The sequence below is a fragment of the Polyangium jinanense genome, assembly GCF_028435365.1.
Genome location: NZ_JAGTJJ010000004.1, coordinates 342,851 through 399,898 on the forward strand (window position 1 = coordinate 342,851; position 57,048 = coordinate 399,898).

General features: G+C 67.9%; 50 protein-coding genes (2 of these 50 only partly in view). 23 read left to right on the forward strand and 27 right to left on the reverse strand.

Features of this window, described 5'->3' with window-relative positions:
• Positions 1 to 475, forward strand: the 3' end of a protein-coding gene (locus tag KEG57_RS12780; protein ID WP_272419832.1) for a hypothetical protein. It extends 767 nt beyond the left edge of the window; only the last 475 of its 1,242 coding nucleotides appear in the window; its start codon lies off the left edge, out of view; it ends in the stop codon at positions 473 to 475.
• 51 nt (positions 476 to 526) lie between these two features.
• Here the strand turns inward: KEG57_RS12780 and KEG57_RS12785 are convergent, their stop codons facing one another.
• The gene (locus KEG57_RS12785; RefSeq protein WP_272419831.1) at positions 527 to 1,075 is read right to left on the reverse strand and encodes an NUDIX hydrolase; all 549 of its coding nucleotides are present in this window, start codon (positions 1,073 to 1,075) and stop codon (positions 527 to 529) included.
• A gap of 407 nt (positions 1,076 to 1,482) precedes the next feature.
• Between KEG57_RS12785 and KEG57_RS12790 the strand changes: the two genes are divergently transcribed.
• The 4 genes from KEG57_RS12790 to KEG57_RS12805 all read left to right on the forward strand — a co-directional run bounded on the left by KEG57_RS12790 (position 1,483) and on the right by KEG57_RS12805 (position 8,810).
• Entirely contained in the window at positions 1,483 to 2,688 is a 1,206-nt protein-coding gene (locus KEG57_RS12790) for a matrixin family metalloprotease (protein ID WP_272419830.1), read from the forward strand.
• Positions 2,689 to 2,869: 181 nt separating this feature from the next.
• Complete coding sequence (locus KEG57_RS12795) at positions 2,870 to 6,754, forward strand: hypothetical protein (protein WP_272419829.1); 3,885 nt, start codon at positions 2,870 to 2,872, stop codon at positions 6,752 to 6,754.
• A 66-nt stretch (positions 6,755 to 6,820) separates the two neighbouring features.
• Positions 6,821 to 7,573 (forward strand): hypothetical protein, encoded by a 753-nt coding sequence (locus KEG57_RS12800; protein WP_272419828.1) that lies wholly within the window; start codon positions 6,821 to 6,823, stop codon positions 7,571 to 7,573.
• A gap of 28 nt (positions 7,574 to 7,601) precedes the next feature.
• A complete protein-coding gene (locus tag KEG57_RS12805; protein WP_272419827.1) occupies positions 7,602 to 8,810 on the forward strand; it encodes an acyltransferase family protein in 1,209 nt (402 codons plus the stop codon).
• A gap of 157 nt (positions 8,811 to 8,967) precedes the next feature.
• Here the strand turns inward: KEG57_RS12805 and KEG57_RS12810 are convergent, their stop codons facing one another.
• The gene (locus tag KEG57_RS12810; protein ID WP_272419826.1) at positions 8,968 to 10,776 is read right to left on the reverse strand and encodes a hypothetical protein; all 1,809 of its coding nucleotides are present in this window, start codon (positions 10,774 to 10,776) and stop codon (positions 8,968 to 8,970) included.
• Between the two features lie 60 nt (positions 10,777 to 10,836).
• Here KEG57_RS12810 and KEG57_RS12815 point away from each other — a divergent pair, with 60 nt between their 5' ends.
• The gene (locus KEG57_RS12815; protein ID WP_272419825.1) at positions 10,837 to 11,229 is read left to right on the forward strand and encodes a hypothetical protein; all 393 of its coding nucleotides are present in this window, start codon (positions 10,837 to 10,839) and stop codon (positions 11,227 to 11,229) included.
• A 53-nt stretch (positions 11,230 to 11,282) separates the two neighbouring features.
• On the opposite strand, the gene KEG57_RS12820 is transcribed toward KEG57_RS12815, so the two are convergent.
• The 4 genes from KEG57_RS12820 to KEG57_RS12835 form a co-directional block, all read right to left on the reverse strand.
• On the reverse strand, positions 11,283 to 12,071 hold the full coding sequence (locus KEG57_RS12820) for a hypothetical protein (protein ID WP_272419824.1): 789 nt from the start codon (positions 12,069 to 12,071) through the stop codon (positions 11,283 to 11,285).
• The gene (locus KEG57_RS12825; RefSeq protein ID WP_272419823.1) at positions 12,068 to 13,540 is read right to left on the reverse strand and encodes an alkaline phosphatase family protein; all 1,473 of its coding nucleotides are present in this window, start codon (positions 13,538 to 13,540) and stop codon (positions 12,068 to 12,070) included. Before KEG57_RS12825 ends, KEG57_RS12820 begins: the two co-directional genes overlap by 4 nt.
• Before the next feature lie 200 nt (positions 13,541 to 13,740).
• On the reverse strand, positions 13,741 to 14,865 hold the full coding sequence (gene glf, locus KEG57_RS12830) for a UDP-galactopyranose mutase (protein WP_272419822.1): 1,125 nt from the start codon (positions 14,863 to 14,865) through the stop codon (positions 13,741 to 13,743).
• A 57-nt stretch (positions 14,866 to 14,922) separates the two neighbouring features.
• Positions 14,923 to 16,266 carry an erythromycin esterase family protein gene (locus KEG57_RS12835; RefSeq protein ID WP_272458503.1) on the reverse strand — a complete coding sequence of 448 codons (1,344 nt, stop codon included), beginning with the start codon at positions 16,264 to 16,266 and terminating at the stop codon, positions 14,923 to 14,925.
• Positions 16,267 to 16,518: 252 nt separating this feature from the next.
• Here KEG57_RS12835 and KEG57_RS12840 point away from each other — a divergent pair, with 252 nt between their 5' ends.
• The gene (locus KEG57_RS12840; protein ID WP_272419820.1) at positions 16,519 to 16,890 is read left to right on the forward strand and encodes a helix-turn-helix domain-containing protein; all 372 of its coding nucleotides are present in this window, start codon (positions 16,519 to 16,521) and stop codon (positions 16,888 to 16,890) included.
• A gap of 401 nt (positions 16,891 to 17,291) precedes the next feature.
• On the opposite strand, the gene KEG57_RS12845 is transcribed toward KEG57_RS12840, so the two are convergent.
• Positions 17,292 to 18,014: a SecDF P1 head subdomain-containing protein gene (locus KEG57_RS12845; protein ID WP_272419819.1), complete on the reverse strand. Its 723-nt coding sequence runs from the start codon at positions 18,012 to 18,014 to the stop codon at positions 17,292 to 17,294.
• Positions 18,015 to 18,109: 95 nt separating this feature from the next.
• Here KEG57_RS12845 and KEG57_RS12850 point away from each other — a divergent pair, with 95 nt between their 5' ends.
• Both KEG57_RS12850 and KEG57_RS12855 read left to right on the forward strand, forming a co-directional pair.
• A complete protein-coding gene (locus KEG57_RS12850) occupies positions 18,110 to 18,970 on the forward strand; it encodes an MBL fold metallo-hydrolase (RefSeq protein WP_272419818.1) in 861 nt (286 codons plus the stop codon).
• Positions 18,971 to 19,141: 171 nt separating this feature from the next.
• Positions 19,142 to 19,441: a KTSC domain-containing protein gene (locus KEG57_RS12855; RefSeq protein ID WP_272419817.1), complete on the forward strand. Its 300-nt coding sequence runs from the start codon at positions 19,142 to 19,144 to the stop codon at positions 19,439 to 19,441.
• A 25-nt stretch (positions 19,442 to 19,466) separates the two neighbouring features.
• On the opposite strand, the gene KEG57_RS12860 is transcribed toward KEG57_RS12855, so the two are convergent.
• Positions 19,467 to 21,035, reverse strand: a complete 1,569-nt coding sequence (locus KEG57_RS12860; RefSeq protein ID WP_272419816.1) for a hypothetical protein — start codon at positions 21,033 to 21,035, stop codon at positions 19,467 to 19,469.
• A 267-nt stretch (positions 21,036 to 21,302) separates the two neighbouring features.
• Entirely contained in the window at positions 21,303 to 24,287 is a 2,985-nt protein-coding gene (locus tag KEG57_RS12865) for a Kelch repeat-containing protein (RefSeq protein ID WP_272419815.1), read from the reverse strand.
• Positions 24,288 to 24,496: 209 nt separating this feature from the next.
• On the opposite strand from KEG57_RS12865, the gene KEG57_RS12870 reads away from it, so the two are divergent.
• Positions 24,497 to 26,317: a right-handed parallel beta-helix repeat-containing protein gene (locus KEG57_RS12870; RefSeq protein ID WP_272419814.1), complete on the forward strand. Its 1,821-nt coding sequence runs from the start codon at positions 24,497 to 24,499 to the stop codon at positions 26,315 to 26,317.
• Positions 26,318 to 26,418: 101 nt separating this feature from the next.
• Entirely contained in the window at positions 26,419 to 28,416 is a 1,998-nt protein-coding gene (locus KEG57_RS12875) for a T9SS type B sorting domain-containing protein (RefSeq protein ID WP_272419813.1), read from the forward strand.
• 7 nt (positions 28,417 to 28,423) lie between these two features.
• On the opposite strand, the gene KEG57_RS12880 is transcribed toward KEG57_RS12875, so the two are convergent.
• Positions 28,424 to 29,506 carry a DHH family phosphoesterase gene (locus KEG57_RS12880; RefSeq protein ID WP_272419812.1) on the reverse strand — a complete coding sequence of 361 codons (1,083 nt, stop codon included), beginning with the start codon at positions 29,504 to 29,506 and terminating at the stop codon, positions 28,424 to 28,426.
• Positions 29,507 to 29,582: 76 nt separating this feature from the next.
• Between KEG57_RS12880 and uvsE the strand changes: the two genes are divergently transcribed.
• The 9 genes from uvsE (at position 29,583) to KEG57_RS56445 (ending at position 40,888) form a co-directional block, all read left to right on the forward strand.
• The gene (gene uvsE / locus KEG57_RS12885; protein ID WP_272419811.1) at positions 29,583 to 30,512 is read left to right on the forward strand and encodes a UV DNA damage repair endonuclease UvsE; all 930 of its coding nucleotides are present in this window, start codon (positions 29,583 to 29,585) and stop codon (positions 30,510 to 30,512) included.
• A gap of 67 nt (positions 30,513 to 30,579) precedes the next feature.
• Entirely contained in the window at positions 30,580 to 31,923 is a 1,344-nt protein-coding gene (locus tag KEG57_RS12890; protein WP_272419810.1) for an NHL repeat-containing protein, read from the forward strand.
• A 104-nt stretch (positions 31,924 to 32,027) separates the two neighbouring features.
• The gene (locus tag KEG57_RS12895; RefSeq protein ID WP_272419809.1) at positions 32,028 to 33,395 is read left to right on the forward strand and encodes a hypothetical protein; all 1,368 of its coding nucleotides are present in this window, start codon (positions 32,028 to 32,030) and stop codon (positions 33,393 to 33,395) included.
• Positions 33,396 to 33,443: 48 nt separating this feature from the next.
• Positions 33,444 to 34,820 (forward strand): hypothetical protein, encoded by a 1,377-nt coding sequence (locus KEG57_RS12900; protein ID WP_272419808.1) that lies wholly within the window; start codon positions 33,444 to 33,446, stop codon positions 34,818 to 34,820.
• Positions 34,821 to 34,985: 165 nt separating this feature from the next.
• Complete coding sequence (locus KEG57_RS56440; RefSeq protein ID WP_504968471.1) at positions 34,986 to 37,982, forward strand: DUF8740 domain-containing protein; 2,997 nt, start codon at positions 34,986 to 34,988, stop codon at positions 37,980 to 37,982.
• Positions 37,975 to 38,448: a hypothetical protein gene (locus tag KEG57_RS12915; RefSeq protein ID WP_272419805.1), complete on the forward strand. Its 474-nt coding sequence runs from the start codon at positions 37,975 to 37,977 to the stop codon at positions 38,446 to 38,448. Before KEG57_RS56440 ends, KEG57_RS12915 begins: the two co-directional genes overlap by 8 nt.
• A 58-nt stretch (positions 38,449 to 38,506) precedes the next feature.
• Positions 38,507 to 39,688, forward strand: coding sequence for a tetratricopeptide repeat protein (locus tag KEG57_RS12920; RefSeq protein ID WP_272419804.1), 1,182 nt, complete (start codon positions 38,507 to 38,509; stop codon positions 39,686 to 39,688).
• A gap of 121 nt (positions 39,689 to 39,809) precedes the next feature.
• Positions 39,810 to 40,160, forward strand: a complete 351-nt coding sequence (locus KEG57_RS12925) for a VOC family protein (RefSeq protein WP_272419803.1) — start codon at positions 39,810 to 39,812, stop codon at positions 40,158 to 40,160.
• Between the two features lie 47 nt (positions 40,161 to 40,207).
• Positions 40,208 to 40,888: a deiodinase-like protein gene (locus KEG57_RS56445; protein ID WP_465251810.1), complete on the forward strand. Its 681-nt coding sequence runs from the start codon at positions 40,208 to 40,210 to the stop codon at positions 40,886 to 40,888.
• Here the strand turns inward: KEG57_RS56445 and KEG57_RS12940 are convergent.
• The 5 genes from KEG57_RS12940 to KEG57_RS12960 all read right to left on the reverse strand — a co-directional run bounded on the left by KEG57_RS12940 (position 40,777) and on the right by KEG57_RS12960 (position 44,726).
• A complete protein-coding gene (locus tag KEG57_RS12940) occupies positions 40,777 to 41,241 on the reverse strand; it encodes a response regulator (RefSeq protein ID WP_272419800.1) in 465 nt (154 codons plus the stop codon). The two genes, KEG57_RS56445 and KEG57_RS12940, sit on opposite strands and share 112 nt — an antisense overlap.
• On the reverse strand, positions 41,238 to 42,515 hold the full coding sequence (locus KEG57_RS12945; protein WP_272419799.1) for a GAF domain-containing sensor histidine kinase: 1,278 nt from the start codon (positions 42,513 to 42,515) through the stop codon (positions 41,238 to 41,240). Before KEG57_RS12945 ends, KEG57_RS12940 begins: the two co-directional genes overlap by 4 nt.
• A 68-nt stretch (positions 42,516 to 42,583) precedes the next feature.
• Positions 42,584 to 44,083: a M14 family metallopeptidase gene (locus KEG57_RS12950; protein WP_272419798.1), complete on the reverse strand. Its 1,500-nt coding sequence runs from the start codon at positions 44,081 to 44,083 to the stop codon at positions 42,584 to 42,586.
• A 66-nt stretch (positions 44,084 to 44,149) separates the two neighbouring features.
• Positions 44,150 to 44,272, reverse strand: a complete 123-nt coding sequence (locus KEG57_RS12955; RefSeq protein ID WP_272419797.1) for a hypothetical protein — start codon at positions 44,270 to 44,272, stop codon at positions 44,150 to 44,152.
• A 127-nt stretch (positions 44,273 to 44,399) separates the two neighbouring features.
• A complete protein-coding gene (locus KEG57_RS12960) occupies positions 44,400 to 44,726 on the reverse strand; it encodes a hypothetical protein (RefSeq protein ID WP_272419796.1) in 327 nt (108 codons plus the stop codon).
• 126 nt (positions 44,727 to 44,852) lie between these two features.
• On the opposite strand from KEG57_RS12960, the gene KEG57_RS12965 reads away from it, so the two are divergent.
• A complete protein-coding gene (locus tag KEG57_RS12965; protein WP_272419795.1) occupies positions 44,853 to 45,713 on the forward strand; it encodes a phytanoyl-CoA dioxygenase family protein in 861 nt (286 codons plus the stop codon).
• Here the strand turns inward: KEG57_RS12965 and KEG57_RS12970 are convergent.
• The 9 genes from KEG57_RS12970 to KEG57_RS13010 all read right to left on the reverse strand — a co-directional run bounded on the left by KEG57_RS12970 (position 45,695) and on the right by KEG57_RS13010 (position 53,987).
• Entirely contained in the window at positions 45,695 to 46,915 is a 1,221-nt protein-coding gene (locus KEG57_RS12970) for a trans-sulfuration enzyme family protein (RefSeq protein ID WP_272419794.1), read from the reverse strand. The two genes, KEG57_RS12965 and KEG57_RS12970, sit on opposite strands and share 19 nt — an antisense overlap.
• 64 nt (positions 46,916 to 46,979) lie before the next feature.
• Positions 46,980 to 48,206, reverse strand: a complete 1,227-nt coding sequence (locus tag KEG57_RS12975; protein WP_272419793.1) for a single stranded DNA-binding domain-containing protein — start codon at positions 48,204 to 48,206, stop codon at positions 46,980 to 46,982.
• A 93-nt stretch (positions 48,207 to 48,299) separates the two neighbouring features.
• Positions 48,300 to 48,878 (reverse strand): hypothetical protein, encoded by a 579-nt coding sequence (locus tag KEG57_RS12980; protein WP_272419792.1) that lies wholly within the window; start codon positions 48,876 to 48,878, stop codon positions 48,300 to 48,302.
• Positions 48,878 to 49,510, reverse strand: coding sequence for a hypothetical protein (locus tag KEG57_RS12985; protein ID WP_272419791.1), 633 nt, complete (start codon positions 49,508 to 49,510; stop codon positions 48,878 to 48,880). The genes KEG57_RS12980 and KEG57_RS12985 overlap by 1 nt, the downstream gene beginning before the upstream one ends.
• Positions 49,511 to 49,554: 44 nt before the next feature.
• The gene (locus tag KEG57_RS12990) at positions 49,555 to 50,388 is read right to left on the reverse strand and encodes an SIR2 family NAD-dependent protein deacylase (RefSeq protein ID WP_272419790.1); all 834 of its coding nucleotides are present in this window, start codon (positions 50,386 to 50,388) and stop codon (positions 49,555 to 49,557) included.
• A 63-nt stretch (positions 50,389 to 50,451) separates the two neighbouring features.
• Positions 50,452 to 50,790, reverse strand: coding sequence for a helix-turn-helix domain-containing protein (locus KEG57_RS12995; RefSeq protein WP_272458504.1), 339 nt, complete (start codon positions 50,788 to 50,790; stop codon positions 50,452 to 50,454).
• Positions 50,791 to 50,899: 109 nt separating this feature from the next.
• Positions 50,900 to 52,039 (reverse strand): formylglycine-generating enzyme family protein, encoded by a 1,140-nt coding sequence (locus KEG57_RS13000; protein WP_272419788.1) that lies wholly within the window; start codon positions 52,037 to 52,039, stop codon positions 50,900 to 50,902.
• Positions 52,036 to 53,355, reverse strand: coding sequence for a radical SAM protein (locus tag KEG57_RS13005; protein WP_272419787.1), 1,320 nt, complete (start codon positions 53,353 to 53,355; stop codon positions 52,036 to 52,038). Before KEG57_RS13005 ends, KEG57_RS13000 begins: the two co-directional genes overlap by 4 nt.
• A complete protein-coding gene (locus KEG57_RS13010; protein ID WP_272419786.1) occupies positions 53,352 to 53,987 on the reverse strand; it encodes a hypothetical protein in 636 nt (211 codons plus the stop codon). The genes KEG57_RS13005 and KEG57_RS13010 overlap by 4 nt, the downstream gene beginning before the upstream one ends.
• A 102-nt stretch (positions 53,988 to 54,089) precedes the next feature.
• Here KEG57_RS13010 and KEG57_RS13015 point away from each other — a divergent pair, with 102 nt between their 5' ends.
• Positions 54,090 to 54,788, forward strand: a complete 699-nt coding sequence (locus tag KEG57_RS13015; RefSeq protein ID WP_272419785.1) for an alpha/beta hydrolase — start codon at positions 54,090 to 54,092, stop codon at positions 54,786 to 54,788.
• Here the strand turns inward: KEG57_RS13015 and KEG57_RS13020 are convergent, their stop codons facing one another.
• The 3 genes from KEG57_RS13020 to KEG57_RS13030 form a co-directional block, all read right to left on the reverse strand.
• Positions 54,789 to 55,169 (reverse strand): hypothetical protein, encoded by a 381-nt coding sequence (locus KEG57_RS13020; protein ID WP_272419784.1) that lies wholly within the window; start codon positions 55,167 to 55,169, stop codon positions 54,789 to 54,791. It lies immediately after the preceding gene.
• An 87-nt stretch (positions 55,170 to 55,256) separates the two neighbouring features.
• The gene (locus KEG57_RS13025; protein ID WP_272419783.1) at positions 55,257 to 56,306 is read right to left on the reverse strand and encodes a hypothetical protein; all 1,050 of its coding nucleotides are present in this window, start codon (positions 56,304 to 56,306) and stop codon (positions 55,257 to 55,259) included.
• A gap of 55 nt (positions 56,307 to 56,361) precedes the next feature.
• A complete protein-coding gene (locus KEG57_RS13030; RefSeq protein WP_272419782.1) occupies positions 56,362 to 56,748 on the reverse strand; it encodes a DUF423 domain-containing protein in 387 nt (128 codons plus the stop codon).
• A gap of 97 nt (positions 56,749 to 56,845) precedes the next feature.
• Here KEG57_RS13030 and KEG57_RS13035 point away from each other — a divergent pair, with 97 nt between their 5' ends.
• Positions 56,846 to 57,048, forward strand: the 5' portion of a protein-coding gene (locus KEG57_RS13035; protein WP_272419781.1) for a hypothetical protein. It continues 1,576 nt past the right edge of the window; the window shows 203 of its 1,779 coding nt (coding positions 1-203); its start codon is at positions 56,846 to 56,848; its stop codon lies beyond the right edge, outside the window.

Sequence of the window (57,048 nt, forward strand, 5' to 3'; positions counted from 1 at the left end):
CACGAACACCGAGTGGGAAAAGGTCCCGGTCAAGGATTTCGGCGCGGGGCTCGAGGTCAAGGCCGGCTCGTGGTTCGATTATCATTGCGACTACTCGAACGGCGAGATGCGCGACGTCTACCAGGGGCCGCGCTCGACCGACGAGATGTGCATGCTCATCGGCTCGTATTACCCGGCCGAAGCGGCGACCGCGAACTGCCTCGCCGAGCCCTCCGTCCCCGGCCAGCCGAACTACCTCGGCGCCGAGTGGGTGGGCAATGGCAAGGCGACGTGCGCCGAGTCGTTCTCGTGCGTGCAGCAGGCCATCGGCTCGGGCACGGGCGGCATCGAGGCCTGGATGCCGTGCGTGACGAACTCCGACGAAGCGGTCGCGAAAGAGCTCTCGGACGCCTTGCGTTGCTTCATCAGGCTCGGCCCGGGCCAGAATCCGGCGGAGGTCTGCAAGACCGAGTTCGAAACCTGCCTCGCGAAGTGACCCTCCCCTGCCGGATCACGCTCCCCCGGGCGTGATCCGGCTCCCTTCCCCTCAATCGAGCGACAAGAGCCCGCGCCGCACCGCGAGCAGAATCGCGCCCACGTGCACGCCGTGGATGATCTGCCCCCGCTCGATCGCGGGCACGATCTCCTTCGGCTCCATCAGCGCCACGTGAATGTTCTCCGAGGGATCCATCCGTTGCTCGGAGACCTGTCGCGCGCCCGCGGCGAAAAAGAAATGGGCGCGGTTCGTGTGCCGGCTCGGCTCCGTGTTCGTCGAAAGGAGCGGCAGCCACGTCTCGGCGACGAACCCCGTCTCCTCCTCGAGCTCGCGCCGCGCAGCCTGCTCGGCCGTCTCGCCTGCGTCGATCACGCCTGCGGGTAGCTCCCGGCTCACGCGCGCGGCGCCGTGCCGGTACTGATCGACGAACACCACCTGCCCTTCCTCCGTCACCGCGAGCACCGAGGCCCAGTCGGGCGACTCGATCACGTGAAACTCGTCGATCTCGCCGCCGTGCGGCAGGGCGATGCGTTGCTCGTGCACGGTGAGCCATCGACGCGCGACGATCGGACGGCTCTGCATCACGGACCAGGGCTTCATGCGCCCTTCCCTAGCCTCCCTCCGCGGCCCCTGCAAGCTCGCCCTCGCCCACGGCGGCTTCACCCGAGGACGAGCACGCTACATGCACGATTGCATTGCGAGTACGACGCCGCCCGTTCACGCAATGCCTCCGCTCTCCCCACGGGTTTGTCAAGACAGGCACCACGCACCGCCAAGCATCGCGGTGCACCGGACAACGATCTTGCTTCATTCTACGTGTTTTCACGGATCTACGCGATTGCGACGAACCATGGGGTACCCAATGGAATCTCGTTGGCGTCAGCACGCTGACCGATGGAATCGTGCGCTTGGATTGACGCACGAGCGCGCGTCCTGCTTCCTTGCGTCTTCCACATTCAATGCCCCGATGGCTCGACCCCGGGTGCGGGGGCCATGGAGGAATTACGATGAGCGCTGGTACGAAGAAGCTCGGCCTCGTGGGCCGATCCGTGGTTGCTTTCGTCCTCGTCTCCGGCGCGCTCGGCGCCGGGTGCGCGGGAGCGCCGGGCGGCGACGAAGCCGTGGCCGATACGTATGAGAGCTTCGAGGCTTTCGAGGCCGTTACGTATCGTGAGCCCGACACGGGCATCTACATCGTCGATGGCGACACGCCGGTCGACGACATCAAGAAGCTGGAGGAGTTTTACGAGACGTACGTCCAGAAGGGCGCGCTCATCGTCCACCGCGCGGGCGGCCAGGACGCGAAGTGGAACGACACCCAGAAGCTCGACCTCACCTACTGCGTGAGCACGACCTTCGGCAATCGGTACGACGCCGCGGTCCAGGCCATCAAGGACGCGACGACCGCCTGGGAGGCCGTGGCAAACGTGAAATACAAGCACGTGGCCGCCCAGGATGGGAGCTGCAACGCGCAGAACAGTAACGTCCTCTTCGACGTGCGTCCCACGAATTCGAACGGCCAGTACCTCGCGCGCGCGTTCTTCCCCGGCGACAGCCGCAGCAGCCGCAACGTCCTCATCGACAGCGGCGCGTTCGGCAACAACGGGCCGACGACGCTCACCGGGATCCTGCGGCACGAGCTCGGCCACACCCTCGGCTTCCGCCACGAGCACACCCGCCCCGAGGCCGGCACGTGCTTCGAGGACAACGAGTGGCGTGCGCTCACCCCCTACGACGCCAAGTCCGTCATGCATTACCCGCAATGCAATGGAAAGGGCGACCAGACGCTGTCGCTCACCGACATGGACAAGCAGGGCGTGGTTGCCCTGTATGGCGCGCCCGGCGGCGCGCCGGCCCCGGAGCCCGGCGATCCCAGCGACCCCGGCAATCCCCCGGCTCCGGGCGGCGGCACGCCGTCCACGAAGAGCTTCAACGGCACCGTGAACAAGGCGCAGGTCGTGCAGCTCGCCCCGGTCTCCGTGGTCGAAGGGACGACGTTCGACGTCACGATGACCGGCAAGGGCGACCCCGATCTTTACGTGCATTTCGGCGCGCAGCCCGCGCCCGGCCAATGGACTTGCCGCCCGTACAAGACCGGCCCGAACGAGTCCTGCAGCCTGACCGTTCCGCCCGGCGAAACCGAGGCGTTCATCGCGGTGCGTGGATACAACTGGGGCCAGTATCAGATCTCCGTGACCTACACGGCTCCCTGATCGACGAGCCTTTGCGGCTCCGCGCGGCGCCCCTCCCGCCGCGCGGAGCTGCCGCTTTTCCTGGCGCCTCTTCCGCGCCGGTCTCGCCTCGCGGAATTATGGACGAAGCGGTTGAACGGAAACCAACGTTTCCGTACCATCCCGCCCGCACGTCCCATCTCTCCCCGTTCGAGGCGAATTCATGAAACGCTCGGGATCATTCTGGACCCTTGCCGGGGTCCTTTTCCTCGTCACGTTCTCCGCCGGCTGCGGCGACGACAGCCCGCCGACCCCGCCCACCGTGGACGCCGGCACCGACGCAGGCGGCGAATGCCCGCCCGCGCAGCACCCCGATGGACTCGGCGGCTGCACCTCCGATCCATGCACGCCGAACCCGTGCACCGATCCTCTTCGCACGCAGTGCAAAGACGAGGGCGGCGTGGCCACGTGCCAGTGTGACCCGGGCCATCACGACGAAAGTGGCGCGTGTGTCCCGGATACGACCTGCACGCCCACCACCTGCGGCGGACACGGATCCTGCGACACGACGAGCGGCACGCCGGTCTGCACCTGCGATCCCGGCTTCGCGGGAGATCATTGCGAGGACTGCGACACGCAAGGCGGATACATCCCCGACGGCCAGGGCGGCTGCACGGATACCCCTTGCGAGCCAAACCCCTGCTCCTCGGACAAACCCGCGTGTTCCGTGGAAGGCGGCATGATCGTGTGCGGCTGCGGCGCCGGGACCCACGAGGAAAATGGGTTCTGCGTGCCCGACGCGACGTGCATGCCCACGACCTGCGGCGGACACGGCACCTGCATCGACACGGGGAGCGGCAACCTGAGCTGCACCTGTGATCCGGGCTGGGCTCCGCCGAACTGCGGGACGTGCGACGACGCGATGGGGTACCACCCCGACGGCGCGGGCGGCTGCACGCAGGATCCTTGCTTGCCGAACCCCTGCAAAGACCCGCACCAGACCGTCTGCAGCGCGCCGAACGGAATGCCGGTGTGCGGCTGCGACCCCGGATATCACGACGAGGGCGGCACCTGCGTCGTCGACGAGGTCTGTGCGCCCGCGAGCTGCAGCGGGCACGGCACCTGCTCGGATGCGGACGGCATCGTCGTTTGCACGTGTGATGCGGGCTATGTCGGCGACGCGTGCGCGGACTGCGACACGAATGCCGGATATCACCCCGACGGCATGGGCGGCTGCACGCAAGACCCCTGCTTGCCGAACCCGTGCGTCGAGCCTCACGAGACCGTGTGCACGCCGAACGGCTCGCTCGCGGTATGCTCCTGCGATCCCGGCTATCACGACGACGGCCAGGGCGGCTGCACCGACGATCCTTGCAAGCCGAACCCGTGCCTCGCGCTGAACCAGGCGTGCAAGAACAACGGCGGCGTCGCCGAATGCTACACGCCCCCCTGCGACGACGGAAACCCCTGCACCACCGACACCGTCGTCAATGGCGCGTGCACCCACACGACGCTGCCGAACGGCGCGGCTTGCTCCACCACGCTCTGCTTGACGGGACAAACCTGCCAGGCCGGCACCTGCACGGGCGGCACGACCGTGACGTGCAACGACGCGAACCCCTGCACCGTGGACACCTGCAACGCGCTCACGGGCTGTGCGAACACGGTCGACAACACGATCATCCCCGACGACGGCATTGTCTGCACCACCGACGTCTGCCAGAACGGCGCGCCCAAGCACACGGCGACGAACGCCCTCTGCAACGACAACCTCTATTGCACGGGCACCGAGAGCTGCGCGCCCTCGAACCCGAGCGCGGACGCGAACGGCTGCATCCATACGAACGTCCCCGTCGCGCCGCCCGCGCCCGGCCCCTGCGCCTCCTACGGCGCGTGCAATGAGGCCACGCAGAGCTTCCCGCTGATCCCGAAACCTGCGGGGAGCTCCTGCAACGACGGCATCGCCTGCACACAAGGTGACACCTGCGACGCCGCCGGCCTCTGCAAGGGCGCGACGACCGCGAGCTGCGCGGGGAACCTCGATTGCGCGACGACCACGCCGATGCCCGGCGGCATCGACGTCCCGGTCGGCACCGTCTCCGGCACGATCACGCTCGCGGGCCAGCCGCTCCCCGCGACGAGCTACTACGCCGGCGCCACGTTCTATCTCAAGGCCCGGGATACGGGCGCGCAGCATTCCGTGGCGTATTTCAACTACAGCGGCAGCGGCTACATGCTCAATGGTCCCACCTGGACCGCCAGCTTCCTGCCCGGCGTCTACGACCTCTGGTACCGGAAGAACTGGGACAGCCAGTACGATACGGTCTCGGCGACCAGCGACGGCGATCCCAACCCGAACGGCATGCGAATCCTCCAGACGAACCTCGTCCTCGGCGCAGGCGCGAACACGCTGAACATCGACGTCCCGAGGTCCACGGTCTCGGGCAACATCACGCTCGGCGGACAGCCGCTCCCGTCGACGAGTTATTACGCCGGCGCCACGTTCTACCTCAAAGCGAAGGACACCGGCGCGCTCCATTCCGTCGCCTACTTCAACTACAGCGGCAGCGGCTACATGCTGAACGGCCCTACCTGGACCGCGAGCCTGCTGCCCGGCGATTACGAGCTCTGGTACCGCAAGAACTGGGACAGCCAGTACGACACGGTCACCGCCACCTCCATCGGCGATCCCAATCCGAACGGCATGCGGATCCTGAACAAGAACGTCACCATGGCCCCCGGGGCAAACACGCTGAACATCGATGTCCCGACGGCCACGGTCTCGGGCAACATCACGCTCGGCGGACAGCCGCTCCCCGCGACGAGCTATTACGCCGGCGCCACGTTCTACCTCAAAGCGAAGGACACCGGCGCGCTCCATTCCGTCGCCTACTTCAACTACAGCGGCAGCGGCTACATGCTGAACGGCCCTACCTGGACCGCGAGCCTCCTGCCCGGTGAATACGAGCTCTGGTACCGGAAAAACTACGACAGCCAGTACAACACCGTCACCGCCACCAGCGTCGGTGATCCCAACCCGAACGGCATGCGCATCCTGAGCAAGAGCGTGACGATTGCTCCCGGCGCGAACACGCTGAACATCGATGTCCCGACGGCCACGGTCTCGGGTAACATCACGCTCGGCGGACAGCCGCTCCCCGCGACGAGCTACTACGCCGGCGCCACGTTCTACCTCAAAGCGAAGGACACCGGCGCCCTGCATTCCGTCGCCTACTTCAACTACAGCGGCAGCGGCTACATGCTCAATGGCCCCACCTGGACCGCGAGCCTCCTGCCCGGTGACTACGAGCTCTGGTACCGGAAAAACTACGACAGCCAGTACAACACCGTCACCGCTACCAGCATCGGTGATCCCAATCCGAACGGCATGCGTCGTTTGAACTCCAATGTCACGATCACGCCCGGGGCGAACACGCTGAACATCAACGTCCCGACGGCCACGGTCTCGGGCACGATCACCCTCGAGGGACAACCGCTCCCCGCGACGAGTTACTACGCCGGCGCAACGTTCTATCTCAAATCGAAAGACACGGGCGCCCTGCATTCCGTCGCGTACTTCAACTACAGCGGCAGCGGCTACGTGCTCAATGGTCCCACCTGGACCGCGAGCCTCCTGCCTGGCGATTACGAGCTCTGGTACCGGAAAAACTACGACAGCCAGTACAACACCGTCACCGCCACCAGCGTCGGTGATCCCAACCCGAACGGCATGCGGATCCTCGATCTCGACGTCACGATCACGCCCGGAAGCAACACGCTCGACATCGACGTGCCCATGACCACCGTCTCGGCCCCGATCACGCTCGCCGGCCAGCCGATCCCGCCGACGAGTTATTACGCCGGCGCCACGTTCTACTTCCGCGCCATCGATACGGGCGCCCTGCATTCCGTGGCGTACTTCAACTACAGCGGCAGCGGCTACATGCTCAATGGTCCCACCTGGACCGCGAGCCTCCTGCCCGGCGTCTACGATCTCCTTTATCGAAAGAACTGGGACATCACCTACGACACGGTCACCGCGACGAGCGTCGGTGATCCCAACCCGAACGGCTTCCGCAGGCTCGGCGCCTGCATCGCCGTGCCCTGAACCTCTCGCCGACGCCCGCCCGCTCCCGCGGTTGACCGCGCCTCGGGGCTAGGATATCCCCGCGCGATGCGAACGCGCTCGGGCCTCGTCCTCGCCCCCTTCTTCTTCCTCCTCGTCGCCTGTGGCGGCGGGGCCGCCCAAGATCCGAAGACGTCCGCCGACGCGAACAGCGGCGAAGACAAGGCCCGGCCGGCCGAGTGCGAGGCCGTCGGCAAGCACCTCGTCGCCCTCAAAGATCGGCCGAAAGGCCAGGGCCCTGCCGATGAAATGCGCTCGCTCACGGGCGCCTTCCTCCGCCTCGCCGACGATCTCAAAAAACAGCCCATCGAGACGCCCGACTTCAAGGAGGCCGTCGCCGAGCTCGCCGACGAGGCCGAGAGCTTTGGCAACCAGCTCAAGTCGATGGGCCCGATCGTCGACGAGATGGAGCAGATCAAGGGGCAGCTCAGCGCCTGGGAAAAGAAGGTCACGTCCACGGCGAACGCGTTCGACGCGACGTGTAACAACGGGCCACAAGCCGAGTGCGAGGCCCTCGGCGTCGAGCTCCAGAAGGTCCCCAACATCGAGGGCGAGAAGTTCGCCGAGCACGCCGCCGCGATCGAGAAGTTCATCGCGGCGATGGAGAAGCTCCAGGTCAAGGACGCGAAGGTGAAGTCGAGCCTCACGTCCATGCTCGGCGCGCTCAAGTCGGGCGTTCCGCTCATGCGTCGGTTCGCGGTGCTGCTCGCCGAGTCGAAGAAGGTCGACCCCGCGGGCGAGGAGTTCAAGGCGAAGGTGAACCGCGTCGCGGAGATGTGCGGCGTGAAGCCGGAGGAGTGAGCCTCCCAGAGCTCGCCATCGCCTCTCGATGTCCGCGCCTGCCCAAGCCCTCGGCGCGCCCGCGAAACCCTCCGGGCTCCGCGCCTTTTTCGCCCTCGATCTCCTCGACAACCGTTATCCCGCGCTCCACGGCCTGCGGGTCCTCGCGATCGTCAGCGTCGTCCAGTACCACGTCACGTGGATCTTCTGGGGCGAGCAGGGCATCCCGCTCGATCGCGGCTTCGTCGACCGATCCCTCTCGATCTTCTTCGGGATGGATCTCTTTTTCCTCCTGAGCGGCTTCCTCATCGGCTCGATCCTGCTCCGCTCCCTGCAGAAGAGCGGCACCCAGGACCTGCGCCGCTTCTACCTGCGCCGCGTCCTCCGCACGTTCCCCTCGTACTACGTGGTGCTCACGATCCTCGCGCTCGCGCTCCCGCTCACGGCGACGCAACGCGCGCACCTGCCCTACGAGTACACATACCTCACGAACTTCGTCTCCCTGCACCGGCCCGACATCATCATGTTCTGGGGCTGGTCGCTCTCTCTCGAGGAGCAGTTTTACCTGACGGTCCCGCTCCTCTTTTTCGTGCTCCACCGCCTTCGCAGCGAGCGAGCGCGCTTCGCCCTGCTCGGCGCGCTCTTCTTCGCGGCGCTCGTCGTGCGGCTCGTCATCTACTTCCGCTACCGCCCGTGGAACGATTTCATCCTCTACGGCGCGCTCTACTTCCGCACGCACACGCGCTTCGACACGCTCATCGCGGGGATCCTCCTCGCCTTCGTGCACCAGCGCCACGGCGAGGCTGTCGGCCGCTTTCTTTCGCGGCCGTTCCACCGCGCGCTCCTCGCGATCCCGGCGCTCACGTGCCTCTGGCTCCTCTTGAACCCTGCGATGTTCGGCGAGGAGCACGTCCAGCTCGTGCACGTCTTCTGCTGGGGCACCGTGACGAGCCTCATGTACCTCTGCGCCTTGCCACTCCTGCTCCACGGCGACGGCTTCATCCATCGCGGCCTCTCGGCGCCCTTCTTCCGCCGCGCCGCGACGCTCGGGTACGGCGTCTACCTCGTGCACATCCCGATCATCGACCACGTCGTCCTGCCCGCCGCGAAGTTCCTCCACGGAAAGCGCGTCTCGCTCCTCCTCGTCTGGCCCGCGTCCCTCGCGGCCACGATGCTCATCTCGTTCGTGATCGGCTACGCGATGCACGTGCTCATCGAAAAGCCGTCGCTCTGGCTGCGCGAGCGATTCGCGGCCTAGAACATCGATCGGTTTGACAACCGCTCGATGTTCTAGGCTTCTTTCGTCCCGAGGGGGACGCCTCGCGTCCCCCTCTCGTCCGGGCAAAGCCCGGACGATTCACCCCCCGAGGCGAGCTCGCTTCGCGATCTCGCAGAGCGCCGAACTGTTCGGCGCTCTAGGGATCGAAGGGTTTTCCGAACCCGCGCGGCGGCAGCTCCGCGAAGGAAAAACCCCCCCGGCCCTCGGTGATCCACGTGAGCGAGGACGAATCGAGATCACGATCGAGCTCGAAGCGCGCCGATCGCGGGCCACGCGGGCCGACGTCGAGCACCGTCACGCGGACGCCCGGCACCGTGAAGACCTCGCCCGGCGCGATCAGGGCATCGTAGCTGCGGAAGAGCGCGCCTGGGCCCATCGGAAAGAGGCTGTGCTCCGGGGGCACGCGGACGTCGAGCGTGCGCGCGTCGCGCCGGAGCACGAGCGCGTGACCCGTCTGCGCGAGGATCCGCCAGCGCGCGGGCAAACGGCCGCGATCGTCGAGCGCGAACGGCAAGAAAAACGCGCTCGCCATGCAGCGGATCACGACCACCTCGGCGTTCTCCGGCGCCTCGATCTGCCCGCGCAGCTCGGCCGAGTGCTTCGTGAAATCGTCGGCGGATCTCTGCTGCCTCCGCGCCATGAGCCACGCGGTCCCGGGGCCGTGCACGAGGTGCGCGAAGCCGAGCGCCACCGCGGCGAGCGCCGTGAGCTGCACGGCCACGTTCCTCGGACGGCGCGCGTCCTCGTCGCTCGCCGCGGAGAACCACGCGTATTCGAGGAGCATGCCGACCGCGGGCGTGATGCCGAGCAAGCTCGCGCCGAGCACACGCGGCGAGGGCACCACGGGCAGCACCGGCACGAGCGCGAGCACGGATCCGAGGAGGAGCCACGCGATCTTCGGGCGGCGCGCCTCGTCCTGCGCCGCGTACGCGCGCCGCAGCGGCACGTAGAGCAGCGCCGCGGTGCCGACCGCGAGGAGCACGGGCAGGACGATCGAGGTGTTGTTCGGCAGCAGCGTCTCGTCGTCGAGCGCGAGCCATCCATCCGCGAGGAGCGTGAAGAACCTGCGCGGCACGGCGCGCAAAAACGAGCCCGTCTCGCGGAACGGATCCGTGTAGAAGCCCGAGCCGAACGAGCCATATCCGCCCCGGTGCCGCGCGTAGAGGTACGCGGCCGTGGGCAAAACGAACGTCGAGACGAACCCGATGCGCCGGAGCAGGCTCTCGCGTTTGCCCACGATCTCCAGGGCGAGCACGTAGCCGCCGAAGCACACGGCGTACTCGCCGGAAAGCAGCGAAAGCGTGAAGAGCACCGTCGCGAGCGCCGCGTCTCCGAGCCTTCGTTCCTCGCGGAAACGCGCATGCGCGGCGAGGCCTGCGATACCGAACGTGAGCGAGAGCAGCGCCTCGCGGTTGGCGAGCCAGGCGAGGGGAATCGCGTGGGCGGGCGCGAGCGCGAACGCGACCGTCGCGATCGCCGCGGCCCGCGCCGAGAGCGCGCGCCGGAAGAGAGAGCGCGCGCCGAGCACCATCGCCGCCCACCAGGCGAACGAGTGCAGGTGCATGAGGAGCGGCACGCCGCGGAACGCTTGGTGCTCAAAATAACGGAGCGCGCTCGCGAGTGGCCGGAAGAAGCGGATCTGGAGATCGGGGTGTGCCCACCAGGGGAGCATGCCGCGCTCGACGAGGGCCCCGCGATCGGTGTCGTTGATGAAGTCGTAGAGGTCGAACGGACCCCGCTTTCCGGGGAACGTGCCCTCGATCATCGAGGCCTGGAGGTAATCGTCGAGCAGGAAGGGCGTTCGGATCGCCGGCAGGTAGACGATGACGCCGAGCAGCAAAATGAGCGCGAGGCCGATCCAGGGGCGGCGACCTTCTGATAGCGCTGCAATTGTCGCGCGGAGTTGCGGCGCGCGGGAGGAGCGAGGGGCCGCGTCGTTCGTCATTGTCGACAAGGAGGTGGTTGTGGAGAGCGCGGCATTCGGGTACTCTCAGACCACAAACTCGTGAAATACGCTAGCGTCACCTGGTTGGTCCTTGGTCTCTTCGCCGCGAGCTTCACCGCCTGCGCGACCTCCGAGCGGCCGGAGTTCGGCAACCAGCCTTCCGGCGGCGAAGGCGGTGAAGGCGGAGAAGGCGGAAACGGCGGCAGCGGCGGCATCGGCGGCGCTGGCGGCGCCGGGGGCACGGCGTCGAGCTCGAGCTCGAGCAGCACCACGGGCGGCGGTCCGGTCTGCGTCGAAGACTGCTTCGCGGACGCGGACTGCCAGAATAGCTGTCCCGCGGCCCCGCAAGGCGGCGCGAACTGCTGCGACGTCCCGACCAAGTCCTGCTACGTCGTCGGCTCGACCTCCTGCCCGACCGGGCAGGGCGGCACCGGCGGCACGCCCATGTATTGACGGTTCTTGCCCAACGTGGGGGGTGCCCCCCCACGCCCCCCGGCAACGCGGCTTCAGAATCTCCGATCGACCCGAACGGCAATCGTCGGCCCGAGGCCCCAGGCGGCCCCGCGGCAGGGGTCGATGTCGCCATACTGACAGGGAAATCGATCGACCACCCACGCGGCCCCCACGGACGCTCCGATCGCGAGCGAGCCCGGCTCGCCGCGCCCCGTGATCCATTGCCGCGCGCCCAGGGTCGCATACGCCCAGAGGTCGAGCCCATACCCGCCGTCCAGGGTGAGCGCCAATCGTCGCGTCACCGGGACGTCGAGGCCGCCCGTCACGTGCGACAGCGCGAACTGCGTCTGCCGCGTGTAATAGTTGCGGATCAGCGAATACCCCATCTCCGCCCGTAGATTCAAGCCGTCCAGGCTGCCGAGCCGCATCGCCGGCGCCACGGAGAGGCCACTCGGGCCGAAATACTGCATTCGCCCCCCGATTCCGAGGCCGACCTCGACGTAATCGGAGGAGAACGCTCCGCGCACGCGGGCATGCACGATCGTGCCCGGCCCCTCGGGGACGAGGACGAACGCGAAAGGAGAGAGCTCGAAGCCGAGCTTGAAGGGTCGCTGGAAGTAATATTCGACCGAGAGATCCCCGATCGCGCCCCCGCCCGGCCCGATCAGGTTGAAGAAGGGACGCACGGTGCCCTGCACGCGCACCATGTTCCGCGCGAGCGGCGGGAGCATCAGGGGCCGCTTGGCCTCGGGCGCGGCCGCTTCCTCGGCGGCCTCGGCCCGCGCCGCCCCCGCGACGAGGGCCATCACGAGCGCGGCAGCGTGGAGCAACGTGTGCCTCATTCGGAGACCCTCGCGACCTCGAACTCCTGTGCGTGACGCAGCAAAGAGCCGAGGCGCTCCTCGTGCGAGCGCGGGTCGATCCGATCGAGGGGAATGGCGCCCGCGCGGAGCGCCGCCTCGATACCCGGTTGGCTGGTAAAACGGAAGCTCACCTCCTCCACGCGCCTCCGATCGATGTCGATGCGGGGCAGCCTGCCCATGGGCCCCGGGGGCAAACCCACCTTCGCCGGGTCGATGCACGACGAGAGATCCGCGGCCGCATCCATGCGCGGCCCGAGGCTCTCGATGCCGAACCGCGTGGCCAGCGAGGCCGCGATCGAGACGTGCTCGAGCTGCGTGGAGACGACCTCGCCCGCGCGAACGGACGGGCCGATCACCAGCGAGGGGACACGAAAACCGAGCTGCCGGAACGCCGGGCGTGGATCCTCCGTGGTCGGCGGGGGCACGTGGTCGTAAAACCCGCCGTATTCGTCGAACGTGATGATGAGGAGCGAGCGCCCCCATTGCGGGCTCTCCTGCATCGAACGCACGATGCTGCCGACCAGGGCCTCGCCGAGGGCCAGGCTGTGCGGCGGGTGGAGGTCGGAGGACCAGAAATCAGGGTCGATGACGGAGAAATTCGGCAGGTTGCCGGTGCGCGCGTCGTGGAAAAACGTCTCGACCCGCGTGCAGACCATCGGATCGTTCCCCCCGAGCGTACGCCCCCGGAAGCCCGCGTGATACCAGTGCGCAGGCCCGGCGGCGTACGCTTTCGAGGACCAGCAGCCCTTCCCGAGCTTTTCCCAGATCGTCGCCGGCCCGTCCGTGATCGGATCATTCGTGGTGATGCCCTGGGACGTCGTGGCGTGCAGGAAAAACCGATTCGGCCAGGTCGGCCCGAGCACGGACGAGAACCATCGGTCACAGACCACGTATTGATCGGCCAGCGCATAAAACAGGGGGATCTGGCTCCGATCGTGGTACGTCATCGCGTCCCGCTGCCGCCACAGGACACCCTTGTTCGCCCGCAAAAACCCGTCGTTTCGACCTTCGGCGAACGCCGTGTGCGCCGCATCCCAGGTGTGCAGCGGACCGTGGTGATCACAAGCCACCTCGGCCCGATGCATGGCCATCGTGGTGCCGTCGTCGTCCTCGTTCGCCTCGCCGCCTTCGAGCCCGTCGACGGCGTCCCGCGCGGGGTAATCGGGATCAAACGCGAGCGCGCCGAAGAAGTGGTCGAAGGAGCGGTTCTCCATCATGACGACCACGAACGTGTCGATCCCAGCAAGCAATCGCCTCGGCGTCGGCGCGCCATGGGCATCGAAGTCGGGGCCCACGGCCGGCGCGGTGGGTCCGGCCTCGCAACGATCCGGCCCCGTCGCGCACCCGCTCCCGAGCGCCGCGGCGCCGATCCCGGCCCCGAGCCCTTTCAGCGCCGCGCGACGCGACACCTGTCCCGCAAGCCCTCGCAATGAATTTCGTCGTGCCATGCCTAAGCTCGGCACATCAGCACGACTTCGAGGACGAGCAAGCTCGATCGTCCCCGCAGGAGGCTTTCTGCCGCCGGGAATACGAGGATCTCACGTTATGGAGTGATATCGAGGCAGGGGGCGTCGAACGCCCGATCCGGTGGAGCCGCAGATTCCCGGAACGCCCGATATACCGTCGGGACCGCTCGCTCGAAGTTCCGTCAGGCCGCGGCCGCGAGGGTCGTCTGCTTGCGCGGCAGGCCGGTGAGCTTCGCGTAGAGCTTGAGCGCCTGCGCGACCACCTGATCCATGTTGTAATATCGGTACGTCGCGAGCCTGCCGATGAAATGAACGCCGGGCGTGGCCGCGGCGAGCGCCTCGTACTTCCGGTAGAGCACCACGTTCTCGGGCCGCGGGATCGGGTAGTAGGGCTCGCCCTCGGCGCGCGGGTATTCGTACACGAGGGTCGTCTTCGGGTGCTCCTGCCCCGTGAGGTACTTGCATTCGGTCACGCGCGTGTAGGGGTGCTCGTTCGGGTGGTTCACCACGGGCGCGGGCTGGAAGATCGGGGCGTTCTTCGTCTCGAACCGGAACTCGAGCGAGCGGTACGGGAGCGGGCCGTAACGATGATCGAAATAGGCGTCGATCGACCCGGTGTAGATGACCTGATCGTGCGGAATCGATCTCTCCACTTCGCGGAAGTCCACGCCGAGCATGACCTTGATGTTCGGGTGGTCGAGCATGCGCTCGAACATCCGCGTGTAGCCGCGGAGCGGCATCGCCTGGTACGTGTCCGTGAAATACCGGTCGTCGCGGCTCGTCCGGACCGGGATGTGCGTGGTCACCGAGGCGTCGAGCTCGGAGGGATCGAGCCCCCATTGCTTGCGGGCGTAGTTCCGGAAGAACTTCTCGTAGAGCTCGCGCCCGATCTTGCCGACGATGACGTCCTCGCTCGTCCGCGCGTGCGCGATCCTCTCGGCGCGCTCCGCGAAGAACGCCTCGAGCTCGAGTGACGTCAGGCGGAGGTTGTACAGGTAATTGATGGTGTCGAGGTTGATCGGAATCGGGACGAGCTGCCCGTCCACGGACGCGAGCACGCGGTGCTGGTACGGCCGCCACGCGGTGAACTGCGAGAGGTAATCGAAGACCTCCTTCGAGTTCGTGTGGAAGACGTGCGGCCCGTACGCGTGGACGAGGAGGCCCTCGTCGTCGTAATGGTCGTACGCGTTGCCTCCGATGTGGCGCCGCTTGTCGAGGAGGAGGACCCGCTTGCCGGATCCGCGCGCGAGCCGCTCTGCCAGTACGCTGCCAGCGAACCCAGCGCCCACGATCAGCCAGTCGAACATGGAACCCTCCTAGGGCTCGCTGCGCGAGCGGGAAGCCCCTTCGTCGAGCGAGGCGGCTCAGAGCCCGGTCGGGTACGTCTCCGGTGCCTCGCCTGCTTCCCAGCGCGCCGTCTTTTCGAGGGGCTCGACCGCGCGTGTCAGATCGAAATGAATGACCGCGTCGAACTGGGAGGCGAGGTCCGCGTAGAAGTAATGACTCGCCCGCTCGGTCGCCGGCATGTACACGACCCCGATCGCCCGCTCGAGCCGCTGCGTATGGAGCGACGAGAGCCTCGGATCATGCAAGAGGAGCGCGAATCTTTCGATGCCCGTGGCGTGCATGATCGCCTCGTAGCTGTCGGGACGCGCGGGACGCACGCGTTTTTGCTCGACCTCGGCGCCCCAGCCCGACGCGGCGGAGACCATCCCCGCATACGTGGTGAACCCGATCGAAAAAACGTCCGGGTGACGCTCCTTCACGAGCTGGCCGACGTTGAGCTCGCCCTCGCGGGCCATTTCGGTCGCCCGCGCGTCGCCGAGGTGCGAGTTGTGCGCCCACACGACGACCTTGGCGGGCGAGCCGCGCCGACGCTCGAGGTGCGCCCGCAGCGCATCGAGCGTTTCGGCCATGTGCTCGTCGCGCAGGTTCCAGGAGGCGGCCCCGCCGCGGAACATCGCGCGATAATAACGCTCCGCGTTCTTCACGAGGCGCGCGTTCTGCTCGGCGAAGAACGCCTCGTCCTCGCCCTCCTCGTCCGGGCCGCGGCGGGCATATTCGGGCGCGCGCCGCTGGATCTCCAGGAGCTGCCGGACCACTTCGTCCTCGCACGACTCCGCCATCCCGACGCTCGTCGCATACCCGTACGCCTGCGTATCGTGGCCGAAGACCTCGAAGCACCCGTATCGCTCCCTCGCTCGCTTGGCGCCCTCGGGATCGATCCGGTCGAGATACGCGAGCACGGCCTCGATCGACGTGTTCATGCTGTAGAGATCGAGCCCGTAGAACCCGGCGGCGCGGTGGGGGTGCGCGTCGTTGTGCTGCCGGAGCCATTTCACGAAATCGAGCACGTCCGTGTTTCGCCACATCCACGCGGGGAAGCGCTCGAATCCGCCGAGCGCTTCGAGCGGCCCGGGGTCCGGGCCCCTGCCTCGGACGAAACGATTGATGCGATAGGCGTCCGGCCAGTCGGCCTCGACGGCGACCGCGCAGAACCCCTTCTCCTTGATGAGCCGGCGCGTCAGGCGCGCGCGCTCGTCGTAGAACTCGTGCGTCCCGTGCGACGCCTCCCCGAGCAGGACGAGCGTCGAATCCCCGATGGCATGGAGCAATGCATCATGGTCGTGCCGGGCCCCCTCGAGCGGGAAGGCGCACGCCGCCACGGTGCGAGGCAGAGCGGCTTGGAGCGGCGCATGCGTAGCCATGTGCGCGTCATGGTACGTCATGGTCGGAATCACAAGCTGCCATTGATGTCTCGCGTGTGCGGAGTCCGCGCGGGCGTCGGGCGTTCCCGACACTGCTCGCGCGCCCGCCGGCGCGGTCCGCGCGCCCGCGATCCAGGCTTTGGATGCGGCGCATCTCCGCGTCAGAACAGTAGAATGTTCGCCTAAGTAAAACTTCTTGCGAATGACGAAATCATGTTTGGCTGGGCTCTTGGTTGTGGCATAGTCTCGAACATGCCTAGAAGAAAGACTGCTGCTCCCTTCACTTCCAAGATTGGTGCCCGTATCCGCGCGCTCCGCGTCGAGCGGAACATGTCCCTGGCCCAGCTCGCGGACGCGGGTGGTCTATCCAAAGGCCATCTTTCCAGCGTCGAGCACGGGCTCGCGGCGATCACGGTCGAGACGCTGGAGCGCATCGCGCTCGCGCTCGAAGCGCTCCCCATGGATCTCGTGACGTTCCCCGAAGAGGACGATCGAGGCCGGATCGCGGACATCGTGCGCAGGTTGCCGAAGAAGGAGCTGCCGAAGCTGCGTCGCGAGATGCAGGCGCGCGCTCCGGTCGAGGCGCAAGCGCCCACGCGTCGCCGCACGAGCGCCCGCGCTTAGACTCAGCGGTCTCCGGGCAGCTTGGGTATTTTTTCGTAATGTCTCGGATCCGAGGGCTGCGTCTCCGGGGGCGTCGGCGTATGCAGGGCGTTCGGGGGAATGTTGCCCTCGGCATCGGCCTCCGGCGCCCGAGGCGGGCCGCTCGGGGGCACCTCGGGCTCGCTTCGATCGTCAGGTCTCGATTTCTGCTTCACCTTCGTACTCCTGTATGCCGCGGACGCGCCCTCTCGCGCCCGGACGTGCCTCGGTATGCAGAGGCCATGCCGAAAACGCTCGCGTCCGTTCGCCTCGCCGCGGTGCGCCGTGATTGCCTGCTCGGCCATACACGAGCCGCCCCGTGATGCGTTACGACGCCATTCGCACTTTGGAATGAGCCCCGAGCCGCGGCCTCACGCCCCGCGTCACTTCGCTTTGCCGCGCAGCCCCGCGGCGAGCCGCTGGGCCTCGGCCACCGCCTGCTCGTCGTACCCCTGCATCGAGATCGATACCCGCCCGCCGGGAATGGGCGACTGGACCACGGGCAGGCTCATCGCTTTGCCATCCACGACGATGGCGATTCGCTCCTTCACGTGCTCACGCGTCGCCTCGTGGAACCGCTCGCCGCCCGCGGCGTCGAACGTGACCATCACGACCGGCTGCCGCATCGGCCCCTTTCCGTCGTCCACGAGCACGCTCGCGTCGATCACGTTCGCCTGCGTGACGATCGCCTCTCCCGTGAGCACGTACGTGCGAAGACCGATCGGCGAGAGCTCCCCTGTCTCGTTTTCCTCGACCACGTCGCCGACGATGAACCTGCGCCCGGCCGGGAGAGGTTGCGCCGAGAGCCACGGCGAGAAGCGCTCCTTCGCCTGGGCGTCGGTCTCGCCCGGTTTCTTGACGAGCATCGCGTAATGCTGTGTCACAAGCCCACGCGCCCTGATCGCTGTTTCGAGGCGTATCGATACGCCGTCGGGCAACGCGCCCACGGGCTCCGTGAATGGATCGAAGTCATCGTCGACCACGACGACCTCCATCGTCACGGGCCGCGTGCCCGAGCGGTCCACGGCGTCGTCCTTCTTCACGCAACCGGACGGCGACAGGGCGAGCGCGAGGATCAACATCATTCGAGCGCGAGCGGAGACCATGACCGTTTTTGTATCCCGGGAGCCCGGGCGTCGTCAACCGTGGTCCCCCGTCATCCCTGATTTGACCCCGGGACGAACGCCCCCAGGGATCTCGGATGAAACCGATACCAACGAAGCGCCTCGTCCTGCCGCCCGGCCCCGAGAATCCCGGGGGCGCGGGCTCCATCTTTTTCGTCGGCACGGCGACCGTGCTCTTGCGTTATGCCGGCTTCACGATCCTCACGGATCCGAACTTCTTGCACGCCGGCGATCACGTTCATCTGGGTTATGGCCTGACCTCGGAACGAAAAACCAATCCGGCGATCGACCTCGCCGACCTGCCGCCGGTGGACCTCGTCTTGCTCTCCCATTTGCACGAGGACCACTTCGACCGGCGCGTGGCGCGCGAGCTCGATCGGTCCTTGCCAATCGTCACCACCGAGCAGGCCGCGGCGTCCCTGCGCGGCATGGGGTTCGGGCGGGCCGAGGGACTCGATCGCTGGGGATCGATCGTGGTGGAGAAAGGCGCGTCGCGCGTCCGCATCACGGCCATGCCGGCGCGCCACGGTCCGCCCGTGGTATCGCGCTTCTTGCCCGACACGATGGGCTCGATGCTCGATTTCGAGTCCCCCGCGCTCCGGCTCTACATTTCCGGCGACACGCTCGTCCACGAGGACCTCCGCGCCATTCCGCGCAGGTATCCCGGCATCGACCTCGCGCTCGTCCACCTCGGCGGCACGAGGATCCTCGGCGTGCTCGTCACGATGGACGCGGCGCAGGGCGTCGAAGCGCTCCAGATCCTCGATCCGCGCAAGGCCATTCCCATTCATTACGACGACTACACGGTCTTCCGCTCGCCGCTCGAGGATTTCGTCAAGGCCGTACGCGAAGCCGGCCTCGAAGATCGCGTCGTGTATCTCGCGCGGGGCGAGACGTTCACCTTCGACGTGAAGGAACCCGGTCGCCGAGCGGCCTGAGCCCTCCCGCCATCGATCCCACCAAAAAGCCGTGATTCCCTGGGGCATGCTCGCTTGCCCCTGCGAACCGCTTCCTTCCGCTGACGAACCCCGTTTGCCAGAGAGCCGCCGACAAACGGAGCAGGCAAGTTCGTCCCGGAACGGGCACGTTGGTCGCGGAACGTGGTCTGCATGCAGAACCGCCGCTCCAGCATGGGTGATCAGGGTTTGCCCGCGGACTGGGTTCGTCCGTGCGAAACCGAGGCAGCCGAGGACTTCCCGCCGCGCGTCCCGGTGACGTCGACGAGCCTGCGCAGCGTCGGGTACAACCCCGAAGCGCACGAGCTCGACCTCGAATTCAAGGATGGCAGGCTCTACCGCTACAGCGGCGTGCCCCCCGAGGTGCACGACGAGCTGCTCCACGCACCTTCGCTGGGAAGGTATTTCCTGGCGAACGTGCGTGGACAGTACCCGTGCGAGCGGCTCTGCTGAAGCGGCAGCGCCGGAAGGGACGAGCTCAGCGCGCGTCGAGACGGAGCAGGGGCGCGCTCGCGATGGGATTCCAGGTGAAATCACCACCGAGCGAGTACACGAGCGCGACCGGGATCTCGTATCGCTCGAGGGTGTAGGTGATCGTCACCTCGAGGTCGTCGCTGCCCGTCACGAGCGCCTTGCAGGCCTCGCCCACGGCCTTTCCATTGGACGGGCTCTTCGTCCCGCGGTTCGTCGCGATCTTCACCTCGGGGCACGCGAAGGCCTTCGCGAGCTTCTCGCGCTCGCCCTTCATGCCGTTCTTGTATTTCGTCTCGGCGGCGCTCTTCGCGGCCTTCGCCTTCGCCTCGGCCCCCTTCGCCTCCGCCACCGCCGCGGCGTCCCCGCCGTCGACCTTCTGGAGGTCCGCGGCCGCCTTCTCGTATTCGCTCGACGCGATGTCGAACGGAACACGCAGGCGCCTATCGATGCCGTCGCCCTGCAGGTGCAGATTCCACGTCACGCTGAGCTTGCGTTGCCCTTTCGAAAGCGCCGAGTCGTCCACGTGATCGGTGAGCGTCGCGCTCTTCACGGAGCCGGAGAGCTCGTTCTTCGTGAACGTCACCGCCGGCATCGACCCCGGCACGTCCTCGCGGGTGACACCGAGCAGGCTGAGCTTTGCCTTCGCCATGTCCTGGTAGACGACCTTGTTTTCCTTGACGTACACGAGGACGTTGCCCGAGGCGTGCACCATTTCCCCGGACGGGAGTTTGACCATTTGCATGGTCATCGACTGCGGCGGCAGATCGAATTCGAGCGGCGAGCTCTCGAGGATGTCCGCCCGCGTGTACCGGATCGGATACCGCAGCTCGAGGTGCGAGAGCGGAACCGACGGGGCGTCCTTCGAGGCGTCCTTGGCCGCCGTCATCGTGAGGACGTTGTACCGCGCGCTCCGATTGCCCTCCGCCTCCTCGCGAACGGGCACGAAGGCGACGTGCCCGGACGCCTTGTCGCGAATGCGCACGGAATCTCCGACGAGCGCCAGATCGAACGCGCCCTCGTCGAACACGGACGCGTACGATTTCACGAACACCTTGTTCGCCTTGACCACGATGCGGCCTCGAATCTGCGAGGGCGGCATGTCCGCGAGCACGACCGATTCGCACTCGTTCTTGCGCGACACGAGCCGGATCTTCTCCCCCGGCCGCCAGACGCCCTCGTTCGTCGAGCTCGACTCGTTCCGCCACGCCGAGGGCTTCTCGCCGGTGAACGGATCGGCCTTCGCGTCGTCGGGGACGTTGTTGAAATGGAGCGTGTAGGTCGTGTTGTAGAGGTCGCCCACCGAATCGGGGCTGAACTTGCACTCGACCTCGCGATCGCCATTGACGAAGCGCAAGCTGCCCTCGAACCAGGCGTCGGAGAGGACCTCGCCTGTGTCGTTCGTCGCCTCGATGATGACGCCGAGGCCATACGCCGAGCTCTGGTCGCGCGTGCTGAAGCTGCCGTTGTCGCGCACGCTCGGCATCGCCCGCTCGGACGAGTACGGGTGGAAGAACTGCAGGTCCTTGATGCTGACCTGGATGCTCTTCGTCGAGGGAGGCGTGGTCGGCTGCACGGCCGCCCCCTCGCTTCCCCCCGCGGCAGCTGCCGCGCCCGTCGACGCCGGCGCGGCGGCCGACGGAGCGCCGGAAGCACCCGGCGCAGCGCCCCCCGAGGCGCCCTCCTTGTTCCCACACCCCCCCACGCCGGCCCCGAGAAGGGCGGCAAGGAGAACCCACCTTGTAAAATGATTGTCCGGACGCATTGCGGGCCACCGTCTGCGATGTGACCCGCCCTTGTCAAGGAATTTGCGCCGGGACACTACCCTATCATACCCAAGGGTCTACCTCGCCCGCCCGCGTCGTCGCCGCAGGGCAAACCCGAGGAGGACCGCCGCCGCTGCCGCCGGAAGACCGGGCTCCGTGGTTTCGCTCGTCGTGCAGCTGCAGCCGCCGCCGCTCACGCGCACGTTGCTCCCGCCCGCGCCGGTGCCCGCACCGCCGCTGCCGCCCGCGCCTTCGCTGCCGCTGCCTTCGCTTGCGCCTCCGCGGCCGCCTGCGCCTCCGCCGCCTCCGCCGCTACCGGCCGCGCCCCCGCTGCCGCCCGCGCCCTCGCTACCGCCCACGCTTCCGCCTCCGCCCGCGCCGTCCGGTTTGCACTCGCCGCCCTGGCACGCGCCGCCAGGACAGGAAACGCCGTCGGGTTTGGCCGGGTACGAGCACGCGCCGCTCGCAGGATTGCAGGCGCCCGGTTCGTGGCAATCGTCGGGCGGCGCGCACGTGATCGGGGTCGAGCCATGGCATGCGCCGGCCTGGCACGTGTCCATCTGCGTGCAGGCATTGCCGTCGTCGCAGGAGACGCCCTCCGGCATGACCTTCGCGGAGCATTGCCCGGTGACCGGGTTGCAGACGTTGACCTCATGGCAAGCATCGCTCGGCGGGCAGACGACCGGGTTCTTCCCGACACACGTGCCCGAGAGGCAGACGTCCGTCTGGCTGCAAGCATCGTCATCGTTGCACGAGGCGCCGTCGGGCTTCGCGGGGTTCGAGCAGCCGGCCACTGGATCACACACGCCGGCCTCGTGGCAATCGTCCGACGGGGCGCAGACGACGGGGCTCCCGCCCATACACGTCCCTGCTTGGCAAGCCTCTCCCGTGGTGCAGGCGTTCTGATCGCTGCAAGGCGTGCCGTCCGAGGCGATGGGATTCGAGCAGATGCCGGTCTGCGGATTGCAGGTGCCCTGCACGTGACAGACGTCGCTCGGTGGGACACAGACGACGGGGTCAATCCCGACGCACACGCCGTTCTGACAAACATCTTTCTGGCTGCAAGCATTGCCGTCATTGCACAGGGGGCCGGTGAACAGCGCGCAGGTGCCGTTCGTGGCGGCGCCGGCGGCGATGGAGCAGGCGTCGCAGGTGCCGGCATTACACGCCGTGTCGCAGCAGACGCCGTCGACGCAGTAGCCGCTCTGGCAATCGAGGGCGGCGGCGCAGGAAGCGCCGAGCAGCTTGCCTCCATTGAAGAGCTCGGCGGTGCCGATGTACACGAGGTTATGCTGCCCGCCCGTGACGAGGACCGCGCCATTGCCGAGAGGCGCCGCCCCGTGGCGATGACGCGAGCTGACGAGAGAGGCCGCCGGGGTCCAGGTGTTCGCCTCAACCTGGTAGATGTCCGCGGTGTCCGACGACGTATTGTCCGGGAGCAACCCGCCCACCACGAGCACCTGGTTGCCCGGGAGCAACGTGGCCGTGTGGAGGCGCCGCGCATTGCTCATCACGCCCGCCGACGTCCAGGTGTCCAGCGCCGGATCATAAAGCTCCGCGGAGGCGAGGGCCCCATTCGAGGTGCTCGTCCCGCCCGCGACGAGGACCTTGCCCGACGGCAGGAGTGTCGACGTGTGGTGCGCGCGCGCCACATCCATGGGCGCGACGGCGGTCCAGGCGTTCGTCGTCGGATCGTAGATCTCCACGGAAACATAGGTCGACGAACTCGTGGTCGGCGCGCCGCCGATGGCGAGCACCCTTCCATTCGGGAGCGCCTGAAGCGCATGATTGACGCGCGGCACGGTCATGGGGCCGGTCGGCGACCAGGTGTTCGTGTTCGGATCGTAGACCTCCGCCGACCCGAGCGCCACTTGGCTGTAGTTGAGGCCGCCCGAGGCCATCACCTTGCCATTGGCCATCAGCGCGAGCGAGACGATGCAACGCGCGACGCCGAGCGGAGCCACATTGGACCAGGTATTCGTCGTGGGCGTATAGATCTCGGTGACCTTGAGGCAATCCGAGCCGCCGTCCCAGCCTCCGGTGAGGAGCACCCGGCCGGTCGGGAGGACGACGGATTGATGCCCGGAACGGCCGTAGGTCACGGGCCCCGCGTACGTCCAGGTCCCGGCGGCGGGATCGTAAAGCTCGGTGGAGGTCAGGTAATTCATCCCATTGTGCCCCGAGGCCACGAGAACCTTGCCACTCGGGAGCAGGCTCGTCGTGTGATAGGCCCGAATCGCATTGAGGGCCGTGGCCGGCGTCCAGACCGGATCGACGAGCACCTCCTCACCGTTCGCGTCGACCCAAAGCTCGATCGTCTCGCCGCGCGCGACGAGCCGCGCCGCGACGGGCTTCCCCGAAGCCGCAAACGCTTCCGGCGCCGTCACGCGAATTCGCGTGATGCCGCGTCCATCGACGAGATTCACCGCGTCTCCCGCCTGCCGCACCTCGGCGCCCTCGATCGTCCACGCGACCGCCGCTCGCTCCGTCGTCGCGACGCCCCGTTCGAGCCACAACCATTCCTCGTATCCCGTCGCCGTCACCGTCCAGAACGAAGTCCCGTCCGCCCGCCCGTATGCGACCGCGTGCGCGGCGATCGATCCCTCGCCGCCCGCGCCGATCTCGCGCACGTGCACCGAAACATCGCCGGACAACACGAAGCGCACAGGATCCTCGGCGCGACGCGGCAGGTGCATGGAAAGCCCGCTCGGCAAAGGTCTGGGCTCCGCGTGCGTCCCCTCGATCGGGGCCTCGCCGGGCACGGCCGGCGAGCGTATCAGGCGCGCCTTTTGCGCGCCGCTCGGCGCCGGGGAAAAACCCTCCTCGCTGCCGACGAAGAGCGCGTCCGCGTCGAGGATCCGCGCCGCCTGTGCCGGGAAACGCTCGCGCAGCGCCGCGGCCTCGCGGAGGATCACGCCGGGCGTGAATTCGGCGCTCCCGGCCCTCCCCGACGCATCGATCGGCTCCTCGCCGCCGCACCCCGCGCCGCCCCAGGCAACGCCGAACGGGAGCAGGAGGAGCGGCACGGCGAGAGCGCGCCGGTAGGGGCGAATCGATTGCATGGCGGTGGATCTCCTGAAGCGAGGCGGAAAGCTTGCATCGAAGACCCGGGGACGCGCGGCGTCAAGCCCTTGCCGCGTCAATAGCGGGCGAGCAGCGCTTTCGTATCGCACGGAAACGACCTCGACGGAGCTTGACGATCCACGCGAAACTCCGTGAGATGAATGCCTTCCCCCGCCATGCCGGCGAGGGGCGCGCGCTGGAGATACTCATGCTTTCGAAGATCTCTCGTTCGACTTCATTCGCCGTGGCCCCCGTGCTCCTGGGGCTCCTCGGGGCGCTCGCGCTCACGCAGGGCTGCGGCACGGATCCCGGCCCGGGCGCGAGCGGATCGTCCTCCTCGGGGACCAACGTGGGCGGCGTCGGCGGCGCGGGCGGCAGCGGGGGCACGGGCGGCGTCGGCGGCGCCGGCGGGACCGGCGGCATGGATGCCGGTCCGCCCTGGGATCCGACCGTCGGATGGACCCACTTCGAGGAGAGCGCCGACACCCAAAAGATCTACGTATCGAGCTCGGACGGGGACGACAACAACGACGGCCTTTCGCCGGAGAAAGCTGTCAAGACGATCGCCAAGGGCAAGCAGCTCCTGCGCGATGGCTTCCCGGATTGGTTGCTCCTGAAGCGCGGCGACGCCTGGAACGAGGGGCTCGGCACGTGGACGCTGTCGGGCCGGGGTACGACGGAGCCGATGCTCGTCTCGACGTACGGCGACGCCGTGGCGCGTCCGCTGCTCGAGACGGGCGCGAAACGCGGGCTTTACGCGGATCCGGGCGTCACGCTCCAGCACCTCGCGTTCGTGGGCATCCATTTCCACGCGAACACCCGCGACCCCGCGAGCCCCGATTTCGTGGGCCCGGCAGGCGACGAGGGCGTCATGTGGCTTGCCAAGGGCGGCGACCTGCTCTTCGAGGATCTGATGATCCAGTCCTACACGGGCAACATCAGCATCCAGGGGATTCAAGGGAAAATCAACAATGTCCGGGTGCGCCGCTCGGTCATCGTCGACGCATACGACATCGAAGATCCGGATCCGAACGAGACCCTCGACGACTCCGAGGGCCTCTATGCGATGAACGTCGACGTGCTCGTGCTCGAAGGAAACGTCTTCGACCATAACGGCTGGAATGCGGACGTGCCCGGCGCGAACGCGACGCTCTACAACCACAATGTCTACATCCAGTCGTCGTGCTCGAAGGTGACGATCCGCGGCAACATCACGACGCGCGCGGCGAGCCACGGCATCCAGGCGCGCGCGGGCGGCGTCGTGGACAAGAACCTCGTCATCGACAATCCCATCGGCTTCTCGTACGGCCTGACAAACGGCTCGGCGACCCCGGTCCCGGGCGGCGTCACGGGCACGGTGACCGGCAACGTGGTGGGCGACGCGGGCGATATCACGGCGGCCGAGGCACGCGGGATCGGGATCCAGATCGGGAACATCAAGTCGGCGGTCGTCGAGAACAACATCCTCGCGCACGACAAGACTGCGGGCGGCAATCACATCGCGTTCGAGCTCACGCGCAAATACGACCCGATGCAGGTGCCGGACGAGGCGATCTCGGACCTCACGATCCGGAACAACGTCGTCTACGACTGGCGCGGCGGGATTCGCTTCTCCACGACGGCGCTCACGAACGTGAAGGTCGAGGCCAACGATGTTCAGTCGCCGCTCCGGGGCGAGGAGCTCGTGCGGTTCTTCAACCAGGACTTCAATGCGGGCGTGACGTTCGGCCAGAACCGTTGGTTCTCGAGCGTGCCCGACAAGAGCTGGTTCGAATTCGGGCCGGAGGCGACGGGCATCTCGTTCACCGAGTGGGTCTCGAAGTCCAAGGAGACGGAATCGACGAACACGGCGGTCTCGTACCCGGATCCGGAGCGCAAGCTCGGCACGTACCACGCGTCGCTCGGCAAGGAGGCCACGTTCGAGGCCTACATCGCCGAGGCGCGCAAGCAATCGCGCTACAACTATCGATACGAATACACGGCGGAAGGGCCCATCACGTACATCCGCGCGGGATTCGGCAAGGACTGACGCATGGACGGGGAGGAGCGCGCTCCGCCGCGGGCGCGCTCGCTCCTCCCCTGCCCCGGGACACGCTTGACATGCCGGGCAGAATTTGTCTTGCTGCCCGTATGCCGCGCTCGTTCTCTTCCCTCCTCCTCGCGCTCACGCTTTCGCTCGCGGGCTGCACGGGCGCCGTGCGCGGCACGCCGCTTTCGGAGGTACCAAAGCCCGCCGCGGTGACCGCCCGCGCCACGACCGCTGAGCCCGACGGCTTGCGCGTGCTCGTCACTGCCAGGCAAAAGCGAATCGCTGAGGAGGGCGTGTGGCTCGCGGCCGACGAGGACGAGCTGCGCTCGCTCTGGAATACCGTCGGCGCGGACGGGCCTCCTCCGCGCGTCGATTTCGATACCCACGTGGTACTCGGGTCTTCGTATTTGGGCGGCGCCTGCGAGCCGGAGATTGACACGGTCGAGGTCGACGCCGCGGGCACGTTGAGGCTCCGCACCCATCTTTTGAGCGACTGGTGTATTGCGCTCGCCGTGTACGTCGCGCAGGCCATCGCGGTGCCTCGACGGATCTTGCCCTCGCGTTTCGTGTTCGTCGCGCCGCACTCGCGCACGCCGTACGCCTTCGATTTGCCGGCGGCGGCACCGAAGGCATCGGCCGCCTCCCGTGTGGTGCCTCCGATTTCTTCTCTCGAACGCCCGTCCCTTTCCGCCCCGCTCGGCGTGGTCGCGCTCCCTCCGCATGGCCATATCGCGCTCCGCACGCTCGACGATGGGCGGGCCGTGTGGGTGGTGGCTCATCGATCGGGTGCCATCTCGGTCCTTTCCGCCGACGAACCCGCGTTCAGCGATTCTCCCTGGCTCCGCAAAAAGGTGGAATGGCTCTCCAGGATCGGTCGATTCGGGTCGGGGCACGATGCGGCCGGGCGCTCGGTTCACGGCGCCTCGCCGCTCGAAACACGCGTCTTCGCGCGGCAGGGCGACGGGCGTATCGCCATCGGTGAGCCCGCCCCGCTCGCGCCGGGCCCCATCGAGCCCCGCGCCGAGGCCCCGACGCTGAAAGGTTCGTCTGATCCATACACAGACCTGCCGCTCCTCCCGCTCGACGCAATGCCCGAAGGCCGCATGGCGCGGGTGGACAGTGCGCTCGTCTTCGGACTCTCCGGCCCCGCGCGCCTCTGCAACCTGCCGACCGTGGACAAGCTCTTGGATCACTTCCCGGGTTGTCCCGAACATGCGCCCGCGGTCCTGGGTTCGCCCTCGGAGCCACGCCGCGGGGTGACGTTCATGGTAGCGCCCGTGATCGTGCGGCGGCGCGGGGGCGCGGTGGATCTCGCCATCTTGGGATCCGACGGGACCGGAGGCCTCGCGTCAAGACCCCTTTTCCCACCCGCCCCGCGGGGCGATTCGCGCGCGCGGGGCGCGTTGACGATGGGCGCCCCCGTGCGCGGAACCACGAGCGGCGCGAAAGACGGCGTGTCCCCTGCCTGTGTGGCCGTGGGCGGCGCGCCGGACGAGACCTGGACATTCACGGCGCCGCGCGCCGGGCTTTATGCTCTTCAGCTCGACAGCGATTACGACGGCGCGCTCGCGGTTTACGACGCGGACGGGGCGCTCCTCGCTTGTAATGACGACCGGCACAGCTTGGTGAGCTCGTCGCTCGTGCACATTTCCCTCGCGCAAGGTGCGCGGGTAAAGGTCGTCGTCGATGGGTTCGGCGGTCATGCGGGGGCGTACACGCTCCGGGTCCAGGAGGAGGCGCCACTCGCGCATGGAGGTGTGCTCGTGCTCGGGCGCGAGGTCGCGGGGGATACGTCGAAATCCACCGACGACCACGCCGCGTACTGCGCGTCCTACGGCAACGACGACGAATGGCTCTTCGACGTCACGGAGGACACCACGTACGTTTTCCGCCTCGAGACGCCCGGCTGGACGACCGTGCTGTCCGTCCTCGCCGAGGGCGCATCGATGCCGCACCTCTGCACCCGGGAGCGCTCGCCGTCTTCTCCGCTGGTCACCGATGCGGCTCTCGCGCCGGGGAAATACAAGATCATCGTCGACGGGCCCAACGAAAAGGATGCGGGTCCCTATCGGCTGCGGGTGGAACGAAAAACCCCGTGAACGTTCTTCAAGGGCGCGGCGGCGCCTTGAAGCCCATCGCGGCGAGCAGGCGCTCGAAATCGTCGAACGGCATGCTCCCGCCCGTCGCGCCCGGGTGCCCGTGGCCCGAGTCTCCGGTGAGCGGCACGCCGAGGCCGTGCAGGTAACGTAACAGGTCCGGCTCGGCGCGGCTCCGCATCGCGAAGTTCACCCGGCCCGGCAAATAATCGTAATTGGCGGCGATCACGATACGATCGGAAAACCGCGCGGCCGCGCGCTGGGCCACGAGCGGGTGCACGCGCGCCCCCGAGCGAAAAGGCAGGAGCACGACGTTGCCCGCGAAATACGGCCTCGAACGCGCGCACCTTTGCACCTCCGCCGCGACCTCGGCGCGTACCTCGCGGAGTTTGTCCACGCCCGGCACGCGCCCCTTCGCCACGTCCGCCGGCTCCCGCGCCCGGAGCAGCACCTCCCACGCCGCCGCGATGTCGTGCGCGGCCGAGCGCCGCGGCGCATTCAAGAGCACGATCGCCTCCCGAAGGCTCGTGCGTGGAATGCCGCCCATCATTCCCTTCACCACGTCGGGCAAAGGCGCGGCCCCGAGGTCCGCCATCGCCCCAAGCAGCCCGAGCCAAGCAGAATCCCGCACATCCGCGACTTCACGAAACAGGTGCCACGCGAGCAGGCTCGTCGAGGCCACGGGCGGATGGCCGAACGCGCTCACGACCGTCGCGCCCGGAGGAAAACCGCTCGTGGGCGCGTGGTGATCCACGAGCAAGGTCGAAAGGCCCGGGAGGATCGGCTCGCCGCGGCTGCCCATGTCGAGCACCACGAGCGCGTCCGGCTTCGCGGCGACAATGCGCGCTCGCAGCGCGTCCATGTGCACGTGCTCCCCCTTGCCTGGCAGGACGGGCACCACCTCGGCCCCCAGCCGTTCGAGCGCTCGGAATGCGAGCGCCCCCGCGGACAAACCGTCGACGTCTCCATCGGGCACGAGCACGAAGCGCCCGCGCGCGTGGGCCCGGACGAGCTCCCTTCCGGCCTCCATCGCCGCGGGATCCGCGGGCCACGCCTCGGCTTGCTCGATCCGCTTCTCCGCCGCCGCTCCCATGAAAAACGTATCGGGCTCGAAATGGATGTACGGGAGGGCTCCCGGATTCGGGGGTCGGCCCTATTGGCTCGCTTCCATGGAAAAGCATCGCCTCGGCTACGTGGCCCAGTGTTTGTCCTTGAAGATCGGCGCGAGTCACACCTGCCGCGTCGCCAATGCCACGCCCGCCCGCCTTCTCGACCTCATCGCGCAAAACCTCGCGGAGCTCGAACAAATTCTTCTGTTCAACGAGAAGCACGGTATCCAAGTCTTCCGCATCGGCTCCGGGCTCGTCCCGCTCGCCTCGCACCCCGTGAACGAGCTCCACTGGTGGAAACACTTCGCGCGCGATTTCGACAAGATCGGCGCGATCGCCAGGCGCTCGGGGCAACGGCTGTCCATGCACCCCTCGCCCGCCGGCGCCTCGCTCGCCTCGGCGCGCCCCGAGGTCCGCCTGGCCGCCGAAAAGGAATTGCTTTATTCGACGCGCGTCCTCGACATGCTCGGCCAGGGCCCCGAGGCGCGCGTCGTACTCCACGTCGGCGGGGCCGCGCCCGATCGGATGACCGCAATGGCTGCCGCGCATCGGATGCTCGACGCCCTGCCCGACGACGCGCGCCGCCGCATCGCCGTCGAGCACGACGACCGCACCTGGAGCGCCCGCGAGGTCTTTCCGCTTGCCCGCGCGCACCGCCTGCCGTTCCTCGCCGATCCGCTGCACAACGCCGTCTTGCCCTCGGATCCCGTGGTCCCCATCGACGAGCTCTTCCGCATGGCGAACACGACCTGGCTTCCGCTCGGGTTGCGGCCCAAGCACCACCTCGCCAGCCAGAGGAAGGACGGCCCTCCCGGCGCGCACGCCGATTTCATCGATCCCAAGGATTACCGCGAGGCCGTGGCCGCGCTCGAGGTGCCGAGCGATTTCATGATCGAGGCCAAGCAGAAGGACCTCGCGCTCTTCAAGCTCCAGCGCACGCGCCTCGAACCGGCAAAGCCGAAGCGCGCCGCGGTCGTATCGCGCGCCTGAACGGGAAAACGCGGTAGACCTGGATGCGGCTTTGACGTGCCCGCCACGCGACCCGAGGTTCCCGGGCATGAGGCTGTCGCGCAGCGCGATTTCCCGTCTGGTCGTTTCGTCCCTCGTAACGCTCGCCGGATGCACCGCGGATTCCGCGCCCACCGAACGCAACGAGACCTCCCTCGTCGGCAGTGATATCGAGCCCTCGTGCCCCGCGCCCAGCGTTTACGCGGGCAGGCTCGATGACACCTTCGGCGTGAACGGAATGGCCCGCGTGGGCCTCTCGGGCGACGACGGTGGCTATTTCGGGCTGGATGTCGCGGGAGATCGAATCCTCGCCGCTGGCTGGGGCGAGGCGCTCGGGGCCCTTCGTTTCCACCTGGCCCGATTGACCATGTCCGGAAGGCTCGATCCCGCGTTCGGAGACGATGGCACGGCCACCGCGGGATTCGCGCCGTCGACCAACGACCAGGCCCGCGCCGTCGCCGTCGGGCACCAGCACGACGGCGGGATCGTCGCCATGGGATGGCGGGACGAGTTCCGTGACGAATCCGCGAATATCGCGCTCGTCCATTTCCTTCCGGACGGGTCGATCGGGGGCGCGGGCTTCGGCACCGAGGGGAAAAGCCTGATCGACCTCGGCGGCGACGAATTCGTCCTGGATGGCCTGGTTCTTCCGGACGACAAGATCCTCGTGGTCGGTCGGCGCGATGCGGAGCTTTTCGTCGCGCGCGCCACCTCGAATGGCGCGCTCGATCCGACGTTCGCTTCCCCCAAGGGATACTTCACCGTCGCCGTGGGCTCCTCCCTGGAGGCCCGCTCGGTCGCCCTCGACGCGAGCGGCCGCATCCTCGTGGCCGGCACCGCGGACGTGGGCCAGGAAAAACGCATGGTCGTGATCCGCGCGACGGCGGACGGCGTGCTCGATCCCTCGTTCGGCCGCGAAGGCGTGGTCGTCGGCGAGAACGGGAGAGACGAGCGCGCGGTGTCCGTCGCGCTCTCTCGCGACGGCGCCATCGTGGTCGCCGGCGACACCGGCGGGAGCCCGGAATTCGTGGTCCGCCGCTTCCTCGCGGATGGCAGCCCCGACCCCGCGTTCGGCAACCGAGGCCGCTCGGCATGGCTCCGCGGGGCGGGCGAGATGCGAGCCGAAGACATGGTCGTATTGCCTGGTGGAGGCATCCTCGTCGTCGGCAACGCGGTCGAAGGCGCCGCGCCCGTGCTCGTGCGGTACACGTGTGACGGCCAGGTCGACAGCGCGTTCGGCGTGCACGGCATCCTGCGGGTTTACCTGGGTGAGGCAGGCGTCCTGCATACGGTCCGGCTTCACACGGGAAACCGCATTCTCCTCGGCGGCGCCGACGTCGGGGGGAGCCCGGGGCCGGGAACCTATGGAGTGGTCGTTCGCATGTGGATGTGACGAAAGAACGGTTCCCACGCGCAGGGACACGTGTGTCATGGGAAAACGCGGTAGACCTGAATGCGGCTTTGACGTGCCCGCCAAGCGGCCCGAGGTTCCCGGGCATGAGGCTGTCGCGCAGCGCGATTTCCGGTCTGGTCGTTTCGTCCCTCGTAACGCTCGCCGGATGCGGAGCGAATTCCGCGCCCACCGAACGCAACGAGACCTCCCTCGTCGGGAATGATGTCGAGCCCTCGTGCCCCGCGCCCAGCGCTTACGCGGGCAGGCTCGACGACACCTTCGGCGTGAACGGAATGGCCCGGGTGAGCTTTGGCGCCGCCGACGACGGAGCGTTTTTTGGGCTCGATGTCGCGGGCGATCGAATCCTTGCGGCGGGCTGGGCCGCGGGAGGGCTCGGGGGCGTTCGTTTCCGCCTGGCGCGGCTCACCACGTCCGGGAGGCTCGATCCGACGTTTGGTGGCAGTGGCACGCTCGGCACAGGATTCTCGCCGGCGATCTCCGACACCTCCTTTGCCGTCGCCGTCGGTCACCAGAGCGACGGCGGAATCGTCGCGATGGGCCACCGTGACAAGTTCCACGGCGAATCCGCGAACATCGCGCTCATGCGTTTCGAGCCGGACGGGTCGATCGGGGGCTCCGGGTTCGGCACCGACGGGAAGAGCCTGATCGACCTCGGCGGCGAGGAGTCCGTCGCGGATGGCCTGGTTCTTCCGAACGACAAGATCCTCGTGGTCGGTGGGCGCGGCAGCCAGGAGATTCTCATTGCCCGCGCCACCCGGACCGGCGCGCTCGATACCACGTTCGCTGCACCGAAGGGATACGTGACCGTCCCCGTGGGCGTCTCCGCGCACGCCCGATCGGTCGCCCTCGACGCGAGCGGCCGCATTCTCGTGGCCGGCACCGCGGACCTCGACCAGGGAACCATCATGGTCGTGCTTCGCCTGACGGCGGACGGCGTGCTCGATCCCTCGTTCGGCGGCGATGGCGTGATCGAAGCCGGCCGTGACACGAACCGCGAGCGCGCGGAGTCCGTCGCGCCTTCTGCCGACGGCACCATTGTCGTGGCCGGCGACACCGGAGGGGACAACCCAGATTTCGTGGTCCGCCGCTTCCTCGCGGACGGCAGCCCCGACCTCTCGTTCGGCTCCGAGGGCCGCGCGGAAGGGCCACGCCACGCGGGCAACATGCGAGCCGAGGACATGGTGGTATTGCCCGGGGGGGGTATCCTCGTCGTCGGCAATTCACCAGAAAACGAAACAATCGTCTCGCCCGTCCTCGTGCGGTACACATGCGACGGCCGCGTCGACACCACGTTCGGCGTTCACGGCATCCTGCGCGTATACCTCGGGGAGAACGGGGTCCTGCATACGGTCCGGCTCCACCCGGGCAATCGGGTTCTCCTCGGCGGCGCCGATGTGGGGATGACCCCGGGGCCGGGGACGTATGGAGTGGTCGTTCGCATGTGGATGTGACGAAAAGAAACGGGCTCACGCGAAGAGACACATGTGATAAGGAACGGCATGCTCCCTCTGCCGACCGTGGATGCGGCGCTCCCCACGATCCACCGGCTCCTCGTCCGGTTCGACGAGGCGCTCACACGGCTCGGCGGTCGTCCGAGCGCGCTCGAGCTCGAGCGGCCGACGTTCCTGGTCCACGAGGCCCTGTCGGGGCAGTCCCGCGAATTCCACAGCCACGCGCACGTGCTCACGCTCACGGAGGGGATGGGCCCGATCGAGACGCTCGCGGGCATCTTCCACGACGTCGTGTACGTGCAGGTGGATCAGGGTTTTCCCCGGATGGTGAGCGACATCCTCCGCCCGCTGCTCGCGTCCGTGGACGGGACCGGTTACCGGATCGGCCTCGGCGTGCTGGAGGACCCGGCCACGGCCCTCGTGGCCCGCATCTTCGGCCGCGAGCCCGGCGACGAGCTCACGCCGCTGACCGGCCTGAACGAGCTCGCGAGCGCCTTCGTCGCCGTCAAATGCCTGTCGCCGTTCCTGCCGCATCGCCACCTCGCCGAGATCGCCGCGGGCATCGAGGCGACGATCCCGTTCCGCGAGACGGCCGCGTTCGATCGCCTGGTCGGGCGCCTGCGGGAGCTCGGGATCCCCGGGCTCGACGCGAATGCGTGCGAGGACGCGGTGCGCGCGTCGGTGCGGCTCGCGAACCGCGACGTCGAGAACTTCGCCGAGGCCGATCCGGCACGTTTCCTCGACAATACCTGGCGGCTGCTCCCCGAGACGAACCCCGCGCTCCACATGCCGAACGTCTATCGAAACGGCGAGTATCGGCTCGCGCTGCAGCGCATGGAGGCCTTTCTCTCGACCCTCGCCGCCGAGCGCGTCTTTCACGCGTTCCGCGGCGAACCCTCGCCCGAGGTGCATGCAAGGCGAATCGCCCAGGCCCGCCGCAACATCTCGCTCGCGGTGCGATATCTGCGGGCGAAGCTTTATACGATCGCGCTCGTCGAGGCCTTCGCCTGCGCGACGGGCGGCGACGCGCCCATCGAGCTCTTCCTCGGGGGCATTCCGGACGAGAACAACACGAACCCCGTGCGGGCCGAGCTCTTCCTCGAGCGGGCGCCCGATTCCTCGGCGGACCTCGATCCCGTCCTGCTCCGCCTGCTCGAACAGGGCCGTGCGAGCCCTTCGAGCTTCGATCTCGGCGCCTCGCCGTACACCGCGTTCCTTTACCGATCGTTCGGCGAGCGCACGCTGATGGAGCGGCTCGAATCGACGCGGCCATGGATCCGCGGACGGGTGCCGGCGCGCGATTGGCTGGCCACACAGGCTTGCCCGCCGGTCGCCGCGCTCGCCCGCGCCATCGCCCGCGTGACAATGACGAGGCGCGAGGCGCTCGAAAAGCTCGCGGACGGGATGAGCCCACGGGTGGGCTGAACGAGGACGCCAGGCCTCCGGCGGCTGACTGACGCGAGGCGTCGTTCTCAGCGGGGCGCGATGGCATTGACGTGACTCCCTGGACACGCGTAGCCTAAAAATGCCAAGCGGGATCTCGCGCGGGTTTTTCCCCGGCGGCGGCCCCCGCGAGGACGAGACGTCCCCATGAGGTTTCGCACGATTCGACGCCTGCTCGCGGCTACGGTTCTGGTGGGTGGCCTCTTTGCCATCTCCAGCGCGGACGCGGCCGTTCCCCTGACGATCACCAACCAGGGACGGCTCTTCGAAGCGGACGACACGCCGATCAGCGGCGAGCTCACCGTGACCTTCGCGATCTACGACGCGACGGACGCGCAAACGCCGCTCTGGAGCGAAGAGCACAAGGTCGCCTTCGACGAGGGGTTCTACTCGGTCTCGCTCGGCTCGATCGTTCCGTTTGGGGACAAAGTGTTCAACGGCTCGGTCCGGTACCTGGGGATCACGATCGACAGCGAGCCGGAGCTCCAGCCGCGCGCGCCCATCCAGAGCGTGCCGTATGCGCTGCTCGCGAACGACGTGAACGGGGACATCCACCCGACGAGCGTCACGATCAACGGGACCGAGGTCATCAACAACAACGGCGAGTGGGTCGGTCCGCCGACGGGGCTCATGGGGCCGACGGGTGCGACGGGTCCGCAAGGTCCGGTCGGCGCGGATGGCGCGATAGGCCCCGCGGGTCCGACGGGCGCCATGGGGCCGGTGGGTCCGGTAGGTTCGACGGGCGCGCAGGGTCCCGTGGGTCCGATTGGACCTATGGGACCGATGGGTCCGGCGGGCGCGATGGGTCCGGCCGGTCCGATAGGACCGATGGGCCCGGTAGGCCCGACGGGCGCGACCGGCGCGACCGGCGCGGTGGGTCCTGTGGGTCCGATGGGGCCGACCGGCGCGATGGGTCCGCAAGGGAATGTAGGTCCCACCGGCCCAGTTGGACCTATCGGTCCGCAGGGTGCGACTGGTCCTCAGGGTGACGTCGGACCCATGGGACCGACAGGCGTAATGGGTCCGCAGGGAGATGTGGGTCCCACCGGCCCAGTTGGACCTATCGGTCCGCAGGGTGCCACCGGTCCTCAGGGTGACGTCGGACCCATGGGACCGACAGGCGCAATGGGTCCGCAGGGAGACGTAGGTCCCACCGGCCCAGTTGGACCTATCGGTCCGCAGGGTGCCACCGGTCCTCAAGGTGACGTCGGACCCATGGGACCGACAGGTGCGATAGGTCCGCAGGGAGACGTAGGTCCCACCGGCCCAGTTGGACCTATCGGTCCACAGGGTGCGACCGGTCCTCAGGGTGACGTCGGACCCATGGGACCGACAGGCGCGATGGGTCCGCAGGGAGATGTAGGTCCCACCGGCCCAGTTGGACCTATCGGTCCGCAGGGTGCGACCGGTCCTCAAGGTGATATCGGACCCATGGGACCGACGGGTGCGATGGGTCCGCAGGGAAGCGTGGGTCCCACCGGCGCCACCGGCGCGATGGGCCCGCAAGGTCCCGCGGGTGCGACGGGCGCGACCGGTGCTGTAGGCCCGCAAGGTCCCATCGGTCCGACGGGCGCAACCGGCGCCGTCGGTCCTGTCGGCCCGCAAGGTCCCGCAGGTGCCACCGGCGCGACGGGAGCCATCGGTCCTCAAGGCCCCATCGGCCCCACCGGCGCCCAAGGCCCGCAAGGCCCCGTGGGCGCCACCGGCGCACAAGGCGCGCAAGGTCCGGCGGGCCCCGCCGGCGCCACCGGCGCCCAAGGCCCTCAGGGCATTCAGGGCCCGATCGGCCCGACCGGCGCGCAAGGCCCCGCAGGCCCGGCCGGCGCCACCGGCGCACAAGGGCCGCAAGGTCCGCAAGGCGCCCAGGGTCCGATCGGCCCGCAAGGTCCTGCCGGCTCCGCCAACATCAATGGCACGGTCAATACCGTCATCAAATTCACCGGCGCCACGACCGGCGGAAACTCGAGCATCACCGACGACGCCACCACGGTGACCACCACCGGCCGGTTCGACGTCACGGGCGGCGCGGGCACGGTCTACGACACGGCGTCCATCGAGGTCCGCACGACCGCGACGCCGCGCATCTCCTTCCACTGGCCTGGCGTCGTCGCCTCGCAGCTCGGCATGGGCAGCGACGGCATTATTCGCACCTACAATAACCCCGGCACGGGCTACGAGCAGTTCGCCGCGTCGAACATCCACGCGAACGGTTATCTGCGCATCGCCTCCAATGCCGACGGCGCTGGCAACATCCGGTTCACCGCGGCGAACCCGTACATCGTCGCGAGCTCGTACGTCATCGTCCCCGGCGGCGCCTATTTCAACTCCGGCACGGTCTACTTCACGGCACAGGCGCAGTTCCGCGGCGGCATCCACAACGACACGGCCCCGTATCTGCAGTACGACGGCGGCACGTCGGGCATCAACTACTTCCCCGGCACCCTCGGCATCGGCACGGCGGGCCCGGCCGAGCAGGTCCACGCGACCGGCAACATCCGGGCCGACGGAATCGTCTACTGGGGCAATGGCCTCACGCGGACGGAGACGAAGGACAACGCCGACGCGACGGGCTCGCGCAGCGGCTTTTTCGAGACCTCCGCGCCGTCGAACTACTATCCGAATGCGTCGGGCTGGCAGCACCTCATCGACGTGCGGCATTCGAATAACGGCAACAACTACGCCATGCAGATCGGCGGCAGCTTCTTCGACCAGGATCTCTGGTTCCGCAAGACGAACAACGCCGGCAACACCACGTGGTCGCAGCTCATCGGCGCGGGTCCGAGGCCGTGCACGGCGCCGTTCAACGCCTACGGTGTCACCACCAGCACGACCCTCGGAGGCATCGCGCGCTCGAACACGATCTGCGTGACGCCGTTCTTCTCCCCGCAGACCTTCAACAACGCGCAGAACGTCTGCGCCGCGCTCGGCGGGCACATCGCGACCTACAACGACACCTACAGGATCTTGCAGGTGTATGGCGCGGCGGGCCAGCTCTACAACGGCGATTGGCTCGGGAACCGCGCCGGCGACGACGACGCCTATTGCGTCAACAATACGAGCAACATCAGCAACTTCGAGGGCGAGTGCGACAAGAACGACAGCCGCTTTTTCCGTTGCGCCAACAGCTCCAACTACAATGAATGACAAGGCCGGGCGCGCGAGGATCGTCTCCATCGTCGCGCTCGCGGGCCTCCTCGTCGGGGCCGCTCTGTTCGTCCGTTCGCGCTTCGCCGAGGCGCCGGAGACGCGAGATCCGGCGGCGAGCCCCGTGGGCGTCGAGCAGGCGCCCGTCGCGTCGCCGGTGACGACGAGACCAACGGCGATGGGGGCGACGAACGTGACGATCCCGGAGCCCGCGAGCGCTTTGCCTGGAGAAACACGGAAGCCGCTCGAGCCGGACGATTACGTGCGAAACGGCTCCAAGGAGCCCCTCATGCCGCGCGAGCTCCGCGTCGATGTCGAGCTCTCCCCGCGCGGCCCGCTGACGGCGGAGCCACTCGTCCCGCACGTCCTCGAGGCGAACGCCGAGCTCTCTCCCCGCGGCGCCATGACCACGGAGCCGCTCCCACCTCGCGTCCTGGAAGTCCAAGCTGCGCCCGCCGAGCGCTGAAACAACCGTGTCGAGTGGTCTTTTCTCCCGACCGCCTCGGGCGTAGAACGGCCCTCCGATGATCCCGAGGCCCCTCGCCCGCGCCTTCCGGCTGCCTTCGCTCCTCCTTTGCACCGCGATGCTCTGGGCCTGCGATCGCACCCCCGAGCTCGCGCGGCAGCACCTCGCGCAAGGCGACGTCGCCCTCGAAGCCGGCCGTTACCCGCAGGCCCTCGCGGCGTACGGCCACGCGCGCGAGCTCGCGCCCACGGACCCGGACGTGCAACGCGCCCTCATGCGCGCGCGCGTCCACCTCATCGCCGAGAGCGCCGCGCGTATCGCCCCCGAGGCCATCGACGACGCTCGTTATGAGGCCCAACTCTTGCTCGACACGGACAAACCACGCGCGGCCGTGTATCTGACCGCGCTCGGTAACATCCTGGCTCGACAGGGCGACGCCGAGGGGGCCAAGGCGAAGTTTATCGAGGCGCTCGCGATCGATCCGGCCTCGCCGCTCGCGCATACCGCGCTCGGGCTCGTTTTGATGAGCCGCAAAGAAGACGCGGCGCGCGCGAAATCGGAATTTCAGCTCGCGCTGAAGGTGAAGCCTGCCGATGCCGGAGCGCTCGTGGGGCTCGGGCAGATCGAGCTTGCCGAGGGGGACATCGCGGGCGCGGCCGAGCACCTCGAAGCGGCGCTCCGAATCGCGGAGAGCTTCGACGCGCGTTTGGCCCTCGGGCGCGCGCGGGCGAAGCAGCAGAAGAACGTCGACGCGATCTTGCATTTCCAGCGCGCGGCGGAGCTCGATCCGAAAAGCGCCGACGCCATGGGTTCGCTCGGCCAGGCGCTGCTCGGCGCGGGCAAACTCGAGGACGCGGAGCGCGCGCTCCGGGCCGCGATGCAGATGCGCCCCGTTCCGGAGACGGGAAATGCGCTCGGCTTTGCGCTCGTGCGGCAAAAAAAGGCCGCGGCCGCGCTCGACGTCTTCCGCGGCGTGCTCGCGAGCGACGCGACCTCGGCGCCCGCGCTCCTCGGGGCCGGCATCGCGAGCGAGGATCTCGGGGAAAAGGAGCAAGCGCTCGGCTCTTACCAAAAACTGCTCGCGCTCACACCGAGCGGCCCCGACGGGCGTTTGGTCGCGGATCTGCAACGACAAGCGCAAAGCCGCGTCACGGCGCTCTCGGCGGCGCCGGCCGCGTCCGCGTCGGCCTCGGCGGGCCCGGCTCCTGCGCCGCGCCCGAACGAAAAGCGAAGCCCTTGACCGCCGACAAACGGTTGACGCGACAACCCGGAACGCGCCGAGGTTTGTCGTTTCGGATTCCTCCGCTCCGCGTGAGCTGCTAGCGTTCGTCGCTGCGCCGAACGGCGCGAGGGAGGTCTCCGTGATCAAGGGCGTTCACGCGATGTTTTACAGCAGCGAGGCCGAGGCGATGCGCGCGTTCCTTCGCGACAAGCTCGGCCTCCCGCATACCGACGTCGGCGAAGGCTGGCTCATCTTCGACCTCCCGGAGGCGGACATCGGCTGCCACCCGACCGAGGGCCGCCCGCCCACGGGCACGCACAACGTCTCGTTTTATTGCGACGACATCCACGCAACGGTGGCCGAGCTGCGCGGCCGCGGCGTGGAGTTCAAGGACGAAATCACGGATCGTGGGTATGGCTTCGTGATTCACTTCGTCATGCCGGGCGGCGTGGAGGTCGAGCTCTACCAGCCCCGGTACCAGAAGCGTTAGTTCGTGACCCTTCCAACCTCTTCGCGGACATGGTAAACGAAGAGGCCATGACGCGGACGAAGAAGGCTCTGGTCGCGGTGGCCGCGCTCCTCGTGGCGGGGGGCGCGGCATTCGTGGGGTGGATGGGCCCGCGCAACGTGATCGGCATGTTGCGGTACGATCAGCGGGAGGAAGGGCGGCTCAAGGTCGGCGACGCGGCGCCGGACGTGGAGCTCGTCGCGCTCGCGGAGGGGCGGCGGGAGAAGCTCGCGGCGTACATCGGGGAAAAGCCGCTCGTTTTGATCTTTGGCAGCTTCACATGACCGCCGTTCCGGCGCTCGGTCGAGCGTCTGAAGGCGATGTCCGGGCGTTATGGCAAGAGCGCCCGTTTCCTCACCATTTACATCAAGGAGGCCCACCCGACCGATGAATGGCAGATGGATGTGAACGAGCAGCACAACGTCTGCTACCCGCAGCCGCGGAGCACGGAGGCGCGCGTCGCCATCGCCGCCGATTTCGTGAAGCGATTCCAGTACGACATCCCGCTCCTCGTGGATCCGATCGAGAACCCCGCGAACGCGGCGTATGCGGCCTGGCCGGAGCGGCTTTACGTGATCGACGAGAAGGGGCAGGTCGTTTACAAGGGCGGCATGGGCCCGTTCGGGTTCCACCCGGAAGAGGTGGAGGCCTGGCTCGCGCAAAGGTTTCCGGGGGACGCACAGGGCTCGTCCGCTCCGGTCTTGCAGTAGCACCCCACCTTCGAGAGCAATGTGGAGAGGTCGACCGGCTTCTCCAAAAGGCAGGCGGCGCCGAGGGACTCCGCACTCCGGGCGCCCCTGCCAGCCCCCGTGACGATGATGACCGGAATGCCGGCGAGCCCGGGATCGCGCACCTGCTCGGCCCGGAACGCCCAGCCGTCCATCACCGGCATCATGAGATCGAGGAGGATCACGCACGGCGCTGCCTCGCAATGCAGGCGGCTCAACGCCTCGTTGCCGTTTGCGGCCGTCGAGACCTGATAACCGGCGCTCTCCAGGACGAAACGCGTCGTCTCGAGGATATCGGGGTCGTCGTCGACGACGAGGACGTTGCTGGTGCTCAAGGTAAGGGTCCTCCTACGTTGCAAGGGAGCTCCACGGTGAAGGTCGACCCGCTGCCGAGCAGGCTATCGGCCCGGACGGTGCCTCCCAGCGCCTCGACGATACTGCGGACGATGTAGAGCCCGAGCCCCAGCCCGCCGTATGCCTGCGCGGACACGGCGCGCTCGAAGCGCTCGAAAATGCGCGGGAGGCACTCGGGAGGAATCCCGATTCCGTGGTCGGTGACGACGATCCGGCCGGTCCCGATCGGCGCCTCCTCGACGGAGATCTCGATGGGCTTGCCCGCGCCGAACTTCAGCGCGTTGGAGAGGATGTTCGTCACGACCTGCTCGAGCTTGCTCCGATCCCAGAGGCCCATGACAGGCTGCTCCGAGTGAAACGACAGGGGGGAGCGGACGCGGGCAGATTCGACCTCGAAGCGCTGCACCACCTCACGGACCAAGGCCACGAGATCGAGCCGCTCGAACTGGAACGAGAGGCGCCCCGCCTGGATCCGCGAGACCTCGAGGAGCTCCTCGATGAGCCGGGTCAGCCTCGTGATCTGCCGCTCCGCCAGGCCGAAGGCGCGGAGCGTGGCCTCGGGCGTGGGCGACACGACGCCTCGGGTCAACGCCTGCACCATGAGCTGGAGCGAGGCAATGGGCGTGCGGAGCTCGTGCGATGCAATGGAGAGGAACTCGTCCCGCAGCCGGACGGCCTCTTGAAGTTGACGCTCGCTGGCCTGCAGCCCCTCGATTCTCGCGCGGGCTTCTCGGGCGAGCCGAGCGTCGAAGTCGCACAAGACCCGGAGGTCTGCCTCGACCACGTCACGGAACTGCAAGAGGAGGCGCTCGTAGAGCTCGCTGTAAGCGTTTTCCTTGGTATCCAGGACGCAGATCGTGCCGAAGACCTCCCCGCTCGGCCAGGTGATGGGAAAACCGAGATACGAGACCATTCCCAGCTTGATGTCGGGATTGCACTTCCATTTCTCGTCGACCAGGGCGTTGGGAACGAGCAGCCGCTCTTTTGTCGACATCACGGTCTCGCAGTAGAGCCCGGTGTCGAGCGCCGCCTTCTCGCCATGTTCGTAGGGATTTCCCTTGGATTCGCTGGCGACGAGGACGCCGATCTCCGGCGGCTCGACCTTCATGATCAGGGAGGCAGGGACCCGTACGATGTCGGCGACGAGATTGACGACCCCTTGCCACTTTTGAATGAGCTCGGACGGTATTCGGGTATCGCCGAAGCAGGCAGGCGAGCGCATGGGGTCATCGGGCGGCTCGATGGAACTTTTCACCAACCCTTCTCCTGAACCAGGTGGCTCATGTCTGCTTCGGAGAGGCGGTTGTCAACCCGCGCGAGCGCTCAGCGGACGCGCAGCGCCGGGTGCTCGTCGCCGACGGCGGGCACCGGCAAAATCCCGTTTTCGACCGCGCCATCGTCACTTTCGGGCTCGCAAAGATACACCGCGATGGCGCCGAGCGGCTGGTGCGTATCGACCCGCGACCATCCCGCGGGCACGGTTCGTCGATCCTCCTGCCACTCCACCGCGACCTCACCGACGGCCGCAGCCTCCAGGATCCCGCGCCCTCCCTCCGTGCCGAGCGAGGTGACACGCGCGACCTCGACGTCGTGCGCGCCCTCGGCCGCCTCGACGCGCAATCCGTGGCGGCGCAGGTGCTCGGCGAGCGCGGGCGGGACGAGGTAAGCGCGGGGTCGATCGACGACGACCGTGCCCACGAATCGCCCCAGATAAGGGATCTTCACGGAGACGGGCGCGCCGTCGAGCGTGCGAGGCGAACGCGTGAGGACCAAGGCCGGCGCTTCCATGCGATCGAGGCGATACCGCACGGCGACCTTCTCCGGCGGCGCGGCGCTCGAGGCAATGACCTGGCGAATGTCGTCAGCATGCTTGGCGGCCCAGGAGAGCGTCTCGATCTGCCACGCGGTCGCGGTACGGACACGCTCCTCGAACGGCAGGTAGCTATAACATTCGAGCAGCAGATCGAGCCGGTTCGTGAGGCCGCGGTAATTCGAGCCGAACCGCGGGTGGTGCGGGTACGTCATCCAGCCGAGGCCCACGGCCGATGCCGCGTCGACCTCACCGCCTGCGTCGAGCACGCGCTCGTCCTCGACGAAATTGCCATACCAGCCGCTCTCGAACCCGCGCGCGCGCACGGCGGCGATGACCTCCGGGACGAGCCGCTGGCGCATGAAATCGATCGGCTCGCGCCGGCCCGATTCGACGGTGTGGGGCACGTCGACGGTCATGTGGAAGCGGTGCACCGAGCCGTTCGTCGCGTGGTTGTCGATCGTGAGGTCGGGCGCCCACGGAATGCAGACGTTATTTTGCAAGGCCCGCATCTCGGACGCGGCCTGGCGCATGTAATCGCGGTTCAGGTTGATGCCCTGGCTCTGCGTGCGGGTCCCGACCACGGGGCCGAGTTGGCCGGTGAGCTTTTTCAGATCGAGCCGTCGATTGGCGGGATCGAGCGCGTCGTTGCCGTCCGGGTTGAAGAGCGGGACGACGAGCAGCGTGATTGTGTCGAGCCAATCGGGGTGGCGGCCGTCGAGCAGGTCGCGCACGAGCGCGAGGCTCGCCTCCTTGCCCTCGACCTCGCCGGGATGGATGCCGTCGAGCATGAGAACGACGGGGCGCTCGCTGCGCCGGGCCTCCTCGGGCGTGCGGACGTGGTCCTTCGAGAGGATCAAGAGGGGCATCTCGCGGCCGCCGGGCGAGGTGCCGAACGTCGTGACGTGGAGGCGCGGGTCGTTCCGCGCTTCGAGCGCGCGCACGAAGCGCATCACGTCGGCGTGGAGGGAGGTCTCGCGGAAGGAGGTGGACTCGGCGCGGGTGAGCAGCATGCGGCGTGAGGTAGCACAGAACGCCGGGCGCGTGGATGCGGCCCGTCGTTATGCCGCCGCGAGAAACTAGAGCTCGGCGAGCTTTTTTCCGCCCGAAGCCTGCTCCTCGATCGGCGGAGGTGGAGGCGGGGGCGGGGGCGGCATCCCGGGGAACATGGCCGAGCCGAGCAAAAGGCCAATTCGGCCCATCGAACGAAACGAATGGAGCAGGCGACGGACGAAGCGCCGCCAGGCTCTCCTTCGAGGGCGTTCAGCCAAAGGCGACATCGCTTTCTCCTTGCTGTGGAATTGAAGGCCGCGGAAAAGGCCGTCGAATTCAGCAAAGGAGAGCGCAATGAAGGAGCCAGCGATCCGCGGGGACGAACGGGACGCTCGGATCGGCCGGGAGAGGCGCCGTGGCCCGGACGAACGAGGCCGCCTTCGCGGGCCGGGTCTCGATCCCAGCGCGCGGCGCCTCGGCGTTTTCCGGCGCGACCTCGTGCGCCGCCGCGGCGACCTGCAGCGCGGTCGCGGCATACGCGACGAAGACCACCGTGTCCGGAACGACCTGCGCATGACGCGCCGGTGCGGCCGGCAGCATCAGCATGAGGCAGGCGAAAAGCACGCGGAGCGCGCGCACGATTCGCCAGGGGTGCCGATGCATGGGGGCATCGTAAGCCTCGATTCGCCCCCACGCAACACTTGCCGCGCACGACGGCTCGGCATGCCGCAAGAACCTCTCCGCCACGCCATGGACAGCCGGGTCTGGGAGGACTACGAGAATCGAACCATGCCCCGGCCCATCGCCCTGTCCGAGCGCCGCGACGCCTTCCAGCGCGACGGTTTCCTCGTCCTGTCCGGATTCGTCTCGGTCGAAGCGTGCCTCGCGCTGAAGCGCCGCGCCGAGGAGCTCGTCGCCGCCTTCGACCCGGAGGCGCACCGCTCGATCTTCACCACGCACGAGCAGACGCGCACCTCCGACGACTATTTCCTCGAATCAGGCGACAAGATCCGTTTCTTCCTCGAGGAGGGCGCGATCGGGCCGGATGGCCGCCTGCGCGTGCCCAAGGAGCGCGCGCTCAACAAGATCGGCCACGCGATGCACGACCTCGATCCGGTCTTCGATCGATTCTCGCGCACGCCCGAGCTCGCGGCGCTGGCGACCGAGCTCGGCCTGTCCCGACCGGTCTTGCTTCAATCGATGTACATCTTCAAGCAGCCCCACATCGGCGGTGAGGTCGTTTGCCACCAGGACGCCACGTTCCTCTACACGGAGCCCGTGACCGTGACGGGCCTGTGGTTCGCGCTGGAGGACGCCACGATCGAGAATGGTTGCTTGTGGGCGGTGCCCGGCGGCCATCGGCAGGGGCTCAAGAAGCGTTTTTTGCGGGACGGGCGCGGGGGCACGCGCTTCGAGGTGCTGGACGAGGCGCCCCTCGTCGAGGACGGCGCCATTCCCCTCGAGGTCCCGGCCGGGACGCTGGTCGTGCTGCATGGGCTCTTGCCGCATCGAAGCGCGGAAAACCGCTCGGATCGCTCGAGGCATGCCTATACGATGCACGTCGTCGAGGCGGACGCGTATTACCCCGCGGACAACTGGCTCCAGCGGCCGGACCTGCCTTTGCGCGGGTTTCAGCCCCCGAGCGCCTGATCGAGATCGGCGATGAGATCGTCCGGGTCTTCGAGGCCCACCGACAATCGAAAGACCCCCTCGCCCGCCGCGGCCCGATACGCGGCCTCCTGCGCCCCGGCGAGGCGAAACGACGTGCGAAGGATGTCGTCCGTCGGGATGTAGAAAAGCAGGCTCTTCGTTTTTCCGAGCGAAACGGCATACGAGATGACCCGCAGCCGTTCGGCGAACTGTTTCGCGAGCGCCGGGCTGCCGTCCTTCACCGTGAACGCGAGCAGACCCGACGCATTTTGCATCTGCCTCTCGGCGAGCGCGCGTTGCGGGTGGCTCGGCAAGCCCGGCCAGTGGACCGCGGCGACCCGTGGATGCGCGGTGAGCCAGGTCGCCACGCGCCGAGCGTTCTCCTCGTGGATCCGCATACGCGCGGGAAGCGTCTCCAGCCCGCGCAAGACGAGCCAGGCCGCGAACGGGTGCAGCGCGGCGCCGTAATGGATCAACGCCTCCTTGCGCAACGCTGCCATCCGCTCCGCGCTCCGCCCAACGACCGCGCCGGCGATCGTATCGCCGTGGCCGCAGATGTACTTCGTCAGCGAATGCACCACGTAATCGGCGCCCAGCGCGAGGGGCCGAGTCGCGATGGGGGTCGCGATCGTCGAATCGACCGACAGCTCGGCCCCGGCCGCATGCGCGACCTCCGCAATCGCTGCGATGTCCGAGAGCTTCAAAATGGGGTTCGCCGGCGTCTCGATGTGCACGAGGCGCGTCGCGCCGGGCCGGATCGCGGCTGCGACGCATTCGGGATCGGCCGTGTTCGTCGTCGTCACCTCGATCCCGAAGCGCGGGAGGGTCTCGTGCGCGAGTTCCGCGACGCCGGCATAACACACGTCGGACAGGACGAGATGCGCGCCCGCGCCAAGCCTTGCGAAGAAGAGCGCCGAGACCGCCCCCATTCCGCTCGCGAAGCAGACGGCTGCCGCGCCTTCTTCGAGCGCGGCGAGCCGCCCCTCTAGAAGCTCGATCGTGGGATTGCCCCAGCGCGTATAGAAATGCGGCGCAGCCTCCTGGAGATCGGCCGCGGAAAAACCGACGGCGTCCGGGGCCGTGTGGAAGCTCGTCGTGGTCGTGATGGGGGGCGAAATGGGAGCGCCCACGGCACGCGGGGCGCCCTCGGGCAAACCTGCATGGAGCGCGAGGGTGGCGGGACGATGCGGCGACGATTTCATGGTTCTCTCCTGGCATCCGTGACGAACGCGCTCTCGGGGAGCCCAGCCACCCCCGGCGGTGGCTTTACGGATCCGGCCACAACTTCAACTGCGGATCCGGCCAGCGGAAGGGGTTCTGCTCCGCGTTCGCGTTCGCGAAATCCGCCTGGCAGGGGGCGACCTGGCCGGGCTCGTTGAGCAAGGTCCAGAACGTGGCGCAGACGTTCTGCGAGATGAACGTCCTGCATTCCTCCATCGTATGTTCGCCCGGCGTCGGCTGGCTGTAATAGGCGCGCACGAAGTCCCAGGCGATCTTCTGCATGTCGGCCGCCGGCTCGGCATTGATCTCCGCGGGGACGGCCGCGCCGACCGGCGAGGCGCGGAAGATCGATGCGTACGTGACCAGTGCCAGGTAATACGCGCCGAGCGGCGTCATGTGGACGTTGTCGCTGAAGATCATGTCGAGCTTCTGCGACGTCGTGCCCGTGATGCCTTGTACCTCGTCGTTCAAGATGTGCTCCACGAGATCGACGAGCGCCGCGCCCGCGGGGAGCGCCTCCACCCGGTCGGTCCGCCCCTCGGCCGCGAGCGAAAGGTTCACCTTGCTCGCCACGCATTCCCACGCGTAAAGCGCGTTCTTCTCGTGGTCGATCCACGTCTTCGGGGCATTCTTGTCGACGTCGAGCCAGCTATGGTAAAATAGCGTATGCCCGGCCGGGTTTCCGTCGATCAATCGGTCGTGGTAATGGCGCAGGAAGCCGAACGTATCCTCCCACCAGATCGTGCCCAGGATGTCGTGCCGCTCCGTAATCACGAGCGTATCGTAGAGCTCGCCGGGCCCGAGCGTCTTCGGGGAGAGCAGCTCTTCGATCACGTTCATGTCGCTGCCTTCGCGGTTCTTCCCGGTGCTGTATCCAGGCCAGTCCGGCGCGTCGAAGCTCCCGCCTTTGGTCCTCACCCGGATCGGCGAGCCGATGCCGATCTGCTCGTTGAAATTGAAATCCTTCCCGAGGCTCTGCGCGATGGTCAGGACGTGGTCCGGCAATGGATTGTCGGTGAGGCTGTGCCCGGACAGGAACATACGCGCCGACGCGCGCTCCGCGAGCCCACCACCCGCGCCGCCGGTGCCGCCCGCGCCGCCCGCGCCGCCCGTGCCGCCGCCAGCGCCGCCATTCCCTCCCGCGCCGGTCCCGCCAGCGCCGCCCGTATTCGACGACGACGGGTCATCCGAGCATCCGGACGCCGCGACCACGGCAGCCACGCCTGCCAGAACGAGCGGAATCCACCGGCCCCGAAAACCACGATGATTCATGACTTCCTCCAGGAAAAGCAAGCGCCGTAGCGACCCATACGAGTCCTATCGCCCAATGCCATTCCCTGTCAAGGAGCGCCGGTGGTTCCGCGGCTACCGCTTCTTTTTCCGCTTCTCGCCGAGCACCGCGCGTTTCGTGGCGAGGTACGCCCCCGCATCCGGCTTCTCGCCGTGCGCCCAGTTCTTCATGAGCGGCACGACCTCGTCGTCCCAGGGATCCGCGAGGCGCATGCGCACGAAGTCCGCATAGAGCGCCGAGAGCGAGGTTTCGAGTTCCTCGAGCAGCATCATGCGCTCGTAAAACACCTCGTGTTTCTCGTCGTTCTTCTTGAGCTGCGTGGGCAATTTGAGGCCCGAGAGCCCCAGCGAATCGGCCTTGAGCGTCCAGGCATACTCGCGCTCCCCGCGCACGAGGCGCATCTTCGCCTCTTTCGGGAGCTTGCCCTGCCGGAGCGCCTCCTTCGCCTCCGGCGACGAGGCCGGAATCGCGCCCTTGAGCCGGCTCTCCTCTTTCTCCAGCACCAGCGTGATCTGCGCCTCCAGCCACATCGAGACCGGATCGCCGCCCGTCGGGTGCAGGTTCGTCTCCTGCATCTCGCTCTCGAACCAGAGCCAAACCACGAATTCGCGCCCCATGAAGCGACGCCCCTCGATGAGATCCAAGAGCTCCATCAGCGCGCCTCCTCTTCCAATCGGGCAAGCGTCATCGGCTCGAGCCCAGCGAAGGACCGCACTTCCGTGGCGTCGAGACCCAGGCGATCGGCGGCCGTGCCCGGGCTCTCAGGCACGAGGTCGACCTTGAACGTGCGCTTGAAGAGGTCATCGAGCAGGGCCGCGATGCGCTCGGATTGGCTGTACAGATGGAGCACGTTCGTTCGCAAATTCCACACCATGTCGTAACTCTTCATCGAAGGCACGAGCTGGCGCCGGAGCTTGCGTACGACCATCGTCTTCAAATCGGCCTTCGCCTGTCGGCCGAGGCGCTCGAGCCCCCTCTTGGCCAGGAGCGCCTGCTCGGCCTCGCGCAGATGGGCCTTGAGCAGCGGCCCGGGGATAACCCAGCGATCGAGGCGCAGGCCCAGACAAACGTACTCGTTGTAAAAGACTTTCTCGTGATCGAGGTCCGTGTCGAAGGGCTCCTCGATGTTGGCCCAGCCCGCGCCCTCGTTCTTCTCGTCGTCGGGCGAGAGAGGCTGGAAAGCGTTGGCACGGATGCGCTTCAGCGTCGTTCCGGGAACATCGTCGGGGATATCACCGGTAACGTAGAAGCGCGAGAACGTGAGGCTACCGCGGAGTGCACCCAAGGTCGCGCCCATCTACGAGCTTCGCGGCGCGGAGGCAAGAAAGTTCAGGCCCACCCCGCCGCATCGGCCACGCCGAGCCGCTTGCAAACCTCGACGAGCGCCACCTCCGCGCCGGCGGCGATGGACATGATGCCCCGCTCGTGGACGCGGGGCGTGGGGTCGATGTTGAAGACGGGCACGCGCCGCCGGAGCGCGAGTTTCGTCACGAGATCGGTCACGCCAACCGAAAAGGACGTGCCCGCGAAGATCACGAGCTGCGCCTGCACCTGCGCGGCGAAGCCCACCCGCCTCCAGTGGTAATCGTGGTGGCCGGCATACGTCTCGTCGAACCAGAGGACGTGCATCCGCAGAAAGGAGCCGCACGAAGGGCAACGAGGCACGTTCGCCTCCACAGGGTTTGCCCGGAACGCCGCGAGATCGACCTCACTCGCCGCGATCGATCCCGCCGGGGCGCCGAGCTCGCAGTCGACCCGCGAACACCGATACCGATCACTCGTCCCGTGGACCTTGATCATGCGCTGCGACCCGGCCTGCTCGTGCAGCGTGTCGATGTTCTGCGTGATGAGGAGGAACTCGCCGCCCCTTTCGATCTGGAATCGCTCGAGCGCCGCGATGGCGTGATGCCCCGGGTTCGGCTTTTTGCCTTCGAGGTTCTCGAATCGCGAAAGATACCATTGCCACGAGCCCGCCGGGTCCTCGCAGAAAAACGCGTGGGTGCCGAGCTCGGTGACGTCGCGCTTCCAGATGGCGTCGGGATCGCTGCCGCGGAACGTGGGGATCCCGCTGGCGTGGCTGACGCCAGCGCCCGTGACGATCAAGATCTGGTCGGCTTGCGTGGACCGCACGGCGTCCGTGAGCGCAGCGAGAGCGTCCTGCATGGACAGGATGGTAGCACGGAAGGCGTGGCGTGGAGAACGGAGCGACCCCCCCCCGGGGCGATCTCAGGCCTTGCCCGCGCCGCGCGCCGAGAGCTCACGCCGGAGCTTCGGCAGCTCTTTTTTTCCGATCTTGGTGCGGATGATGTCGGCGATGCGACCGCGCTCGTCGTCCTCCGGGAACGTGAGCAGATCCATCGGCAATAGGTCGAGCCCTTGCGCGATGCGCACGAGCGTCTCGATGGTGATCGCCGCGAGGCCGTGCTCGATGCTGGAGAGATGCCCCTTCGACAGTTGTCCGACATCGGCAACGTGCTGGAGGGACAGACCTCGCTCGAGGCGAAGCGCGCGGATGCGCGCGCCGACCTTGGCGGCTGCGGGAGAAGGTATGGTTCGTCTGGGCATGATGTTACGATGCCACAACCTTGCTCCGGCGACAAACGAAAGTTTGGCGGCGGGTAGCGCGGACCACGCGCGGGGCAGGCCCGCACCGCCCGGTCCGCGCGTGCAGAGGTCAGCGCCGCGTCGTCCCTCGGACCGTCCGGCACAGGCGAAATCCAATCGTCGGATCACTCGCCTTGTTGGGGTCGAGGCCCATGCGGAAGGAGACACGCACCGCCCACGCGCAATCGGCCCACGAGCCTCCGCGGAGCACGCGCTGCTTCCGCCTCGCCGTCGCGGGTCCCGTGGGGCGCGCGCGCGGGCTCTCGGCGTAGTACGCGGCGTCGTATCCGTCGGCCGTCCATTCCCGCACGCCGCCGCTCATCCCGCGAAGGCCGTACCCGTTCGGCGGGAGGGCCTGGGGCGGACGGATCGAGAACGCGTCGAATCGACCGAAGTCGCAAAGCTCGGGCGTGGGCGGATCGTTGCCCCACGGATAACGACGGCCGACAAACCCGCCACGGGCGGCCTTCTCCCACTCGGCCTCGGTGGGCAAACGGTAGATCACGCGCTCGTTCGACAGGGCCGTTCCGAGCGCGTTCGCCTGCGCCCACGAGACCGCGACCATCGGCTTCTGGTCGTACGTCCAGGGGCGTGTCGCGTCGTTCCGCGGGACGTCGCCGAACAACTCTTTGGAGGTCGTCACGTGCTCGCCGTCGCGGCCGCTTCGCCACGCTTGCTCGGGGGCGTGTGCGTGCCAGTCGCGGGCCTGGATCGTCTCGCTCTCGCAATACTGGCGGCGAATCTTGTGGTCGTTGTGAAGGGAAAACAGCTCGTTGTCGTACTTCCCCGTCTTCGGGTCCCGCATCGGTTTGTGCTGGGGCAAGCCGGAAGGCGGCGGCGGCCAGCCGAGGAGGGCGTGATACGCGGACCACGTGATGGGGACTTCGGTGATCCAGAATGGGTCGAGCTCGACCGCGTGCACGGGCCGCTCGTCGGGGTCGCCGTCCTCCGCGCCCATGAGAAAGGGCCCCGCGGGCACGTATCGAAAGACGAGGCCGTGCTCCTCGAGGCGCAGCCGATCGAGCAGGAGCGCACGCGCGGAGGTGACGTCGGGATCGTCCGGGGCGACGTTGAATGCGGCGTCGCAGGCGGTCGCGGCCTTTTCGAGCTCTCCTTGCGCGGCGAGGTTCGCGGCGAGGTTCAAGAGCTCCGCGGCCGAGGGCAAAACGCGCTCGGCCGAGAGGAGCCATTCCGTGTCGAAAGGTTTCATGCGAGCCTCCGCTGCGCCCGAAGCACAGTGAGCGGATTGCGGCGGGCCGGTACGCGCTCATGCTCGGCGAGCCAGGGATCAGGGGCATTGACGTCTCCGGCAATGACGAGCGAGCGCGCGCGGCAACCGCCGCCGAACGTCGCTGTGCCCGTGCCGTCGCCGGGCAGCCCGCGGATTCTGCGAAATCGTTCGCCCTCGCTCCAGATGCGATCGAACGGGGTGCGACGGATGTTGCCTTCGACGAACGTGGGCCCGAGGAAGCTGCAGGGGTTCACGTCGCCGCCGACGGAGATGGAGCAGACCGTATTGCCCGCGCCGCACCCCCAGTTGTCGTGGACGACGGCCTGCGAATCGTGGCGGCTCTTCGGGGAGAACGGATCGATCGCGCGCACCGCGGCGGAGCGGCCCGCCTCGTCTCCGCCGAGGGTCCAGATCGAATCGAGCGCGCGCTCGTAGTCGGCGAACGACGGCCAGAGCTCCTCCCGCGCCTCGGCCGAACCCACGGGATAAAGCGGCCGGAACACGGCCGTGAATGCGCCCGTCTTCGCGGCGAGCTCGGCGAACGCGCGCGCCTCGTCGGCATTGTGCCGCATCACCGTGAACGCGAGCGAGAATCGCGCGTGCGCACGGAGCATCGCGAGCTTCTCGAGCACCCGATCGAACGTCCCCGCGCCGCGGACCGCGTCGTTCGTCGCGGCCGTCGCCCCATCGAGGCTGACGTTGAGCCAGACGAGCGACCGTTCGCCGAGCTTCTTCGCGGTCTCCTCGGTCAGCATGAGCGCGTTCGTCGTGAGGCACGGGTGCAGGCCGTGGCTCGTCGCGAGATCGAGGATGTCGAAGAGATCCTTGCGGAGCAGCGGTTCGCCGCCCGTGAGACCGAGGCGGAACGATCCCATTCGGGCCAGCGTGGCGAACAACGTATCGAGCTCGGCGAGCGTGAGCGGCGGCTCGCGGCGCGGCAGCTCACCGGCGAAGCAATGCGAGCAGGTGAGGTTGCACGCGGCAACGACCTCGAGGTGCACGGCGAGTGGCCCCGTGAGATGATCGGCCGGCGGCACGAGGTCGAGGGCCTCCCCGTCGAACCGCAAATCGTGGGTGAAAAAGTCCTTGCGATAGAACGCCTCGGCGAACGCGCCGAGCGCATCCTTTCGCTCGGGCGGGGCGGCGTCGATCATATCGCCGAGCGAGACCGAGCGAGCGCGGAGCAGGACGTCGGTCGCTTCGTGATCGAAGGGAAAATACCGCGAAGTTCGTCGATCGAAGACGGTCGATCCGAAGAACTGCGGCACGAGCACGAGGGGCGGGCGCGGGCTCACGGGGCACCTCCCAGGGCGATGTCGAAGGTGCAGCGCACCCAGAGCGGACCTGTCTGTCCTGGCAAACCGATGACACGCGCGCCCGTCTTCAGCACTTGCTCGAGGTGCCAGTTTTTCTCGGGATCCTTCGTCGCGGCCTTCATGCGGACGAGGGGCTGCCAACCGCTGTCGTCGAAACCAGGCTCGCGCCATCCCTCCCCTTTCGGCGGCGTCGTCGATCCGAGCATCACGGCACCCGCGCCCGAGAGGACCTCGACCTTGCGCCCGATCGACCGCGAACGATCGGGCTCGACGGTCCCCTCGGGGCCGTCGTCCGAGTACCTGAGCGCGAGCGCGAGCTGCGGCGGCAGGCCGTCCTTCGGGCGCACCGAGAGCGCGAGCACGTGGCGCCCCGCGCGCGCATCGACGCGGCTCGACGTGAAGGGCGCGCCGTCGAAGAAGAAGTCGGCCCCGCCCGTCGTCCAGCCCCACAGGTGCAGCGGCAGCGCTTCTTGCGGGTCGATCCATCGGAGGATCGCCCCGCCACACCCCGCCGGCACCTCGCAGCTCGAATATTCTTCGAGCACGAGGCGGCCCGACGACTTCTCGTAACGAGATACCGCGTTGACCTGAACCTCCCGCTTCTTCGCCATTCGCGGACGGTATCATGCGCCCGTTCGAGGAACGACACGGATTTGCAGGGCCCCCCTTCCGTCTGGGCCGGCGCATGCACCACCTCCCTCGGGGAGATCACCATGCGCGCTGCACGAAAGCTCGATCCGCGTGACCTCGGTCGATTGCACGCCCGCCCCACGCCCGGCCCCCGCGACGACGCCCAGCGCGGCGACAGGCCGCTCGGCCTCGGCGACAAACGCGACGGGATCCTCTTCATCCCCTCGAGCTACGATCCCGCCCGCCCGACCCCGCTGATGCTCTGCCTGCACGGCGCCGGCGGCGAGGCCCGCCATCGCATCGACGCCATTCGCCCGGAAGCCGAGCGCGACGGCGTCATCCTCGTCGCGCCCGATTCGTTTGGCTCGACGTGGGACCTGCTCCGCGGCGGATACGGCTCGGACGTCGCCCGCATCGATCGCGCGCTCACCGCCGCCTTTGATTGCCTCGCCGTGGACCCCACGCGGATAGCGATCGAGGGGTTTTCCGATGGGGCCTCGTATGCCCTCTCCCTCGGCCTCACGAATGGCGACCTCTTCCGATTCGTCTTCGCGTTTTCCCCCGGATTCATGCGGCCGCTCACGCAGGTGGGGGCGCCCGAGGTCTTCATCAGCCACGGCGTGAACGACCCCGTCCTCCCCGTTCGATGCAGCCGGAACATCGTCCCCTCTCTCGAAGCCGCGGGATATCACGTGACGTACCGCGAATTCGACGGGGACCATTACGTGCCCCAGGGCATGCTCCGGGAGGCGATGGATATCCTCCAGGGCGCGACGACGTGATCAGTGCCGCCTGCGGTTCGTCTCGAACCCGCCGACCATGATGGCGTGGTCGAGCGGCTCGGGACGGCCGAACGTCTCGTTGCGCGCCTTGTCCGCGCAAGGGCCGCAGAGCAGCACCTTGCCCACGTCGACCGCTTCGTACAGGCGAACCTCCCCGAGCACCGCGCAGGCATAACAAGCGCCCACGCCGCGGACCGCTCCGCTCCGCCGGGAGGCGAGCGTGGGGAGAGAATGGCGCTCGGCAGGCGCACGCCGCCTCACCATCTCCACGGGCGCACGCTCGGGCATCGGCGCGACGCGAGCTTTCCCGCTCGGACCGATCTTCACGAGTTTCCGCGCCTTGCCTTCTCCGGCGGCGCTCGTGGGTGCGTGCCGCTTCATCCGTTCCTCGAAACGGATATACAGAATCCTCCGGGGCCTGTCCAGACCGGACGCCCCGGAGGCTCCTTCACGCGCGCGGCGCGTGGGCTAGCGATTCGTAAAGGCTTGCGTCGACGCCTTTCGCTTCCGGGCCACGCGCCTCCGTCGCGCGAACGTCGCGGCGGCGAGCACGAGCGAGCCGAGGAGCAGCGGAGACGCGCTGCCACTGCCTCCGGCCGTGAGCGCACAGCCGCCGCCGTCGCTCCCGTCGCACTGCGACTCGCCCCATACGGCGTCCTTCTTCGCGAGGTAGTTCGAGCAGGCAGAACCCTCGCCGTCGCTGGTCGTCGCGAGCATTGCGTTGATCGCGTCCTGCTTCGAGATCTTGGGCACGTCGAACCCGCAGACGACCTCCGCGGTTCCATTCGCGTCGAGCCGCACCGCCAGGCCGGCGCCTTGCTCGTGGATCGGGACGAGCACCGGGGCACCGACGGTGTTGCCTGCATTCGAAACGTTGGTGAGCGTGTCGCCCACCATGGCGACGGAGGCATCGCCGTGAAGGACGTCAACCTTCACCGTGGCCGTTCCCCCCGACGTGACGGCAGTCACGGTCGCCTCGGCCACGGCGACGTTCCCCACGCCGGTATTGTTGCAGAAGCAGGCGTCGGCCTTGGACTCGAAGCAATACTCCGGCTGGATCCGAGCCGCCTCCGCCGCCGTGAGCCCCGCCCGATCGAGCCAGGCGCGGAGCGCGGCGTCTCCCTCGATCTCGCGAATGAACGCGTTGTTCGCCGTCCTTGCCACGCGCGCGACGAGATCGGTCTCGCCCGTCGACTCGATGAGGTACGCCATCGCGCAACGCGTCCCGAACGCGTCGACGAAATAGGGCATCCGGATCCCAGGGAAATCGAGGTTCCGCGGGAAACGCCCGGTGCGGGCATAACGCTGGAGCTCGGCGATCAAGCCCGCGCGCGCCGCGCGTTGCTCGGGCGAAAGGTGGCTCGTATCACGGGCGCGCAGCTCGGCGAGGACCGTGCGGAAATGGGCGACGAGGCGCGTTTTCTCCCTGGCGAGCGGGGAGCGCCCGTGGCGCAGAGTGGCACGCCGTCGGGCAGCAGGAGACGAGCGACGAGACTTGGACGTCAAAGCAAAGATCATTCTGGCTCCTTCGGGGCGCCCATCCGCGCCCCGGCAATCCCGATCCTAGCAGGAGTCATGCCGTCGCGAAGAGGGCGTTCAACGCAATGGCGAGCCAGCCGGCGAGCAGCATGAGGCCGCCGAGGGGCGTGACCGCGCCGAGCACGCGACGACCGGTCAGCGTCATGACGTAAAGACTGCCTGAAAATAGAAAAATCCCGCCGAGGAAGAACCAGGGCGCGAGGGCGCTGCCCTCCTTCGTCGGCGTGGGGTGCAATGCCGTCAGGCCTATCGCAAGGGCGTGGAGCAGGTGGTATTGGGATCCGGTCTGCCACCAGCCGAGGCGCTGCTCGGCGTCCGGGAACTGCGTGACCCATTTCTTGAGGCCGTGCGCCCCGAACGCGCCGAGCGCGACCCCGAGGAAGCCGACCACGCCGGCGAGCAGGAGGGAAAAACGTTCCATGCGTGGAGCGTGACGCGCGCACAGCGTTCGTGCACGAACCCGGAAGCACGAAAGTACCTGGGACGGAGCCCGGTTGTCGCGGTATGTTGCCTGCCCGATGAAATTCCGTGCCGCGGTCCCCTTCGCCCTCGCCCTCGCGCTCTCTGCCTGCTCGATGAGCGCTCCGCCGTGCCTCACCGGCGCGGTCCCCCAGGTTGGCCGTCCCGTCCCCGACGAGATGTTCGCCCTGATGCGGCGCGAGCGGGAACGAGCCGAGCGCGCCTCGCCGCTCGTCCGAGCCCATATCCTCGAAACGATCCC

Excerpts from the sequence above, each read along its gene's own strand:
- KEG57_RS12785 (WP_272419831.1), bottom strand. The coding sequence starts at position 1,075 with ATGAAGCCCTGGTCCGTGATGCAGAGCCGTCCGATCGTCGCGCGTCGA.
- KEG57_RS12790 (WP_272419830.1), top strand. The coding sequence starts at position 1,483 with ATGAGCGCTGGTACGAAGAAGCTCGGCCTCGTGGGCCGATCCGTGGTT.
- KEG57_RS12795 (WP_272419829.1), top strand. The coding sequence starts at position 2,870 with ATGAAACGCTCGGGATCATTCTGGACCCTTGCCGGGGTCCTTTTCCTC.
- KEG57_RS12800 (WP_272419828.1), top strand. The coding sequence starts at position 6,821 with ATGCGAACGCGCTCGGGCCTCGTCCTCGCCCCCTTCTTCTTCCTCCTC.
- KEG57_RS12805 (WP_272419827.1), top strand. The coding sequence starts at position 7,602 with ATGTCCGCGCCTGCCCAAGCCCTCGGCGCGCCCGCGAAACCCTCCGGG.
- KEG57_RS12810 (WP_272419826.1), bottom strand. The coding sequence starts at position 10,776 with ATGACGAACGACGCGGCCCCTCGCTCCTCCCGCGCGCCGCAACTCCGC.
- KEG57_RS12820 (WP_272419824.1), bottom strand. The coding sequence starts at position 12,071 with ATGAGGCACACGTTGCTCCACGCTGCCGCGCTCGTGATGGCCCTCGTC.
- KEG57_RS12825 (WP_272419823.1), bottom strand. The coding sequence starts at position 13,540 with ATGGCACGACGAAATTCATTGCGAGGGCTTGCGGGACAGGTGTCGCGT.
- glf (WP_272419822.1), bottom strand. The coding sequence starts at position 14,865 with ATGTTCGACTGGCTGATCGTGGGCGCTGGGTTCGCTGGCAGCGTACTG.
- KEG57_RS12835 (WP_272458503.1), bottom strand. The coding sequence starts at position 16,266 with ATGGCTACGCATGCGCCGCTCCAAGCCGCTCTGCCTCGCACCGTGGCG.
- KEG57_RS12840 (WP_272419820.1), top strand. The coding sequence starts at position 16,519 with ATGCCTAGAAGAAAGACTGCTGCTCCCTTCACTTCCAAGATTGGTGCC.
- KEG57_RS12845 (WP_272419819.1), bottom strand. The coding sequence starts at position 18,014 with ATGGTCTCCGCTCGCGCTCGAATGATGTTGATCCTCGCGCTCGCCCTG.
- KEG57_RS12850 (WP_272419818.1), top strand. The coding sequence starts at position 18,110 with ATGAAACCGATACCAACGAAGCGCCTCGTCCTGCCGCCCGGCCCCGAG.
- KEG57_RS12855 (WP_272419817.1), top strand. The coding sequence starts at position 19,142 with ATGCAGAACCGCCGCTCCAGCATGGGTGATCAGGGTTTGCCCGCGGAC.
- KEG57_RS12865 (WP_272419815.1), bottom strand. The coding sequence starts at position 24,287 with ATGCAATCGATTCGCCCCTACCGGCGCGCTCTCGCCGTGCCGCTCCTC.
- KEG57_RS12870 (WP_272419814.1), top strand. The coding sequence starts at position 24,497 with ATGCTTTCGAAGATCTCTCGTTCGACTTCATTCGCCGTGGCCCCCGTG.
- KEG57_RS12875 (WP_272419813.1), top strand. The coding sequence starts at position 26,419 with ATGCCGCGCTCGTTCTCTTCCCTCCTCCTCGCGCTCACGCTTTCGCTC.
- KEG57_RS12880 (WP_272419812.1), bottom strand. The coding sequence starts at position 29,506 with ATGGGAGCGGCGGCGGAGAAGCGGATCGAGCAAGCCGAGGCGTGGCCC.
- uvsE (WP_272419811.1), top strand. The coding sequence starts at position 29,583 with ATGGAAAAGCATCGCCTCGGCTACGTGGCCCAGTGTTTGTCCTTGAAG.
- KEG57_RS12890 (WP_272419810.1), top strand. The coding sequence starts at position 30,580 with ATGAGGCTGTCGCGCAGCGCGATTTCCCGTCTGGTCGTTTCGTCCCTC.
- KEG57_RS12895 (WP_272419809.1), top strand. The coding sequence starts at position 32,028 with ATGAGGCTGTCGCGCAGCGCGATTTCCGGTCTGGTCGTTTCGTCCCTC.
- KEG57_RS12900 (WP_272419808.1), top strand. The coding sequence starts at position 33,444 with ATGCTCCCTCTGCCGACCGTGGATGCGGCGCTCCCCACGATCCACCGG.
- KEG57_RS56440 (WP_504968471.1), top strand. The coding sequence starts at position 34,986 with ATGAGGTTTCGCACGATTCGACGCCTGCTCGCGGCTACGGTTCTGGTG.
- KEG57_RS12915 (WP_272419805.1), top strand. The coding sequence starts at position 37,975 with ATGAATGACAAGGCCGGGCGCGCGAGGATCGTCTCCATCGTCGCGCTC.
- KEG57_RS12920 (WP_272419804.1), top strand. The coding sequence starts at position 38,507 with ATGATCCCGAGGCCCCTCGCCCGCGCCTTCCGGCTGCCTTCGCTCCTC.
- KEG57_RS12950 (WP_272419798.1), bottom strand. The coding sequence starts at position 44,083 with ATGCTGCTCACCCGCGCCGAGTCCACCTCCTTCCGCGAGACCTCCCTC.
- KEG57_RS12955 (WP_272419797.1), bottom strand. The coding sequence starts at position 44,272 with ATGGGCCGAATTGGCCTTTTGCTCGGCTCGGCCATGTTCCCCGGGATG.
- KEG57_RS12960 (WP_272419796.1), bottom strand. The coding sequence starts at position 44,726 with ATGCATCGGCACCCCTGGCGAATCGTGCGCGCGCTCCGCGTGCTTTTC.
- KEG57_RS12965 (WP_272419795.1), top strand. The coding sequence starts at position 44,853 with ATGCCCCGGCCCATCGCCCTGTCCGAGCGCCGCGACGCCTTCCAGCGC.
- KEG57_RS12970 (WP_272419794.1), bottom strand. The coding sequence starts at position 46,915 with ATGAAATCGTCGCCGCATCGTCCCGCCACCCTCGCGCTCCATGCAGGT.
- KEG57_RS12975 (WP_272419793.1), bottom strand. The coding sequence starts at position 48,206 with ATGAATCATCGTGGTTTTCGGGGCCGGTGGATTCCGCTCGTTCTGGCA.
- KEG57_RS12980 (WP_272419792.1), bottom strand. The coding sequence starts at position 48,878 with ATGGAGCTCTTGGATCTCATCGAGGGGCGTCGCTTCATGGGGCGCGAA.
- KEG57_RS12990 (WP_272419790.1), bottom strand. The coding sequence starts at position 50,388 with ATGCAGGACGCTCTCGCTGCGCTCACGGACGCCGTGCGGTCCACGCAA.
- KEG57_RS12995 (WP_272458504.1), bottom strand. The coding sequence starts at position 50,790 with ATGCCCAGACGAACCATACCTTCTCCCGCAGCCGCCAAGGTCGGCGCG.
- KEG57_RS13000 (WP_272419788.1), bottom strand. The coding sequence starts at position 52,039 with ATGAAACCTTTCGACACGGAATGGCTCCTCTCGGCCGAGCGCGTTTTG.
- KEG57_RS13010 (WP_272419786.1), bottom strand. The coding sequence starts at position 53,987 with ATGGCGAAGAAGCGGGAGGTTCAGGTCAACGCGGTATCTCGTTACGAG.
- KEG57_RS13015 (WP_272419785.1), top strand. The coding sequence starts at position 54,090 with ATGCGCGCTGCACGAAAGCTCGATCCGCGTGACCTCGGTCGATTGCAC.
- KEG57_RS13020 (WP_272419784.1), bottom strand. The coding sequence starts at position 55,169 with ATGAAGCGGCACGCACCCACGAGCGCCGCCGGAGAAGGCAAGGCGCGG.
- KEG57_RS13025 (WP_272419783.1), bottom strand. The coding sequence starts at position 56,306 with ATGATCTTTGCTTTGACGTCCAAGTCTCGTCGCTCGTCTCCTGCTGCC.
- KEG57_RS13030 (WP_272419782.1), bottom strand. The coding sequence starts at position 56,748 with ATGGAACGTTTTTCCCTCCTGCTCGCCGGCGTGGTCGGCTTCCTCGGG.